This is a genomic window from Levilinea saccharolytica (assembly GCF_001306035.1).
Lineage (GTDB): Bacteria > Chloroflexota > Anaerolineae > Anaerolineales > Anaerolineaceae > Levilinea > Levilinea saccharolytica.
Genome location: NZ_LGCM01000019.1, coordinates 55683 through 111970, shown reverse-complemented (window position 1 = coordinate 111970; position 56288 = coordinate 55683). Strand labels below are relative to the sequence as shown.

Sequence of the window (56288 nt, the reverse complement as noted above, 5' to 3'; positions counted from 1 at the left end):
TCCGGCAGCAGCCCCGTCCACTGGCTCAACGACACGCGCAGCGTCCAGCCGATGAATCCGTAGACGAAAATAGCCACCGCCGCCAGGGAGGGCAGTACCAGCAAAAAGCTGTACAGGGTGTCTTTCTTAATCCGCATCACAATCCTACCATCTGCCCACGCGCCGCGGCGCAGCCTGGGCTTGGGTGGGGCCTCACGGGCACGGCCCTGATTTTTGACAGGCAGCTAACAGCGCCTGTTGAAAAACGGCCACGTCTTTGCTCTGCAAAAACAGCCCCAACGCGGTATCTATTTCCTGCTTCCACGAGTCGTTGGCCACCACACCGTGCGAAAGCGAGCCCACCACTGTGTTGGTTTGCCAGTCGTCCATCGCCGACTGCAAATATTCGTCGTACAGGCTGCGGTCCGCGTCCGAGCGGGCCGGGATGGAACCTTTCACAGGGTTGAAGGCATCCTGGCCCTCTTTGGAGCCCGCCACTTTCAGCCAGGCGACAGCAGCATCGCGGTGGGGGGCGTTGGCGGGCAGAACAAACGAATCCGAAAGGAACTGAAAAGTCCCCTGAGTTCCCGGCACAGGCTGCCAGCCGAAATCTTCGCGGGGAGTCTTGCCCAATTCCTTAAAAAAGCCTTCGGCCCAATCGCCCATCACGTTGAAGGCCGCATCCCCGTTCACCACCAGCTGGGCTGCGTCCTGCCAGGCCAGCGAGGCCGCGTCCGAATTGGTGAAGCGCATCACCGTCAGGTAATTTTCCAGCGCCCGCTGCACCTGGGGCGTATCCCAACCCACCGCGCCCGTCCAGATTCCGGCATAGTCCTGCGGCCCCAGCGAAGCCAGCAGCACGGTTTCAAACAGATGCATAGCCGTCCACTGCTCGCCCAGCGACAACGGGGCCTCCATGCCCTCGGCCTGCAGCTTTTCCATGGCCGCGATCCATTCATCAAAGGTCTGGGGCGGCGCGATCTGGTGGGCGCTGAGCACCTTGGGGTTGTACCACAGCATGTTGGCGCGGTGAATATTGACCGGCACGGAGTAAATCTGCCCGTTCTGCGAAATGAGCGGGATGAGCATCTCCGGCATCACTTCCAACCAGCCCTCCTGCTCATAGAGGAAGTTCAGCGGTTCCAACTGTTTGGCCGCCACATAGGTGCCGATCAGCTCCTGCCCGGCGTGCCCCTGCCAGGAATCGGGCGGGTCCCCTGCCTGCAGGCGGGCGGCCAGCACCGCGCGGGCGTTGGTGCCCGCTCCCCCGGCCACAGCCGCGTTGATGAATTCGATCTCAGGATGTTTCTGGTGAAAGACCTCGATCATGGCGTCCAAACCCGCCGCCTCACCGCCGCCCGTCCACCAGGAAAACACTTCCACCTGATTCTGCGGCAGCGACGATGTTGACTTTCCTGGCCGCAGATCCGCCCATGTGCAAGCGCCTAACGCCGCCAAAAACGCGGCGTACAGCCAACAGCGAGCAAAGGACCTTAGAAACATACGCATTCTCCTTGCCGAATCAGGCAAACACAACGCGGCGGGGGTGAATCGCAAAGGCGCAGGTGCGGCCTGCAAAAAATAGTATAATCACTCCACCCGCCAGCCTCAATTCATTTTCGGCCATACAACGGACATGCCTTTGACATCTTCGCCGCAGGTTGGCCGCCCGAAAGGAACAGCGCAGGAACGATGGATCGAGAAATGTTTGACGGTTTGATCAAAGATGTCATGGCGGATCTTTACGATTACGCCGCTCTCGAAACCCATCCCCTGCTCTTTTCGGTCTTCCAGCTTCCCACCGGTTACACCGGCAGCAAGGGGGAATACCTGCGCCAGGTGATTTTGGACACGCTGGAAGAGCTGCGCCCGCCCGCCAAGGGCAGCCCCGGCCTGAGCGTGGAATGGCGCCCCTACCTGATCTTGACCCAGCGCTTCGTCGAAGGCATGAGCATCACCGAGCTGGCCGCCCGCCTGTCGGTCAGCGACCGGCAGCTGCGCCGAGACCAGCACAAAGCCCTGCAGGCCCTCAGCGCGCGCCTGTGGGATAAGCTGGGCCTGCACGACGACGCCCAGGATACATCCGGCCCCGGCGGCCAGCCCGCTTACGTCCTCAACCGCGAGCGGGTGGACGTGCACAGCGTGGTGGACGGCGTGCTGCATATCCTGCACCGGCGGCTGGAAGAAGAAGGGGTGAGCGTGCAGCGCGAATGCCCGCCCGCCGCCCTCAGTGCCGTCACCGACCGCGTGATCCTGCGTCAGATCATGATCAGCATCTTCAACTATGCTTTTCATATGCGCACCGGCGGCGAGCTGTGCCTGCGCTGCCGCAGCCAGAACCAACACATTCACCTCTCCGTGGAGGCCCCGCTGGAAACCGCCCTGGCGGCAGGGGATGAGGCCGAAGGCCGCGGCCTGCTGAAGGCTGCCCTGTACTGGAGCGAGCAGATCGGCGCGCAGCTCAGCGAAGAACACGTCGCCAACCGCCTGATCCTGACCCTGAGCCTGGAAAGCGCCGCCCCCGCCACCATTTTGGTGGTGGACGACCAGGAACCGGCCATCAACATGTTCCGCCGCTACCTCAGCCGCACCGAATGGAACATCGTCGGGCTGACCCATCCCGATCAGGTGCTGGAAAAAGCCCGCCAGCTCAAGCCCGCCCTGATCACGCTGGATGTGATGATGCCGCATGTGGACGGCTGGGAGGTGCTGCAAGCCCTCAAGCTCGATCCGCAGGTGGGTTCCATTCCGGTGATCGTGTGTTCGGCCTGGGAAGAAGCCGAACTGGCCCGCTCCCTGGGGGCAGCCGCTTTTCTTAAGAAGCCGGTGACTCAGAAAGATCTTCTCGATTCTCTCCAGCACCTCCATTTTTCGATTCAATAAACTGCGGGCGCACCGCATCCAGCGCCCCATGTAACAAATGCTGTCCCTCTTCGCGCGTGAAGGGCCGCCGCAGCCACACCTCCAGACTGCCCTGACGGTGCGCGGCCAACATCTGTTCCAAATCGTTGGCCGAGATGATCAGAGTCTGCGGGCGTTTCTCTTCCGGCAGGCCCTGAATAAAATCCAGCACAGCAAAGCCGTTCATATCCGGCAAATCTAAATCCAGCAGCACTGCGTCCACCTGCCCGCCCTGCAATTGGGCCACCGCCTCGCCGCCGGTGTGGGCGGGCAAAAAGGTGAATTCGGGGGCCGAGGCCGCCGAAGCCTTCAGCGTCTGGGTCAGATAGCGCACCATCGAAGGGTCGTCGTCCACCACCAGCAGGGTGCGCAGCTCTGCCCCCAGCGCAGACACAGCCTCCCACAGGGCCGCGCGCGTCACCGGTTTCACCAGATAGCGCAGCACCCCCGCGGGCAGGTCGTGGCCCGCCAGCCCCCCGCCCATCAGCGTCACCTTAAACACGGGCAGGTCGTAGGGCAGGCTCTTGAGAGCCTGCTGCACCTCCGCGCGCATGGCCATGGCCCGATCCACCACCAGGGCGCGCGGGTACCACTGGTTCACCGCGGCCAGAAGCCCCTCAGGATCCAACAGGCTGGTGACGGCATAGCCCGAAAGCGCCTCGCGCAGGGCGCGCGCCTGGCGCTCATCCGAAGCCAGCACCAGCACCAGGCGGTCGGGGTCATCCGCGGCGCGTTGAGCGGGCGGTTCTCCCGCTGGGCTGACCGCCGCGGGCAGCGGGGCAGCTTCTTCTTCCAGTGGGGCCTGCACCGGCAGGGTGAAAAAGAACAGCGACCCCTGGCCCGGCTGGCTGGAGGCCCCAATCGTGCCGCCGTGCAGTTCAATGAAGCGCCGCGCGATGGAAAGCCCCAGGCCGGTGCCCTGCCCGCGCCGCCAGCTTTCGCTGCCCGCCTGTAAAAATTCATCAAAAACGCGCTCCAGGTCTTCTGGAGCAATGCCCGACCCGCTGTCCTCCACCTCCACGCGCACCATCTCGTCCGCCAGAGCGGCGCGAATGGTAATGCCGCCGCGCTCGGTGAAGCGCATGGCGTTGGTCACCAGGTTCAGCACCACCTGGCGAATGCGCGTGCAGTCCACATACAGATCCGGCAGGTCTGGGGCCAGCTCCAGGCGCAGAATCAGGCCCTTCGCGCGCACCGGCGCTTCTACCATCTCGCGCACCGCGTTGAGGATGTCTTCAATGCGCGCCTTTTCTTTAAACAGCACCATCTGGTGCGCATCCATCTTGCCCATGTCCAGGATGTCGTTGATCAGGCCCAAAAGGTGGGTGCTGGAACGGTAAATCTCCTGCACATCGTCATACAGCCCCGGCGGCCAGGATTCGCGCCCGGCGTAAGTCTCAGGTGAATTGACCATCAGATCGCTGAAGCCCAGGATGAAGTTGAGCGGGCTGCGCAGTTCATGGCTGACCGCCAGGGTGAAGCGGTCGCGGTCTTCGCGGGCCTCATCCGCCTTGGCGCGGGCATAGGCCAACATGCGGTTCATGCGTTCCAGCTGGTAATTGGCCTTGGTCTGTTCGCGCAGCAGCACGCTGATCTGGGCGCGGTGCTGGCGGGTCTCCTCCAGACGGCGCACCGCCTCGTTGTAATGGTAAGAAGAAGCCTCGATGGCCGAAATGAGGTTGCTCGACACCCCCCAACCCAAGAAAAACGCAGCGATCACCGCCAAAAACAGCCCCACCTGAAAACCAGCACTCAGCGGCAGAAGCAGCACGGCCCCCAACGCAGCCGCGCTGACCACCACGGCCCCGCGCACCCCCATCATCACTTGGGCCATCAGCGGCAGAGCCGCCAGGGCCAGCAGCACCTCCGGCCATAGGTACAGCTCGTAGGCCGCCAAAATGGCCGCGGCCACGCCCACAAACCAGACCCCCTGGGCAGCGGCAAAGGCGCGCGCCAACAGCCGCAAAGAACCCACCACAGTGAACAGCATCAGCCCGCTCAGCAGCCATAAGCTGGGGCTGAAAATTTCCGGCCAGGACAGGGTGGCGATGAAGTGCCAGGCCAGGTACACTCCCCCCATGGTCCAGATCACCTTACGGGAATTGGATTCAAGCAGTTCACGCGTGGTAGCGTCCTGCCGAAACAGGTGGATGAGCGGCCTCAGCAGGCGGGTAATCATGTTACAATCTTATCATAGGCAGGCATAAATCTGCGCGCCGCGGCCCCAGGCGGCAGCGCGCGAATCCCGCTCCCTGCGCTCTCTGGACTGAACTATGGACCCTCGCTGGTATCCTCTGATTTTGTTCGTGGCCCTGCTGCTGCTGTGGGGCGTGTTAAACGCGGCTTTCCGACGTCACCGCCAGGAAGACTGCCCGCGCTGTGGGGGGCCGATTGAGCGCATTCACCGGAGCAAGCTGGAAAAAGCCCTGGGGCTCTTGTTGGTATACCCCACCGGCAAATACCAGTGTGATCAGTGCGGTTGGATTGGCCTGCGGCGGCGTTCACACCGCCGGTCGACCCGCACCTGAGCCGCGCCTAGCCGTAGCGCTCCTCTTTCCACACATCCGCCTCATTGTGATACCCGGCCCGCTCCCAAAAGCCTGGGCGGTCTTCGGCGCTGAATTCCAGCCCGCGCAGCCATTTGGCCCCCTTCCACAGGTAGGGGGTTTTTAAGTCCGCGCGCCCCGGCACAGCCCCCACCACCCCGCGCAGCGGGTGTCCGTGGTCGGGGGTCAGCGGCTGCCCCTCGTAGCGGTACGCCAGCAGAAAATTGTCACTCAGCACGATCTCCAGGGGCAGGTTGGTGGTGTACCCATACTCGGCATGCTGAATCACGAATCGGGCGTTGGGCAGCGGCCGCACCAGGCCCGCCTCGATGAGGGTGCGCACGGCCAGCCCTTCCCACTGGGTATCAAATTTGCTCCAGGCGGTCACGCAGTGCAGGTCCAGGGTCATGCGCGTGCTGGGCAAGGCGCGAAACTGCTCCCAGGATAGTTCCAGGGGGCTTTCCACCGCGCCGTACACGCGGAAGGTCCAGGTGTCGGGGTTAAAATGGGGCACCGGGCCGTAATGCAGCACCGGAAATTTGTTGGTGACGGCCTGACCGGGGGGCAGGCGGCCCTCGTCGATCATACGTTTCTCGTCCTCACGGCGGCGTAAAAAGCTGTCAAACATGGGTTCATTCCTCCGATTTCACCTGTATTATACCGAAGGTACAGGGCGAAAGAAAGCGCCCGTATAAAGCCCGCCGCCTGCGGCTTTGGCCGGTGGACGCGTCCCGGCCTGTCTTGACATTCCCCGCCCCCCGGCTTATACTCGTTGTGAAATTGAATACAAATCCTTCGGGGCAGGGTGCGGGAGGCAAACTCCCAATTCCCGATCGGTGGTGATAACCCACGAACGCGCTCGCGCGTATGATCCGGTGAAATTCCGGGGTCGACGGTATAGTCCGGATAGAAGAAGGTACCCTCCGTGTGCAGTTCGCTGCGCCGGAAAAGCCGCCTGCGGTTCTGCCCCGAAAACGCGTTTTCGGGGTTTTTTATTGCCCCAATTGGAATCCGCTGCGGGCCTGTTCCGTGCGGCGGGATGGATGCCTGTACATGAAACCAGCTGCCCTTGAACCCCTCACCCTCAACGCCGTACGCCTGCTGCGCCGTCACGGCCATTGGCTGCTGCTGGTGTCGCTTTTGGCGGCGCTGGCGGCCTGGCAGATTCTGGTGACTCTGGCCAAACTACCCGCCTTCATTCTGCCCTCCCCCGTCCAGGTGGCCGCGCGTTTTTGGGCGGCGCTGACGGACGGCAGCCTGCTGCGCCACACCTTTTACACCCTCAGCGAAGTCATCGCCGGTCTGCTGGCGGGCAGCCTGTTGGCCACCCTGCTGGGCTACGGCCTGGCGCGTTCGCACACCTTGGAACGGCTGCTTTCGCCTTATCTGGTGGCCTCGCAGGCCATTCCCATCGTGGCTGTGGCCCCCCTGCTGGTCATCTGGTTTGGTCCCGGCATGTTCTCCAAAGTGCTCATCTGCGCCCTGATCGTCTTCTTCCCCGTGCTGGTGAACACCGTGGTGGGTCTGCGCGCCGTGCCGGATAACCTGCGCGATCTGATGCGCGCCATGCGCGCCACCCGCCTGCAAACCCTGCGCCATCTGGAAATCCCCGCGGCTCTGCCCGTGTTTTTGGGCGGGCTGCGCATCGGCGCCACCCTGTCGGTCATCGGCGCGGTGGTGGGCGAGTTCGTCGGCTCGGACCGCGGGCTGGGCTTTCTGATCAACGTCGCCCGCGGGCAATACGACACCGCCCTGGTGTTCGCCGCTATCTTCACCCTGATTGTGCTGGCCCTGGCGCTCTACGGCCTGGTGATCTTGTTGGAGCTGCGCCTGCTGCGCTACCAACATGCGCCCCGCCCCGAAGCACCGCGCTAGATTTTCCTGCATTTTGGAGGTTCATCGTGTCTCGTCTTGTGCGTTTTCTGCTGATTACTGCCCTCATCTTCAGCCTGGCCGCCTGCGCTGCGCCCCCCGCGCCCGCCGCCGGCCCCTTGACGGCCGTGCGTCTGCCGGTCGGCTACATCCCCAATGTGCAGTTCGCCCCCCTATATGTGGCCATAGAGAAAGGCTACTACCGCGAGGCTGGCATTGATCTGAGCCTGGATTATTCCTTTGAAACCGATGCGGTGGCCCTGACCGGCGCCAACCAGCTGCCTTTTGCCGTGGTTTCCGGCGAACAGGTGCTGCTGGCTCGCGCCCAGGGGCTGCCCCTGGTATACGTGATGAACTGGTACCAGAACTTCCCCGTGGGGGTCAGCGCCAAAGCCGACTCCGGCATCCTCCAGCCCGCCGATCTGAAAGGCAAGCGCATCGGCACCCCCGTGCTGTATGGGGCCAGCTACATCGGCCTGCGCGCCTTGTTGGAAGCGGGCGGGCTGAAAGAGAGCGACATCACCCTGGATACCATCGGCTACAACCAGGTGGAAGCCCTGAGCGTGGATCAGGAACAAGCCGTGGTGGTGTATGTGGCCAACGAGCCGGTGCAGCTGCAGGCCAAAGGGATCGTCGTGAACACCCTGCATGTCTCGGATTATCTGCCCATGGTAGGCAACGGTCTGATCACCAACGAAACCACCCTGCGCGAGAACCCCGACCTGGTGCGGCGCATGGTGGCGGCCACCCTGCGCGGCCTGGCGGATACGCGCGCCAACCCCGATGAGGCCTATCAGATCAGCATGAAGTATGTCGAAAATCTCAAGGCCGAGGATGCCGTGCAGCGCCAGGTGCTGAAAGCCTCCATTGAGCTGTGGGGGGATGAGCGCCTGGGCGATTCGGACCCGCAGGCCTGGGAGAACATGCACGACCTGCTGGTGCGCATGGGGCTGCTGCAAAAAGCGCTGGATTGGCAGGCCGCCTTCAGCAACGATTACCTGCCGGAGCCGTAAGCGTGAAAGCCGCCCTGGATTTGCCCGTCTGCTGTGACGAAGCCCCGCCCGCGGGCAGCCCGCGCGACTGCGCCGTGCTCAAGGTCAACCACCTCAGCCTGACCTTCCCCGGTGAACGCGAAGGGCTGCGCGCCGTGGAAGATTTGACCTTTGAGCTGCGCGAGCAGGAATTTGTGTGCGTGCTGGGGCCTTCGGGCAGCGGCAAATCCACCCTGGTGCGCGTCCTGGCGGGGCTGCTGCGCCCCACCAGCGGCAGCGTGCATTTTGCCCCGCTGCGCGGCGAAGGCCGCCCCCCGCGCGTGGGGGTGGTTTTTCAGCAGGCCAACCTGATGCCCTGGCGCACCGTGGTGGAAAACATCACCCTGCCGCTGGAGCTGCAAGGCGTACCCCTGGAGGCCGCCCGCCAACAGGCCGCCGAGATGGTGGAATTGATCGGCCTGCAGGGCTTTGAAGACACCTGGCCGCGCGACCTTTCGGGCGGCATGGCCCAGCGCGTGGCTCTGGCGCGCGCCCTGGTGCAGGACCCTGATCTGCTGCTGCTGGACGAGCCTTTTGGCGCGCTGGACGCGCTGACCCGCGAACGCATGGGCGGCGAGCTGCTGCGCCTGTGGCAGGCCCGCCAAAAAACGGTGCTGATGGTCACCCATTCCATCTCTGAGGCCCTACTGCTCTCCGACCGGGTGCTGGTGCTCACCGCCCGCCCGGGGCGGCTGGCCCTGGATCTGACCGTGAATTTGCCCCGTCCGCGGGATGAGGAAATGCGGTATACTGCACCCTTCGGTGAACTTGCCCGCCGCCTGCGCGCCGCCATCGTCTGACGGCCGCGCTGTGACCCTCCCCAGGAGACCGCTGTGCCTGCTCAGCCCACCCACGGACGCTCCGCATGACCGCCGCTAGCTCCTCTTCCCCCGCCGCCCGCGCGGATTTTTGGGCGGGGGTGCGCGCCGAGCTGCCCATTTTGCTGGGGGTCACGCCTTTCGGCATGATCTACGGCGTGCTGGCCGTCAAAGCCGGTCTGCCCGCGGCTGCCGCCCAGGCCATGTCGTCCATCGTCTTCGCCGGCTCCTCGCAGTTCATGGCGGTGCAACTGATCAGTACTGCCACGCCGGTCGTGGTGATCATCCTCTCCATCCTGGTCATCAACCTGCGCCACGCCCTGTATTCCGCCTCCATCGCCCCCTACCTGCACGGCCTGTCGCGCGCCTGGAAAGTCGTTTTGGCCTATCTGCTGACGGATGAGGCCTACGCGGTGGCGATTACGTTGTATCAAAAAAAGGGGGTGATCCCCGGCAGCCCGTGGTTTTTGCTGGGGGCCGGGCTGGCCCTGTGGACGGATTGGCAGCTCAGCACCGCGGTGGGCATCTTCCTGGGGGCGCAGATCCCGGCCGCCTGGTCGCTGGATTTCACCCTGGCCCTCACCTTCATCGCCCTGGTGATCCCCAACCTGCGCGACCGCCCCTCGACCCTGGCAGCCCTCAGCGCCGGGGTCACCGCTGTGCTGGCACACGGGCTTCCCTACAAGCTGGGCTTATTGCTGGCCGCCCTGGTGGGCATTCTGGTGGGGTTATGGAACGAACGGCGGTGAACGGAAATCTGTGGTGGATTCTCATTCTCGGCGGGGCGCTGACCTTTTTGATCCGCCTATCTTTCATCGCCTTGCAGGGCCGCTGGCAGCCGCCGGAACTTTTGCAGCGCGCCCTGCGCTATGTGCCCCCCGCCGTGCTCAGCGCCATCATCCTGCCCGAAATGCTCATGCCCCAGGGCAGCCTGCAAATTGGCGCCGAAAACCTGCGCCTGTGGGCCGGGCTGGCTGCCATGTGGGTGGCCTGGCGCACGCGCAATATCCTTTTGACCATCGCAGCGGGTATGGCAGTGCTGTATCTGCTGCAGTGGCTCTTCTAACCCCCTCGCCTGACGATCCTCAATCCAAGACCACTCGCGGCCAGTTCAACGCCAGGTTTTCAAACAACAGGCGCGGGTTGGCGTTGGCGTCCAGCGCGTCCTGAGCTTCTTCCAGCTCGCGCACCCGCGCCGCCACCTCGGCGGCCGGGCACTGCTGCGCCAGGCGCTCCACGGCGCCGCGATCGTCCAGATTGACCAAAGGCAGCTCCACCCCGCTTTGCAGCAGCATCACATCCCGCCAGAGCGACTGCCACACCTCCAGGCGGCGGCGCAGTTCCTCCACCATCCCAGAGCGCTGATCGGGGCGGCTGTACTCGGCGGCCTTTTTGGCATAGGTAAAACGGTCGCGGTGCGGCGCGCCCAACAGCATGCGCAGGTCATCCAGATAGGCGCGGCGTTTTTCCACCAGCTCCGGCTGGGCATGCATCTGCAAGGCCACCCCCACCCGCCCCGATGACAGGTGCGCCAGGCGGCGGGCTTCCTCGGCGGGCAGACCGCGCTGCTGGTGCAGGGCGGCCCCCAGGGCTTCTACCCCCATCGGGCGCAGGCGCAGGATCTCGCAGCGTGAGGTGATGGTGGGCAGCAGGCTTTCAGGGGATACGGCGGTCAGGATCAAAATGGCCCGTTCGGGGGCTTCTTCCAGAGTCTTGAGCAGCGCGTTTTGGGTGCTTTCGGTGGCTTCTTCAAAACGCAGCAGCAAAGCCACGCGGCACGGGGCTTGAAAAGGGGCCAGGGACAGCGAGCGCTGCAATTCGCGGATGGTATCCACCCGCAGCGACCCGCCCACCGTTTCGGCGGAGAGCAGGTGCAAATCGGGGAATTGCATGTTCAGGGTCTGCTGGCAGGCGCGGCACACGCCGCAAGGCTCCCCCGGTGCTGTGGGCTGCGGGCAGAAGAGGGCCTGGGCAAAACGCAGCGCCAGCGTGCGCCGCCCCACCCCCGGCGCGCCGCACAGCAAATAGGCGTGCCGCACCTCCCCGCGGGAAAGGTGCTGGCGCAGCAGGTTTACCGCCCAATCGTGGCCCATCACGTCCCATGCCATGCTCAAATTCTATCACAGCCCCCCATCAAAATTTGGTACAATACCCCAAACCCTGGTTTTATCTCCACAGGAAGGCCCATGAACGAATCCCTCTCCCCCAGCGCCCAAAAAGTGCAGAACAGCCTGCATGCCCAGGGCTTCGACTGCTCCGTGGTGGAGCTGCCCGCCTCCACGCGCACCGCGCAGGAAGCCGCGGATGCCTGCGGCTGCACCCTGGGGCAAATTGTCAAATCGCTCATCTTTCGCGGCAAAAGCAGCGGCCAGGCCGTTCTGGCCCTGGTCAGCGGCTCGAACCGCGTCAGCGAGGCGCGCCTGGCCCAGGTGTTGGGCGAAGCGGTGGAAAAAGCCGACGGCGATTTCGTGCGCGCGCAAACCGGTTTTGCCATCGGCGGCGTGCCGCCCCTGGGGCACATTCAGATCCTGCGCACCGTGATTGACGCCGATTTGCTGCAATACGATCATATTTGGGCCGCCGCGGGAACCCCCCACGCGGTCTTTCAGCTCTCCGCCGCCAGCCTGCAGCCCATGACCGGCGGGCAGGTGGCAGAGATTAAACAGGCAGGTTAAACAGAGGATTTTATGGCGAAGGATACCCCCCTCCATTATCGCAATTTGGTGATCTATGAAGTCTATGTGCGCAACCACGGCCCCAACGGAACCTTTGCGGATGTCGAAGCCGACCTGGAGCGCCTTCAATCTATGGGCGTGGATATCGTCTGGTTCATGCCCATCCACCCCATCGGCCAGCTGAATAAAAAAGGCCGCCTGGGCTGCCCCTATTCCATCCGCGACTACCGCGAGGTGAACCCGGAATACGGAACCAAAGCGGATTTTGCCCGCCTGATCGAAAAGGCTCACCGCTTGGGCATGCAGGTGATGATTGATGTGGTCTACAACCACACCGCTCATGATTCTGTGCTGGTGCAGGAACACCCCGAATTCTTCCATCAGGATGAGCAGGGCAAGCCGGTGACCACCGTGCCGGAATGGTCGGATGTGATTGACCTGAAGCACCCCAACCCCGAACTGACCCGCTATCTGATTGATTCTTTGAAAATGTGGGCCGAAATGGGCGTGGACGGCTTCCGCTGCGACGTGGCCTCGCTGGTGCCGGTGGATTTTTGGGTGCAGGCCCGCGCCGAAGTGGCCGCCGTCAAGCCGAATGTCATCTGGCTGGCTGAATCGGTACACGCCAGCTTTGTAGCCGGCCGCCGCCACGCCAACCTGAGCGCCTATTCCGACAGCGAAATTTACCAGGCCTTCGACCTGACCTACGATTACGACATCTGGCCGCTCTTCCAGGCGGTGGTGCACGGCAAACTGCCCGTGGGGCGCTATCTGGAAATTTTGCGCTTCCAGGATGCCATCTACCCCGAAAACTTTGTGAAAATGCGCTGTGTGGAAAATCACGACCAGGCGCGCATCATGACCCTGGCTTCGGACCGCACCCAGGCCCTGGCCTGGACGGCTTTTGAGGCCTTCAACCGCGGAGCTTTCCTCATCTACGGCGGGCAGGAATCCGAAGCCGTCCACACCCCATCCCTCTTTGAGATTGACAAAGTGGAGTGGAAGAACTACGCCCTGCAGCCCTTCCTGACCAAGCTGGCCCACCTGAAGAAAGACCCCATTCTGCAGGAAGGCAAATTCCTGCTGCTGGCCGCCGACCCGGCCATCGTGGCCTCCTGGCAAAAGGGGCGTGAGGGCGGCCTGCTGGGCATCTTCAACGTACGCGCCGCCACCGGCGCCATCGCTCTGCCCATTCCGGACGGCAGCTACACCGACCTGCTCAGCGGCCAATCGGTCAATGTGCAGTCCGGCGCGGCTCCCCTCCCCAGCCATGCCGCCATCCTGCGCTACACCGGCAAACCCGATCTGCACCCGCTGTACAGCGACCTGATGGATTTTCACTTCCCCGTCCTCTAACCCCCCTCCCCCCAACCCGCTCGCCAGGCAGAAGCCAAGCCGCTTTTGCCTGGCTTTTCTTTGCCGGTGGAGGTTCAGCCTTTAAATCCGGCGCAAAAGTCTCTATAATCAAAGAGGGGCAGGGAATCAGCCCTGGCGTTGGCCGGGGAGGTTTGGGAAAGGTTTGGGGAGGAATAAGCCATGAAACCATCCATTCGCTGCTACGCCAACGCCCTGCGCATCACCGCTGTACTGCTAGCTGCCGCGGGGATCACCGCCTGCGCCGTTGTCCCGGCCCTGGCGCAGCGCATCCGCAACCTGGTGCAGCGCCCCACCCTGGTGGAATACGACCCGCCCGCCTTGAGCGTGGACACCTCACCCCTGGAGCAGGCGGGCTGCACCCTGTCAGCGCCGTGGTGGACCTGCCCGGAGGGCGGCCCAAAAGACGAGTGGGGCTGCGAGGTGCTGCAAAGCGTCTCGCCCCTCCTGGGCGGCCTGGACCCGGCCCCGCTGGCCGCCTGCATTGTGCGCGGGCACGATGCTCTGCCGGAAGGCGAATATATCTACAACACCGGCTGCGCCTACCCCGGCTACATTCGCTATGTGGTGGCCGAAGCCGGCAGCCTGCGATTGGTGCACAATTTGGAAGAACTGCGCGCCCTGGCCGCCCCCATCGAGACCCCCGAAGAGGCTCTCAGCTACGCCCTGGCTAGCCAGGGGCTTTCGGCCCTCTACGACCTTTCCATAGATCCCAGCTTCCGCTACCAGACCCGTACGTTGGAAGAAACCCATGTGGAAATCACCAACGAGGGCTACCGCGTGCTGCTGTTCAACGACGACCTGTGCGGCTGCGGCCCGCACACCACCTTCGCCGTGCCGGTTGAGGTGAGCCGCGGCGGCGAGGTGATGCGCCTGGAACCCCAGCCCCTCTTCCAAAACCCGGAATACGACAGCCTGTGCGTGGATTGAGGCCCCTGCCGCGGCCCGCTTTAGCGCGCGCAGAATCCGCCAAACCTGGGTACAATAAGGGGCTGTGATACACTGCACAACGCTTTGGAGAGGATATTGACCCCCATGTCAGATGCGATTCTGCCCCTGGGCAAACTGCCGCCGGAACTGCTGGCCCAGTTGGTGGCCCAAATTCCCAGCAGCGACCCGCGCGTGCTGCTCGGCCCGGGCGTGGGCCTGGACTGCGCCGTGATTGACACCGGCGCGCCCCAACTGTTGGTGCTGAAAACGGAACCGATCACCTTTGTGAGCGGTGAAATCGGCTGGTACGGGGTGCAGGTGAGCGCCAATGACATCGCCACCACCGGCGCCGTGCCGCGCTGGTACATGACCGCCCTGCTGCTGCCGCAGGGCCAAACCACCCCGCGCCTGGTGGAAGAGATTTTAGACCAGATCAATGCAGCCTGCGCCCAACTGGGCGTCACCGTGGTGGGCGGGCACACCGAAATCACCCACGGGTTAGACCGGCCGCTGCTGATCGGCACGCTGATCGGCGAGGTGGCCCGCGAAGGGCTGATCACCCCGCGCGGCGCGCAGGTCGGGGACCGCATCCTCTTGACCAAGGGCGTGCCGGTGGAAGCCACCGCCATCCTCAGCCGCGAATTCCCCGAACAGCTGGCTGCGGTTTTGACCCCCGCCGAGCTGGAAGAAGCCGCGGCGTTCCTGTACACCCCCGGCATCAGCGTAGCCCGCGATGCGCAGATCGCCGTCCAGGCCGGGCGCGTCACCGCCATGCACGACCCCACCGAAGGCGGGTTGGCGTCAGCATTATGGGAGATGGCCGAGGCCAGCGGCAAATGTTTCAAGATGGATCCGGCGGCTGTGCCGGTGCCGCGGCTTTCGCGCCGGGTGTGTGAAGTCTTTGGCTTGAACCCGCTGGCGGCCATCGCCTCGGGCGCGCTGCTCTTCACCGCGCCCCCCAGCGGCGCCCCGGCCATCTGCGCTGCCCTGCAAGCCGAAGGGATCCTTTGCGCCGAGATCGGCGAGGTGAGCGAAGGGCCGTTTGCCGTCTGGCAAAGGCTGCCCGACGGCGAAGTCCCCCTGCCGCGGCCCGAACGGGATGAAATTACACGGGTATACGAATGAGCCTGCCGCCGCCCATCCCCAACGCCTATTGGGTGCTGCCCGGGCAGTTCATGGCCGGGGCCTACCCCGCCGTGCCCTATTCTGATGAGGCCACCCGCACTCTGCTCAGCCGTCTGCTGGACCGCGGGCTGCGCTGCTTTATCAACCTGGCTCAGCCCGGCGAAGCCCCCGATTACCAGCGTTTGCTGCACGAGCAGGCCAATTGGCTGGGCGTGACGGCGCATTACCATGCCTTCCCCCTCGAAACCGCCCCGGTCATTGAACCCGCCCGCATGATCGCGATCCTGGATCAAATCGACAGCGCCCTGGAAGAGGGCCAGGGTGTGTATGTGCACTGCCGTGCGGGGATCGGCCGCACCGGCGCAGTGGTGGGCTGTTTTTGGGTGCGCCGCGGCCTGAGCGGTGCGCAGGCTCTGGCGCAGATCACCGCCCTGCGCGCCGAATTGACCGCCGAGCCGCCGCATCGGGGCATGCCTTCACCCGATTCACAGCCGCTGCGCGACCTGATTTTACGTTGGGACGCGTTGGACCCGCGCCGGAAAACGCCCGCGCCGGGGGAAACCAAAGGGAAATAGAAACAGGGGGGTTATTTCAGGCTGTTCTGCGCAACCACAAAGGCCATCGCCTGGTTTTGGTCGTCGTCCATCACCACCTGCAGGGTGTGCCCAGGGGCGAAATCGCTCACGCGGATCAGGTGCAGCGTGTCGGCCAGCAGCGGATCCAGCGGGACAAAATCATCCACGTGGTTGGGCTGATGATAGAAGAATTCACGGTTAAACAGCGTGGTGGGGCTGTCTAACAGCACCGCCAGGGGGTAAATTTGAGCTTCCATCAGGTCCTGGAAGAAATGCGTGCCCAGCGAAGGCTCCGGTTCTGGTCCCACCCCCTTGCCCGAAAGCTCCACCAGCGCTTTGGCGTGGTAAATGTCCCCATAGTCAATGGGCACGCCCAAATCGGAATTGGAAGATCCCCAGCGCCCCGGCCCCACGCAGATGAATTTTTGGCCCTCCAGGGCGGCGTTCAGCGTGCCGATGGCGCGGGCCAGCTTGGCGCGGTCGTTCATGCTGGGCAGCGCGTAGTAGCCCTCCGGGCGCACAAACAGGACGTAATCCACCTGACGGATGAAGCCCTGGGGCACGACAAAACGCGTCTCAAACACCACTTTTTGCTCTGGGATATCCGCGGGAACGGGCACTTCTTCCGTCTCCACCAGGTGGCTTTGCGGGCGGCACTGCAGCAGGGTCAGGTTGAGCATGGGCCTGCCTGACTCCAGATTGGAAAGGTGCAGGGTAAATTCCAAATCCACCGGGCTGCGGTAGTTGCGCTCCAGGTTGTGGAGGATATCGCGCATTTTTTCAGCGAAGGGCGTACGGCGCAGCAGTTCGTCAAAGGTCAGTACCAGGCGGTTTGTGCCGCCCTCCAATAACGTGCTCTGCAAAGAGATAAAATAGCCGTCCTCATCCACCTGCGCCAAATAGCGCAGGGGCGGGTAGTGCGCATCCAACACCTCGCTGGCCGGCAGGGTCTTAAAGACGTTCTCCTCTAGGTCAATCAAATCCACATACTGCTGTGAATAACGCCGGATGGCGTCCGCCGAGGTAGACGGCCGCAGCAGCGGGTGACTGAGGGCTACCAGGCGGGGGTAGTCGTTGCCCACGCGGTCAACGGCGCGCGTGCCCATGCCCCACACCAGGCGCACAAAGCCGTCCTCGCGCCGGATCTGCGGGGTCCAGCGGTAGAGGTTGCGGCTGAAGGCCACCCCCGCCGCGTGGGGCATGTAATACCGCCCGAAGGCCTCGCCCTGCACCACCTGAATGAGGATGGCCATGCGCTCGTCGTAATCCTGCAAACCTCGGCTGCGGCGGTAGAGCAGCGCGTTGGGGTTCAAGGTGGAGGCGTAGATGCGCGCCACGGCGCGGGTGAGGGCCCCCAGGTTCTCTTTGATCGAGCGCTGATTGGGCAGGAAAATACTTTCGTATTTACCCGCAAAGGAGGTGCCGAAATTGTCTTCCAACAGGCTGGAAGAGCGCACGATCATGGGCTTTTGCCCCACCGTCACCAACAGCCCTTGCAGCCGCTCCACAATATCGGGCGGGAAGACCCCTTTTTCAAAGTCTTCCACAATCTGCGGAAATTCTGCCCGCATTTCCGCTTCAGATTTATATTTCTGATCGTTCCAATGCACCAGGTTGTTGATGGACATGAACGAATAGAGCACATCCGAACCGATGTAATACGACTCCGCCGAGCGAATGCAGAAATCGGGGCAGACGCTCATATCTTCCACCACGCGCAGGGCCAGCAGCATGCCGGCCGCTTTGCCGCCGATGCGCCCCCCGCCGATTTTGCGGCGGCGGATCTTGGCCAGGTCGCTGATGGTGAACCACTCTTTGGCGATGTTGATATAGCGCAGGTTGTCGCTGATCAACGAACGGATCAGCACCACCTTGGATTCGTGCAGGCGGGCTTCGTAGCGCTGACGCTCCGCCGCGGGCAGGTGTTCCATGGCCAGGGCCTGTTCAAACACCAGTTCCATGGGGGCCAGTTCGGGGTTGATGGCCGAGAGGATTTCCTGCTCGCTCAGCCCTTTTTCGCTCAGCACACTGGTGACGATCTGTTCAAAATCAGCAAAGGTCAGGCGTTGGCTGAAGATCAGGTCGGTGAGGTGCTTGCGCGTGCGGTCCAGGCGCAGATTCCACATATCCTCCGGCTCTTCTTCCACCGGATTGATCAGGCCTTCGCGCTCCTGCGAAGCGATAGCCATCTCGCGCACGCGGGCCTCAAACTCGCGCAGGCTGATCACCCCGCGGGTGAACAGCTCGCTGCGCATGCGCATGCGGATACGCGTGCTCAAAATGGGATATTGAACCAGGGTCAGGTAGATATTGAGAAACCGGTCGTTGGAGGACGGCTGGAAACTCATCCGAGGTGCATGGGCATAATCACGTGCTGGAAGTTCTGGTCGCCCACCGGCCGGATCATGGCCGGGGTGTTATTGGCGTTGGTCTCCAGCGCCACGCTGGGGCTTTTAACCACGTCCAGAACCTCGCGTAGATAGCGCACGTTGAAAGCGATCAGCAGATTGGGGCCGTCCACCGCGGCTTCCACCGAGATCTCGCTGGAGCCGGTCTCTTCGGACTGGGCCGAAATCTCAATTTTGCCGGGGGCGTCGGCGCCGGGCTGAATGTTGAGCCGGATCACGTAGTTGCCCTCGCGGGCGATGATCTCGGCCTGTTTGCAGGCCTTCAGCAGGGCCGGGGTGGAGATGACCGTGGTGGTCTTGAAGCTGCGCGGGATGATGGCGCGGTAATCGGGGAAATTGCCGTCAATGAGCTGCGAGACCAGTTCCACGTCCTTCATGTGGAAGAGCACCTGTCCGCGCCCGGGCGGCAGCACCATCACCACCGTCTGCTCGCCGTCACCCGCCACGCGCGCCAGTTCGTTCAGGGCGCGGGCCGGAATGATGGCCGCGATGGGCTGGTGAACAGCGGAGGAAAGCTGGGTTTTGCGCACCGAGATGCGGAAGCCGTCGGTGGCCGCCATTATCAATTCACTGCCGTTGACCGTCAGCGAAACACCTTGCAGCACCGGCCGGGCCTCGTCCGCTGAGGCGGCAAAGGCCACCTGCTGGATCATTTCTTTGACATCCCCCACGCCCAGCTCGATGCCCTCGCGCAGATCCGGCACGGGGATGGGCGGGTACTCGTTGGCGTCAATGCCTTTGATGTCGGTGATGGATTGGCCGCAGCGCACCGTCAGGGTTTGAGTTTTGGTATTGAGGTCCAGGTGCACCGTGTCGTTGGGCAGGGCGTTGATGAGATCTGCAAAGGTGCGCGCGGGCACGGTGACGGCCCCGTCTTCGTGAATCTGCGCGCCAATCCAGCAGGAAATACCCAATTCCAGGTTGGTGGCAGACAGACGCAGGCGTCCTTCGTCGGTGGCCACCAGCACGTTGGCCAAAACCGGCAGTGTGCTGCGCGGCGAAACGGCGCGGGAAACCATGCCCAATCCGTGTGCCAGTTGTTGTTGCGATACAGATGCTTTCATGGCGGCCCTCTCTTCGTGAAACCGGTGCGGATCAAACCGGGCGGCAGCGGCTGTAGATACGTAAAGAAACCCCGCCCAGAATGGGGGTGATGAACTGAAATCAGTATACATCAAGCGTTCAAAAAATTCCAGAAAATTACAAGTGCTTGTAGGGAGAGGACTATAATGGGATGCAGGTAATGAATTATCTGGGAAATATGACGTATGCTGTGTGCGTCTCGATGTGATCTAGGTGAACTGCCCATGAACGTCATGCCTGATTCAACCCATTCCCTCAAGAGCTTGCAGCGTCCGCTCTTTCTGTGGTCCTTCCCTTTCACCTATCTCTATTTCTCCTTGCCCATCATCAGCAAAGTCTTTGGGGCCTCCGCGGTGGAGATCGGCGGGCTTTTCACTGTGTTCACGATCACCACATTGGTCCTGCGTCCAGTGGTCGGTTGGCTGCTGGACCATTATGGACGCAAGGCATTTTTTGTACTTGCCCTGGTCATTTATGCGCTTTCGATGGGGGTTTTCGCATTTTCCGAATCGCTCAATTGGCTGTATGTGGCGCGTCTGATTCAAGGCGTGGGCTCGGCTTTTTTGTGGGCGGCGGTGAACACCATCGTCGCTGATCTGACTCAGCCCGCGGAACTAGGTCAGGCGCTTGGAAAAATCAACGAGACCACCACTCGCGGTGGTTTAATCGGAATTTTCGCCGCCAGCATACCCATGTTCGCTTTTCCGCAAGATGTCGGCTGGAAAATTACATTTATTGGCTATGCCATCCTGACGCTGGTCGGCGCGGGATTGGCCTGGAAAACCGTCCCCCACACGAAGGCAGCTTCAAGCACCAGCCAAAAGAAACCCGCCCTGTCCGGCGCTTTGCTCAAGCTGCTCTTCATGGTATTCATCACAGGCATTCCCGAGGCCATGTTAAGTCCAATTTACCTCATCTATCTGCAAGATAAATTCAGCGCGGATATGATGACCATCGCCTGGGCGTTTTTTCCGGCGGGTTTGGTGGTGGCCTTTCTCTCGGCCCGGCTGGGCGCGTTGAGCGACCGTTTTGGGCGAGCGCCCATGATGGCGGTGGGGCTGGCAGGTTCAGGGGTGATTTCTCTGCTGATGCCTACCTTGCCGTCGGTGATTTGGCTGGCAGTGCTCTACACACTGTCCGCTGTCCTGTGGGGGGTATCAGAACCCGCCGAAACCGCTCTGGTGGCGGATCTGACCGGCAAGGATCACCGGGGGGTGGGATATGGATTGTACGATTTCGTTGAAAATCTAGGATTTGCCGTCGGCCCCTTACTGGGTGGGCTATTGTATGACACCGTTGGTCGGGGCATGCCCTTTTACTTCAACGGCGTCGTTCTCATCCTGAGCGCGGGCTGGGTACTTCTGTTTCTGCGGGGCGTCGCTTCGCCCAGACCCGAAAGCTCAGCAAACGCTTGACCCCCCCGCCCCTAAACCGTCTCCAGGCGGGCCAACGAAGCCAGCAAGCGCTTAAAGCCCACGCTCTCAAAAGCCACATCCACATTTTCCTCGCCGTCCAGCACACGGCTTTCCACCACCAGGCCCTCGCCCCAAATGGGATGGCGCACGCGCATGCCCGGGCGGTACTGCTGCTGCACCACCTTGGGGGCGGGCGGCGGCGGGGGGATGATCTGCGGGCTGCGCGGGGCGGGCACGGGCGTTTCCCAGCGCGCCCAACTGGCCTGCACCTCCGAGGGGCGCGTGCTGCGCGCGCGGCGCTGGGCGCCGCGTTCTTCCAGCAAAGCTGATGGGATATCCTGCAAGAAGCGCGAAGGTTCGGAGAACTCGGTGCTGCCGTAGCTGGAACGTTGGCGCGAACGCACCAGATACAGCCGGTTGCGGGCGCGGGTCATGCCCACGTAAAACAGACGGCGTTCCTCGGCCATCTCTTCCGGGTCGTCCAGCGAACGGCTGTGCGGCAGCAGGCCTTCATCCAGCCCGATGATAAACACATTGTCAAATTCCAGCCCCTTGGCGGCGTGCAGGGTCAGCAGGGTGGGTGCGGTCACGTCCTCCGGCAAAGTATCCTGATCCGACACGAGGGCCAGGTTTTCCAAAAACGGCCCCAGGCCACGGTCTTGATATTCATAGGCCAGCTTGCGAAGTTCCTGCACGTTGTTCCAGCGGTCTTCGCCTTCTTCGGTGCCGTCGCGCAGATAGGCTTCGTAGCGCGTCTCGGTGACAATGCGGTCAAACAGGGCCGGCAGCGGTTCCTGGCGGGCCGCCTCCATCCACCCCGCCAGCAGGCGGGCAAAATCCAGCAGCATGGCTGCGCCGCGCCCGCCCAGGGCCGTGAAGGCAGCCGAGCGTTCCCCCTTGGCCGCCAGCTCCAAAAGGGCCGCGCCGGGGGTGGTCTGGGCGCGTTGGGCCGCGGCCTGCAGGCTCTGGATGGTTTTATCCCCAATGCCGCGCGGCGGCAGGTTAATCGTGCGGTTCAGGCTGACTTCGTCCGCCGGGTTGGCCACCAGGCGCAGAAAACAGATGAGGTCCTTCACCTCGCGCCGCCCGTAGAAGCGCTGCGCCCCCACCAGGCGGTAAGGCAGACCGCTGCGCAGGAAGGCCTCTTCCAGCAGACGGGATTGGGCGTTGGTGCGGTACATCACCGCGAAACGGCTGCCCGCCTTGCGGTCTCCGGCCATGTTCTGACCGATGAGGTCCACCACATAAGTGGCTTCCGAGTGGTCGTCCGCAGCCTCAAACAGCACCAGCCGCTCCCCTGACCCGCGGTCGGTAAAAAGGTGCTTGGGAGTGCGGTGGGGGTTGCGGTCAATCACCGCCCGGGCCGCGTCCAGCACGGTCTGGGTGGAGCGGTAGTTTTGTTCCAGCAAAATCTTCTTGGCTTCAGGGAAATCCTGCTCAAAGCGCAGCACGTTGCGGTAATCCGCCCCGCGCCAGCGGTAAATGGATTGGTCTTCGTCGCCGACCACAAACAGATTCTGGTGGTAAGACGACACCAGCTTCAGCAGCAGGTACTGGGCCGTGTTGGTATCCTGAAACTCATCCACCAACACATGCTCAAAGCGCCGCCCGTAGCGTTCCACCACGTCGGGGTTTTCCTGCAAAAGCCGCACCGTCCACAAAAGCAAATCGTCAAAATCCAGCGCGTTGCTTTGCAGCAGCATCTGCTGGTAACGCTCGTACACCCGCGCGATGACCTCATCGCGGTAATTGCGCCGCGGGTAATCTTTGGGCTGCATCAGGTTGTTTTTGGCGTTGGAGATGGCCGCGTGAACGCCCGAAGCGCGGTAGAGCTTGTCGTTCACATTTAATTCTTTCAAAACCCGCTTGACCAGCGTATCCTGATCGTCAGCGTCCATGATCACAAAATTGGAGTCAAAAGGCAGCACCGCCGCCTCGCGCCGCAGCATACGCGCACACACCGAGTGAAAGGTGCCCAGCCACAGGTCGCGGCAGGGGTCGCCCAGGGTCTGCTCCACGCGCGACTGCATCTCGCGCGCGGCCTTGTTGGTGAAGGTGACCGCCAAAATGTGATAGGGCCGCACCGCCAGATCGCGCACCAGATAGGCGATTCGCTCGGTCAGCACGCGCGTTTTGCCCGAGCCAGGCCCGGCCAGCACGAGTGTTTGTCCCAAACCAGCGGTGACCGCCTGGCGCTGTTGGTCGTTGAGGTGAGAGAAGGGGCTGCTTTGCATGGCCTGGATTGTACCATGAGCCGCCGTGCTTTTTGCCGGGCTTAAGTTTAAAAAAACCGCCCCAGCCCCAGCCTTACACAAAGGCTGCCAGAGGCCAGCCGAATTCTGGTATACTAAACGCACCAAAGGAGGATTGCCCATGCCCGCTCAAGAATTGGATCTGGATCCCGTTGATCTCCTCACCATTGATGCCATTGGCAAGCCGGGCCAACGGGTTTTCTACCTTCAGGCCCGCGGCGCGGAGCAGACTGTGACCTTCATTCTGGAAAAAGTGCAGGTGCAAAGCCTGGCGCTGGGGGTGGAACAGTTCCTCAATGAGCTGCACGAACGCCTACCCGAGCTTCCCTTAGAATCCGGTCAATTCAATGAAGACCAGATGCACATCCTGCCGCCGGTGGACCCCTGGTTCCGCGTCGGTGAGCTGGGTCTGGCCTACGACAGCGACCGCGACCGGGTGGGGTTGGTGCTGCGCGAAGTGATGACCGAAGAAAGCGACCCAGAGCAAAGCAATGTGGCCCGCCTGTGGTGCACGCGCGAACAGCTCCTGGCGGCCGTCCATTGGGGCCTGGAGGTCGTCAACCGCGGGCGGCCCATCTGCCCGTACTGCGGTCAGCCGATGGAGCCTGAGGGGCATTTTTGCCCCAAGCGTAATGGACACAAGCACTGAGTCTGCCCCCAGGAGGGCGTTCAGCTGGTGATGACTGTGCCGCTCACCCAAGAACCGATTTTGCTGGCCTTGCACCGGGGAGACATCTCTTTGCAAGGTCAGTTCTTAAACAGCTCCAACCGCACCTTTTTGGGCACGCTCGTTCACGAAGAGAGCAGCCTGCAGGTGGTCTACAAACCTACCCAAGGCGAAAGCCCCCTGTGGGATTTTCCGCCGCGCTCATTGGCGCGGCGCGAAGTGGCCGCCTACCGCCTCAGCCGGGCCCTGGGCTGGGATCTGATTCCCCCCACCGTTTACCGTCACAAAAACGCCCCTTTTGGCCCAGGCTCGCTGCAATTGTTTGTGGATCACGACCCCCAGGTGCATTTTTTCACCCTGACCCCCGAACAAAAACAGAGTCTGCGGCCTCTGGCAGTCTTTGACCTGTTGGCCAACAACGCCGACCGCAAAGGCGGCCATCTGCTGCTGGGGACGGATGGGCGCCTGTGGGTAATTGACCACGGGATTTGTTTTCACGTGGAAGACAAGCTCCGCACGGTCATTTGGGATTTCGCCGGGGAGCCCATCCCCGACCCGCTCCTGGCCGACGTGGCCCGCGTGATGGATGAGCTGGCGCAGGAGGGGCCGCTGTTCGCCTCGCTGCGCGCCATGCTGCTGCCCGCCGAGGTGCGCGCCCTGCTGCGCCGCGGAAAGCGGCTGCTGGCCAACCCCCGTTTTCCACAACCCGCAAGCCACCGCCGTCCTTACCCCTGGCCGCCTATCTGAGCGCGGCCCATTTTCAACTCGAAGGAGAAATGCACATGCAAACCGTTCGTCTTGCCCTGGTCGGCTTTGGAAATGTTGGGCGGGCTCTCGTCCGCCTTCTGGAACGCAAACGCGCGCTGCTGGCCAGCCAATACGGCCTGGAGTGGGTGGTGACCGGCATCGCCACCGGACGCCACGGCATGGCCGTTGATCCCCAGGGGCTGGATGTGCAGGAAGCGCTGCGCCTGGCCGAAAGCGGCCAATCCATCGACGCCCTCTGCCGCGGGCCGCGCCCGGCCTCCATGCTGGATTTCATCCGCGCCTGCCCGGCGGACGTCCTATTTGAAAATTCGCCCGTCAACCACCACACCGGCCAACCCGCCATAGACCACCTGCGCACCGCCCTGGAATGCGGCATGCACGCCGTCACCGCCAACAAAGGCCCCGTGGTTCACGGCCACGCCCTGCTCACCGAAACCGCCGCGCGCAGCGGGCGCAAGTTCATGTTTGAATCCACCGTCATGGACGGCGCGCCCATCTTTTCGCTTTTCCGCCAGCCCCTACCCGCTTCGGAACTGATGGGCTTCATGGGCATCCTCAATTCCTGCACCAATTTGATGCTGGAGATGATGGAACAGGGCCGCGAACTGGATGATGTCATCCGCTACGCCCAATCCATCGGCATCGCCGAAACCGACCCCTCCGCCGACGTGGACGGCTGGGACGCCGCCATCAAGGTGGCCGCCCTGATCACCGTGCTGATGGGCGAACCCTTCACCCCCCAGCAGGTGGTGCGGGAGGGCATCCGCGGGCTGAGCGCCGAAGACATCCGCGCCGCTCTGGATGCCGGGGAACGCTGGAAGCTGGTATGCACCGCCCGCCGCGAGAACGGGCAAATCCACGCCCAGGTGGCCCCCCAGCGCGTGCCTTCCACCTCGCCCCTCTACAGCGTGGGCGGCACCAGCTCTTTTGTGCAGTTTGAAATGGACACCCTCAGCGGCCTGGGCATTTTGGAAAGCAACCCCGGCCCCGATACCACCGCCTACGGCCTGTTGGCCGACCTGCTGAACGCCCTGGGTAAAACCAACGGCTAACGCGCGCGGAGGTGCAAGGTGAGCGAACGCGTGTATCTGGCCCTGGGCAGCAACCTGGGCGACCGCCTGGCCAATTTATCCCGCGCGCTGCAGGCCCTTTCCCCCTATGCCGCCGTGCAGCGTGTTTCGCCGGTGGTAGAGACGGATCCGTGGGGTGTGCTGGATCAGCCGGATTTTCTCAATCAGGTGGCCGAAGCCGAAACCGATCTGCCGCCCTTGGAACTGTTGGCAGGGCTGAAAGAGATTGAGCGTACCCTGGGCCGCCAGCCGGGGGTGCGCTACGGCCCGCGCCTGATTGATCTGGACATCCTGCTGTATGGGGAGCTGTGTACCGAACTGCCCGGCCTGAGCCTGCCGCACCCGCGCATGGCGGAGCGCGCCTTTGTGCTGGTTCCGCTGGCCGCGCTGGCCCCCCACGCCCTGCACCCTCCCACCGGCCGCACCATCACCGAACTGCTGCGTGCGGTGGACGCCCGCGGGGTGCGCACCTATACCCCGCCCGAAGGCGTGCGCATCCCCCCCGACCTGGCGGCGGCCCTGGCCCAAGCCCCCCGCCTCAGCGGGCATTTCAACCGCCTGCCCGCCGCGCACCAGCGCGAGATCATTGCCCAGATGGAAGCCGCCCCCATCGCCGAGCGCCTATCCGCCGTGCTGGAACGGTTGGCCGCCGAAGCCTCCGGAGGCAAGCCGGGAGTATAATCAGAGCAGGGAGGCAAATCTGCCCGCCCGCATCCCCCGCGGCCAAGAAGCAACCGTGCGCCGCCGCCGGGGTTGTCATCTACAATCCATCGCGCCGCAAGTGGAGGAAAACGCATGAGCATAGATCAACGTCTGCTGCGCGGCCCCGGGCCGCTGTTGGATTCTTCAGGTGAACTCGCCGATGTCGGTTGGGCGCGCGAGCCGCTGTTGGACTGCAACCTGGAAAACGCCGCTTTTTACGGCCTGCGCTTCTTGCAGCCGCTGCGCATCAAACGCTGGGATTACTACGGCATCACCACCCCCACCCACTTTTTCTCATTCACCGTCTCGGACGTAGGTTACCTCGGCTCCATCTTTGCCTACGCCGTCGAATTTGCCAGCGGCCGCTACCACGAAGAGACCCTCACGGTGCCCCTGGCGCGCGGGGTGCGCCTGCCGCGCGGCAGCCAGCAAGGCGAATCGGTGTACGACAACGGCCGCGTGCGCCTGCATTTCAGCGCCGCCGCCGACCACCGCCGCGTGGCTGTGCGCTGGCCGGGCTTTGGCGGCCAGGAACTCAGCGCCGAGGCCATCCTCCACCTGACCCCTGGGCACGATTCGATGGTGATCGTCATCCCCATCCCCAAGAAGCGGTTTTATTACAACCGCAAGGTCAACTGCATGCCCGCCGAAGGCAGCCTGACCTGCTTCGGCCAGAATTTCACCCTCGACCCCGCCACCTGCCTGGGCAACCTGGACTGGGGACGCGGGGTGTGGGCCTACAACTCCTTTTGGGTGTGGGCCAGCGCTTCGGGTTTCCTGCCCGACCAGCGCACCATCGGCCTGAACCTGGGCTTTGGCTTTGGCGATACCTCCGCGGCCACCGAAAACGCCTTCATCCTCAACGGCCGCCTGCACAAGCTGGGTGAGGTGAAGTTCAGCTACGATTCAAAGCATTTCACCCGCCCGTGGGGCATGCGTTCAGCCGACGGCCGGCTGGACCTGGAATTTACCCCCTTCTTTGAGCGCGTGGCCAAAACGGACGCCAAGATCTTATTGAGCGAAGTGCACCAGATGTTTGGGCGCTACAACGGCACAGCCGTCACCGATGAGGGTGAGCGCATTGAAATCCGCGACCTGATCGGTTTTGCCGAGGAGCATCACGCCCGCTGGTAGAAAAGGTAAGCGAAGAATGAGTGTTGCGAATTTTCCGCTGGTTTGGGGGCAGCGCACCTATGTGATGGGGATCATCAATGTGACCCCCGACAGCTTTTCGGGCGACGGCCTTTTGCAGCGCCAGGACCTGACCGCCGCGGCCCTGGAACAGGCGCGCGCCTTCGCCGCCGCGGGGGCCGATATCTTGGATATCGGCGGGGAAAGCACCCGTCCCGGCTCCGAGCCAGTTTCCGTGGATGAAGAAATGCGCCGTGTGATGCCGGTGATCGAAGCGCTGGTGCGGGCTGAGCTGGGGCTGATCCTTTCGGTGGACACCTACAAAGCCGCCGTGGCTGAAGCCGCCCTGCAGGCCGGGGCACATTGGATCAACGATGTGTGGGGTCTGCGCGCCGATCCTGATCTGGCTCAGGTGGCGGCCCGCCGCCAGGCGCCCGTCATTCTCATGCACAACCGCAGCAAACCTGCCAACGCCGAGCTGCAAGATCGGCTGGGCGGGCGCTATGTGGGCATGCAGTACGACGACCTGCTGGGTGACGTGTGCCGCGAACTGCTGGAAAGCGTCTCCCTGGCGCGCGCCGCCGGAATCCCCGACAGCCATATTTTGCTCGACCCCGGCATTGGCTTTGGCAAAACCGTAGCCCAAAACCTGGAACTGCTCAACCGCCTGGGTGAAATCCGCGCCCTGGGCTTTCCCGTCCTGCTGGGGCCTTCGCGCAAATCCTTCATCGGCTACACCCTGGATGTGCCCCCCGACCAGCGCGAAGAAGGCACCGCCGCGGCGGTGGCCGTGGGCATTGTGCGCGGGGCGGATATCGTCCGGGTGCACGACGTGGCCCGCATGGTGCGCGTGGTACGCATGACGGACGCCATCGTCCGCCGCGCCTGAGGAGCTGCGTATGCCAACTCAGCCGTCCCTGGTTCAATCGCGCCTCGGGGTGAGGCTGGCCCTGGGGTTGGCGCGCGCGCTGCCCCCGCGCCTGGGGGTGGGGCTGGGCGAATTTTTAGGGAGTGTTTACGGCCGCCTCACGCATCTGCCCCAGGTGCAGGCCGTGTGCGCCAACCAGTGGGTTATCTCCGGCGGTTCACTGAGCGCCGCCGATCTGCGCCGCCAGGCCCGGGCGGTGTTTCGCATGGATGGGCGCGCCCTGTACGACTTTTACCACCGCCTCAACGATCCAGCCGGTCTGCTGGCCCTGGTGGATTTTGACCCCAGTTATGAGGAGTTGATGGCGCGCTGCCGTGAGGAACGCCAGGGCATTTTGCTGCTGGGCACACACACGGCCAATTTCGACCTGGCGGGGCGCGCCACCGCCCTGCGCGGCGTGCCCTTGCTGGTCTTATCCTATCCGCAGCCGCCGGGCGGCTACCAGATGCAAAACCAGCTGCGCCAGGTGGCCCGTGCCGAGATTGAACCCATCTCCCCCAGCGCTCTGCGCCAGGCTGTGGAACGCCTGCGCAGCGGGGGGACGGTGGTCACCGGCATTGACCGTCCCATCCACGGTTCCAACTACCCGGTGCAGTTCTTTGGGCGCCCTGCCCAGCTGCCCGTGGGCCATGTGCGCCTGGCGCTGAAAACTAAGGCATGGGTCTATCTGATGGGCGCGCGCTACCAACCCACCGGGCGGCTGCGCGTGTGGGCGCTGGGGCCCATCCCCATGCGCCCTGACGAAGATTTACAGCGGGAAACCACCCGCAACGCTGAAGCCATCTTAGCCGCGGCAGAAGAGATCATCCGGCCTGCTCCCCAGCAGTGGAGCATGTTTTACCCCGTTTGGCCGGATGTGCAGCCGCCGCTTCCATAGAAAAGAACCGAGGAATCATGAGTCAGAAGAAAGTGAAAGTGCGTGCCGCAAAACATAAACGGGTGGTGGATACCCTCACCGGCCCATTCGAACGCCGGTTTTTACCCTGGATGGCCTCGCGCCTGCCCCAATGGGTGCTGCCCGACCACCTCACTGCCCTGGGCATGTTCGCGGCGGTGTTGATCGCGGTCAGCTATGCCCTGTCGAACTACCACCCGGCCTTTTTGTGGGCGGCCTTTTTCGGCTGCATTCTCAACTGGTTCGGCGACAGTCTGGACGGCAATCTGGCTCGCTTCCGGCACATCGAACGCCCGCGCTACGGCTTCTTTGTGGATCACTCCACAGATGCATTGGCCGAAACGCTGGTCTTCATCGGCATGGGCATGTCGCCGTTCATGCGCTTTGACATCGCCGCCGTGGCCCTGGCAGGGTATTTGCTGCTCTCCCTGTATGCCGCCCTGGCCACCGTCTCGATGGGCGAGTTTAAGATCTCTTATGCCTATCTAGGCCCCACCGAAATGCGCATGGTGGCCATGCTGGGCACGGCCTGGGTGTATTTCAACGGCATGCCCATCATCCAGCTGCCCTTTGTTGGGCTGACCGTGCTGGATATCATCGGCATCCTGGTGTCCCTCCTCTTCCTGGGGGCTTTCCTGATCTCCTCGGCCAAAATGGCCGGGCGGCTGGCGCATATTGACCGCACCGCCCACCACGAGCACAAGCCCCACGAATAAGAAACCTGTCTATGTTGTCTTGACCCCCACCTGCCTGTGCAGTCGGGGGTTTTTTTATGCGTGATGTCAGGATTTTTCCTTCACCAGCATGCAGGCTGTAATACTATCCGGCTCGCTCCGTATAATGATATAGAATGGCAAACCTGAACAACGCCCCCCAGTTCTCCTCGCAGAGCGAAAATCGGCCTTTCGAAGCGATTTACGAAGAATTCCTGCCCCGCATCTACAACTTCTTCCTCTACCGCTTCGGGGACACCGCCCTGGCCGAAGATTTAACCGCGGTGACCTTTGAGAAGGCCTGGAAAAAACGCGGTAAGTTCCGCCAGGAGCTGGCCAGCCTGTCCACCTGGTTGTTCACCATCGCCCGCAACACCGCCGTAGACGCGTACCGCCAGAATCACCGCGCGGCTGAAGACATCGAAAGCGCCGGCCTGACGGACCCCATAACCCCCGCGGCCGAATCGGAAAGGCAGTATGACCTGTACAGGCTGAACCAGCTTCTCTGTCGTCTGCCCGCCCGCGAGCGCGAATTGGTCGCCATGAAATACGGCGCCAACCTGACCAACCGCGCCATCGCCGGGTTGACCGGCCTGAGCGAGTCCAACGTGGGCGTCATCTTGCACCGCGTGGTTCAGGCCCTGAAAAAAGAATGGGAGGCCTAGGATGAGTGATGATCAATTTCTGTACGGTTTTCAGCAGCAGCCGAGTCCGGCTTTTTCCAAAGCTCTCCTGCACCGTCTGACGGAGCCTCAGCCCGCCCGCCCCGTTGTCTGGCGCCGCCTGGCGTGGGGATTCCTGGCAGCGGTGCTGCTCTTTTCGATTTCCCTTTTGGCTTTCCCTACCGTGCGCACCTACGCCCAGACCATCCTCTACCAAATTGGCCATCTGATCCTTTCAGATGCCCCCACCCATGCCGAGCAGTTTGAAGAATCGCTGCAAGCCGCTGCGCCCAGCCCGGCCCCTAGCCAGCAGGCCGTTGAATGGCAGGCCAACCCCCTTTTGAGCCTGGACGAAGCGCAAGCTCAGGCAGGTTTCCCTGCGGCTGAGCTGACCAACCTTCCACCAGGCCTGACTCTGATGGTGCGCCGAGTGAACCTGCCGGACGACCAGAATCCCTACACCGCGGTGATCACCGTCTATCAATCCGCGGATCAAACGCTGACCCTGCGCCAGCTCATGTATGCACCCGGGGCTGAAACGCAGACCCTTCCGGTGGGCAGCGCCCCGGTTCAGGAGGTACAGCTGCGCAGCAGTCAGGGGCTGTGGATTGAGAACCTGCGCCTATCCACTTATGTGGAACCGGACCATCAGGTTGCTTTGCAGTATGCCAACCTGCTGCGCTGGAGCGAAGGCGGCTTCGAATTTGAACTGAGCACCAACCCGGGACTGCCGCTGGAAACCATGCTGCCAATGGCCGAGGCGATTCAGCGCCCCTAAACTCTGCAGCGCTGTGATCAACAAAAGGCCGCCCGGTTTGGAACCGGACGGCCTTTGATTCACAGGGTCTGATTTTACTTAGCGGTGATGGTCACGGGCATCTTGCACAGGATAGTGCTGCCCTGCGCCAGGGCCCAGGTGGCGGTGAAGCTGCCGCTAGCGTTGGGCGCGCGCATGTCCACGATGATCTTGACCGTCTCACCGGGCTTGACCTTCTTGGGCAGATCGTACAGGTCTTCGCCGGTGTGCATCTCTTTGCCGCTCAGGTACTTGTAGTCCACGGCGGTCGTTTCCCAGGTCTTGCTGCCGGTGTTCTTCACCACCCACACCGCGTCAAAATCGGCCTTCTTGTCCAATTTGGTGCCGCTGGTGGGCTTGACCGACACAATCTCGCAGTAGTAGCCGCTGGTGTCGCTGGGGTTCACCACCACTGCGTCGGTATCCTGCACGCTGCCGGTGGTGACATTCTTGAAGGCGTTGTAGGCGTAGTAGCCCTGGTCGCTGTCAATGCGCACGCTCACCCATTCCACATCCACCGAGGTGCGCGAGATGGGGATGAGCAGATCCATCGAACCGCCTTTGCCCGAGTTGAATTGGCCGACTTCGATGCCGTTCTTGCCAAAATCGTTGAGCGGGCCCATGCGCACGCGGAAAGTCTGGTTGGCGGGCAAGCCGTTGGCGCGCGCGCTGATGGATTGGTTCTTCAGCACGGCCGTGATGGTCAGGTTGGGGCCGCCGCCAGAGACCGGCGTGCCCTGGGGGGTGGGCTGCAGGGTCGGTACCGCCGTGGGGGTGGCCTGACCAGCGGAAGTGTTGGCAAACCAGTTGGTAATCACCACGCCGTCTTTGGATTCAAAGCGCATGGCGATGCGGTCGAGACCCTTCAAAGCCGCGGGGATGCGGTAAGTCTCTTCAAAAGCGCCGCCCGCGCCGGTGTTGGTGGTGTCCACGTAAATGCCGTCCTTGGCATCCGTACCGTAAGCGCCCATGCGAATGTCCAACAGCTTGCCACCGGGGAAATTGCTGGTGCGAATGCGCACGGAATCATCCGTCTTGACCCACACAAAAAGGAACGAGGCGCTGCCGTCCGCCTGCACAGCCGAAGCCGTGGACAGAAAGCCCCCCAGCAATACGGCAGCCGCCAGAATGACACGCAGGATTTTGGATTTCATGACATTTTCCTCCAGTTCTATATACGCCGCACAGGCGTGTAGGTTGCACGCGATCTTTACAGCCTTAACGCTGCTCGCTCTCAAAAAGTTCCTGAGCGTGCAGCATTAAGAGGGGAAATGCGGGCGGTGCTAAATTGCACTTATTTGGGGGTGATGAACACGAACAGTTCATCCGGATCCGCCTGCACCTGAATACGGTTTTCCAACTGAATGCGCGTTTTATCGGGCAGCGCAAACCAGGTTTTATACGAGATAAACGCGTAGTCATAGTCCTGTGGATTTGCCAAATAGTCCGCTTCAGTTCCCATCACAAATTGGTCAGAGCGGGCGTTTTGGCTGAAATACAGGTTGAAGACCCAGGATTGTGAGAGTTCTGTACGCCCCAACATGCCGTAGGAAAAGCGTTTTGTGTCGCGCTTGTAGACATAATCCGATAAGCGATTGTCCACAAAGATTTTCATCTCAGGCGAATACTCAATTTCGGAGCGAAACACTTCATAGGGGTAGTAGCGGCTGGCCACCGGCAAATTGTATTTCTGCGTTTCCAAAATGTGCCGGTTGTACTGCACAAACGGCAGGAACATCATCAAAAAAATCACCGCCGGAACCGCGATCATGGCCCGATTCCAGGTCTTGATCAGGGCATACCCGCCTGCCAGCACACCCGTCAGCAGGGGGACGATCACCGCACCCTGGAAGGGAACCATTTCCCAATTGCCGCGGGCCACAAATGCGCGCAGGTACGGCTGCCCCAGCCCGTAGACGGCCAGCATCGCCGCCGCGCCGCCCCAGCCCAAGAGCAGGTCGCGCGGGCGGGCGGGAGCCTCGGCGCGGTACTGCGCCAGCGCCAGCACCGCCATGAGAGGAATGACGATATACAGATAACGAATTTGGGGCTGGAAGCGCGAAGCGAACAGGAACAGGATCACCGCCAGCGGCAGCATCCACAGCACCTGCTCAGCCCACGAACGCGAAGCCGGTTTGCGCAAGCCGACGAAATACAGCCCAAACATGCTAAAAGCGCTGATGTCCGCCACCAGATACCGCAGCATACGACTTTCGATAGAGCGTTCGAAATTCCAGTTTTCCCAATCCCCGTAGTTAAAATTGGCCAGCTTTTGAAAGCTGGAAGGCCGGAAGGCAAACCACGGGTCCCCAAGAAAAACGCCGTCCAGGGCGGTCATCAAGGCCGCGCCCACCAGCGCCCCGGCCGCAATCCAGGCCACGCTGCGCAGAAGGGCATGCCATTGGAATTTTTCACCCTCCAACCAGCCCAGGCCCACCACCAAAAAGGCCAGGGCCGCGCCGGTCTCTTTCATGCGGAAGGCCAGATACAAAATCAGGCCGAACAGGATCAACAGCCCCTGGCGGTGCCAGCCCTGCACGCGGAACAGCAGCAGATAGATCACCACACCGGCAGAAATCATCCACATCACGCTGAAATCAGCCAGCGGCGAGCCGTTGATTTCAAACAGCCAGAACTGGCCCAAAATCACCACCCCCGAAACCACCGCCATTAAGCGGGTGCGGCTGAGCAGCCTCACAGCCGTGTAGGTGAGGGCTACTGTCCCCACGACGATGAAAGCCCAATAGTGGCGGGCGGCGGTGAAGATATCCCCATCCAGCAGGTACAGAATCCGCAGCCAGTAAATATGGGCATAGCGGTTCAGGATGTACGACAGCGGTTCAGGATTCAGGGCGGTATGCAGATACAGTAAATCATCCCATTGATATGCCCCAGCCGCCAGCTTTGACAGCCACAGGTAAACGGGAACCAAAATGCCCACCACCAGCAGGGCCTCGAGCGCTTTGGAAAGACGTGAGTTGATCCATCTTGACAGGGTTTGCAATACACGGGACATGGATGAATCCCCTACGGGTCAGAAAAGAAGTTTCAACGAACAGGTTTCCATAACTCCAGAAACCAGCAGCCATCCTACACGCCCACACCCGGCTGCGATTCCGATTCTACCACCATCACGATGCTCAATTACCGCCGCGTCAACCGCACCAGCCCGGCCCCCAGCCACACCCCCGCCGCGTTCAGCAGCAGGTCGTTGATGTCCACCGAGCGGTAGGCGCAGCCCAGGCCCAGTGAAACAACAAGCTGCGCCCCCTCCAGCCCGATTCCCAGAGTCAAACCCGCCCAGGCGATGCCCCAGCGGTTTGACACGCTGCTGAGGCTCAGATACGCCCCGGCGGGAAGGGTCAGAAGCAGGTTGCCCAGGATATCGGCGGCCACGGCGCGCGGAATGGGCTGCTCGCCGTAGAAGAACGGACGCAGGTTCACTCGCGATAAAATCCATTCGAGATTGCTGCCGGGACTGCCGCAATCCACCGGAATAGGAAAGACCACCAGGGCCATCAGCAGCCAGCCGTAGGCGCCCCAGGCCAGAATCGAGATGCGGCGGCGCAGGCTTACCCCCCGGCGCCGCATCCAAAATTCGCCCAGCACCATTTGGGCCGCGGCCAGCAGGAAACCCTCAGGGAAAAACGGGATCATGATCCGCGGGCGCGGGTGAGTTCCGCCAGCCAGCCCGGCAAAAGGTCAAAACGCTCCAGGGTGTAATAGCCGGGGTGGCCGCTGGGGGGCGGGTCGGCCACCTCGTGCAGCCAAGTGGTGTCGTGCGGAATGTACACCGCACTGCCGCCCAGCTCCAGAATGGGGAGGATATCGGAGCGCAAAGAGTTGCCCACCATTAAAAAGCGCTGCGGGCTGAGCCCGTGGCTGCGCAGAATCTGCTCATAGGTCTCGCGGGATTTGTGGCTGACCACTTCCAGATGGCGAAAATAGGGGGCCAGCCCCGAACGGCGGAATTTGGCTTCCTGATCCAGCAGATCGCCCTTGGTGATGATCATCAACGGGCAGCGCTGCGCCAGCAGCGGCACGGCCTCGGCCACCCCCGCCAAAAGCTCCACCTCCGCCGCCAGCATACCCTTGGCCAGCTCCAGGATGACCTGGATTTCCGTGCCGCTGACGGCTCCATCCGTCAGGGCGATGGCGGTCTCGATCATCGAAAGGGTGAAGGCCTTAATCCCGTAGCCGTAATGTTCCATATTGCGCGATTCGGTTTCGAACAGGCGCGCATCCACCCATTCGGGGGAGTGGTGATCGGCAAAAAGCTGGGCAAACTGCGCCTGCACCCGGCGGTAGTTACGCTCGTTCTGCCACAAAGTATCATCTGCGTCAAAAGCAATCACATCAAACATAGACCAAGCCTCAATCGAATCTGCTGTCCGTGTTCCAGACCCGTTCAGCGCAGGGTGAATTCAAAAATGCCGCTTTGCCTAATTGTAGGGGCTTTCGCCGCGCGGAAGGGCCAATTTTGCGCCCTGTGATTTCAGCCACTGCGCCCGCTGCCGGTAATCCGGCAGGTGGGCGGCCACCCGCGCCCAAAAAGCCGGGCTGTGATTGGGGTGGCGGGTGTGAACCAGCTCGTGCACGATAACGTAATCTGCCACCTCCGGCGGGGCCATCACCAGCCGCCAGGTGAGGCTGATGGTGCCGGTGGAGCTGCACGAGCCCCAGCGCGTGCGCGCCGCGCTGATGCGAAGGCGGCGGTAGGGATAACCCAACTGCTTCGCCCGCTGCGCCAGCCGCGCCCCCAAAACGCGGGCCGCCTGGGCGCGGTACCAGCGGGTGAAAACCGCCTCGGCCTGCGGCAGCCAGTTGCGCCCCAGGTAAAACACTCCCTCGCGAAAGGTCAGCGCGGGCCGGGCCGCATCTACCAGGCGCAGCGGGCAGGCCTGACCCAGGTACCACAGGCTGTGCCCCTCGGCAAAGGTTTCGCGGGGCGGCACAGCCGCCAAACGGGCTTTCAGCCAGTCTGCTTTGGTTTCCACCCAGGTGCGGATGGCCTGGTCGCTGGCCCCCAGGGGTGCGCGCACCACCACCCGCCCATCGGGCATCACGATCAGCGCCAGGGTACGGCGTTTGCTGCGGACGATCTGGTCAATATGGATCAATAGGGATCACCTCGTTTGCTGGGATTATAACAAATCTGCGCCAGTGAATTGCCCTTTTCATCTTGACAGGAACTATACCGATCGGTATAATAGCCGTCATGGATACCCGTGTCGCCCTGCTGAGCTGCGCCCTGCAGCTGTTTGCCGCCCGCGGCTATGATGCGGTCGGCGTTCAGGAAATTGTGGACGCCGCCGGCATCACCAAGCCGACCCTCTACCACTATTTCGGCTCCAAACGCGGCCTGTTAGAGGCGGTGCTGACCCCGCCCTTCACACAGTTTAACCAGCAGGTGCAGGCGGCCGCCGTCTACTCAGGCGACCTACCGCTGACCCTCAAACGCGTGGCCGAAGCCGTGTTCACCTTTGCCCGTGAAAACCCCGGGTTCTACCGCCTGCAGTTGGCCTTGTGGTTTGCCCCGCGCGACAGCGAAGGTTTCCAGGTGGTCTCCAGCCTCAACCGTCAGGCGCACGACATCCTCGAAGCCCTCTTCGCTCAGGCAGTGCAGCAGCACGGCAATATGCGCGGCCGCCAGCGCGCCTACGCCGCCACCTTTTTGGGCATGCTCAACACCTACGCGGCGATGGCCCTCAACGGCTATACCCAGTTAGACGCCGCCCTGGTGGAACAGGCCGTGCATCAATTTCAGCACGGCATCTATTCCTAAGCCTCTTTTTTTAACTCGTTTCTATACCGATCGGTATACCATCAAGGAGAAAACCCATGCACACCTGGTCACCCGACGCCGTTTTTTACCACATTTACCCCCTGGGGCTGTGCGCCGCGCCTGCCCATAACGACTTCCAAGCCGCGCCCTGCCCCCGCCTGGAAAGCCTGCTCCCCTGGGCCGACCACATCCAAAGCCTGGGCTGCAACGCCGTGTATCTGGGTCCGCTGTTTGAATCGGGCACCCACGGCTACGACACCGCCGATTACTACAACGTGGACCGCCGCCTGGGCACACGCAGCACCCTGGCTGAGGTGGTGCGCGCCTTTCACCAGCGCGGCATCCGCGTGGTGCTGGACGGCGTCTTCAACCATGTGGGGCGCGATTTTTGGGCCTTTCGCGACTTGCTAGCCCGCGGGCCGGATTCGCCCTATGCCGGCTGGTTTTCGGGCCTGCGCTTCGGCCAACCCAATCACCGCGGCGATCCGTTCACCTACGACACCTGGGACGGCCACGACACACTGGTCAAGCTGAACCTGCACCACCCGGAGGTGCGCGATCACTTGCTGGGGGCGGTGACCCATTGGATTCAGGATTACGATATTGATGGGCTGCGTCTGGACGCCGCCGACGTGGTGGATTTGGGTTTCCTGCAGACTCTAGCCGCCCACTGCCGCCGTCTGCGCCCCGATTTTTGGCTGATGGGCGAGGTGGTGCATGGCGATTACACCCGCTGGGCCAACCCTCAAACGCTGGACGCCACCACCAATTATGAAGCCTACAAGGGGCTGTATTCCAGCCTGAACGACGCGAATTATTTCGAGATCGCCTACGCCCTCAATCGGCAGTTTGGCAGCGCAGGCCTGTACCGCGGGCTGCCCCTATATAACTTCGCCGACAATCACGACGTGGATCGGGTGGCCAGCCGCCTGCACAACCCCGCGCATGTATTCCCCCTCTACGCGCTGCTGTTCAGCATGCCCGGCGTGCCGTCCATTTACTACGGCAGCGAATTTGGCCTGGGTGGGGTCAAAGGGCAAACCGACGCCCCTCTGCGCCCGGCTCTCGATCTATCTCAACTGACTGAAACCGCCCCGCAGCCTGCGCTGCCCGCCTTTTTGCGCCAGCTCAGCGAGGTGCGCCGCCAACTGCCCGCCCTGCGCCGCGGTGGTTACCGTCCAGCGCATGTGGCCCACCAGCAGTTAGCCTTCTGGCGCGAACTGGATGGGCAGCGGGTGTTGGCGGCCTTCAACGCCGCGGAAGAAATCACCCTCACCCTGGAGCTGGACGGCTGCGCAGAAGGACTTCTGGAAGACCTTCTGCACCCCGGCGCACAGTTCGCCGTGCAGGGCGGCCGCGTGCAGCTGCCCCTACCCGCCCGCGGGGCGCGCATTTTGCTGTGGCAGCCGCGCTGAGCCGATCCTTCGGGCGATGCGCTTGACAAATCCCTTTTAGACGGCATACACTATAACCAAGGTGGCCAACCGGCTCGCTGGTTGGCAAATTTCAACCCACCCACAAAAGAGGATCCCATGAGCGAGTTTTCACGAATGCCCCGTTACGACATCCGCAATGATGGGGCTGGCCCGTACGCCATCTTCTACTGCGACATGTGCGGGCGCGAGTTCCGCAGCCAACCCAATTTTGGCGGAGCCGTGGCCCAAGACCTCGGCCGCCAGGCGGTCAGCGGCCTGCTGCGCAAAGTGCCCCTGGTGGGCAGCGTGGCGGCCAACAACCTGGTGGGCGAAGACCCCCGCTACAGCATGAAAATGGACAACAACCAGTTAAACGCCGCCTGGCAGCAGGTGCAGCAGCATTTCCGTGAATGCCCCACTTGCCAGCGGATCGTGTGCCTCTCCGATTTTGACGTGCAGTCTGGCTACTGCCAGGAAGACAGCCCGCGCACTGACGAAATTGCCGAATCACGCGGCGCCCAGGCCGGGGCGGCGATTAAAGGCCTGGCCAGCGCCTTTGGGTTAGGCGAAGCGTTTCAGGGCATGGGTGAAAACATCCGCTCGGCCGTCAACACCGCCCAAACCGCCGCCAACCAGATGGCGCGCTGCCCGCAGGACGGCACCCTGGCCAACGCCGGCACGAAATTCTGCCCCAACTGCGGCACACCGATGGTGCAGCCCACCGCCGCCATCTGCCCCGCCTGCGGAACCGAAACCAAGGGGGCCAAATTCTGCCCCAATTGCGGCGCCAAGCAGGAAGCGGCCCAACCCAGCGGCAAATGCCCCAAGTGCGGCACCGACGCCAAAGGCGCCAAATTCTGCCCGGAATGCGGCACCAAGATCGCCTGAACCCGTCTTTATGTTCTGAAACCAGGGGCGGGGAAGTTCCCCGCCCCTGAACCTTTTTCTCGCCGGGCCGCCGCGGCAAAAGTGGAGGGCGTGATCTGGCGCCGATTTGCGTTATAATCGTCTCAGGCAAGCCGTTCAACTTGCCCTTCACAGGCGCGCAGGTATGGAACCCGAAGCACAACCCGAAATTGCCCCCTCCGAAGAAACCCCCACCCCGGCCAAGTTCACCTGGACCCGCAAACGCGCCGCCCTGTTGGCGGGCGGGCTGTTGGTGATGATCCTGTTCAGCCTGGTGATGTGCCTCCTGGCTGTGCGCCTGGTGAGCGGCGCGCTGAAGAAACCCTCCGCCACGCTCACGACCACCCTGACAGAAACGGTAACCGGCGCAGTGGAAGAGACCCCCACCCCCGAAAGCACGGGTGAAGGGGCGGTATCGGAAACGCCGGGACGCTACACGCGCATGGCCATGACCCTCACCGCCGAAGCCGGCGGCGGGGAAGAAAACCCCACCATCCCCCCCGGCACGCCCCGCCCGGCGATGACCATTACCCCCGGCTCGTTGACGCCAGGAACTCCCGGCACGCCCGCGCTGATCACCCCCATGCGCAGCGCCACAGCCACCTTCTACATCCGCTACTTCCCCACCAACACACCCTTCATCTTCCGCACCTACACGCGCGTGCCCACCCGCACCATCACGCGCACGCCCACCACCACCCTCACCCGCACGGTGACGGCCACCCCCACCCAAACCGTGACCCCCACGGTCACCCACACCGGCGCGGTCAACAACGGCACGCCCACCCCCACCTCTACCGCCACCGCGACCCCCACCGTCACCTCCACGCCCACGCCCACCGTCACACGCACCCCCCTGGCTGACCGCATTGCCTTCAGCGCGGATGACAACGCCGACGGCTGGCTGGATCTTTTGATCATGCCGCCCGACGGCAGTTCCTCTTCGGTGATCGTGCGCAAAGGCAGCGATTCGCTGATGAACGACTGGTCGCCGGACGGACAGTGGCTGCTGTTTGAATCGCGGCGCGGCGACCCGCCCACCACGCAGCTTTATCTGGTGCGCAGCGACGGAACCTACGAGCGTCTGCTGGCCAACCTGCCCCCTGGCGAGAACACACAGGCGTCCTTCTCCCCTTCGGGCAATTGGATTGTCTTCCGCAATGAAAACGCCGGGCAGGCCGATCTGTACGCGGTGCGCTTTGACGGCCTGGGCAGCGCGGTGAAGCTGACGGATGACGCCGCCAATGACCGCCAGCCGGATTGGTCGCCGGACGGCAGCAAGATCGTGTTTGCGTCCAACCGCGACGGCCAGCCGGATTTGTACACCCTGGATGTGATCCCCATTCTCTCCGGCGGGGCCGTCACCCCGCCCACCCGCCTCACCAATAATCTGGTGGAAGAGACCAACCCCCATTTCTCTCCGGTGAACAGCAGTGTGCTGATCTTCGCGGGTTTCGACCCCACCGCGGCCACGCCCAACTGGGAAATTTACCTGGGGACCATTTTAGGCCCCGGCTCCGGCATCGCCGCCATGAATCTCAGCAATTCCCTGGGGGCCGATATGGAACCGGCCTGGTCGCCCAACGGCGCGCGGATTGTGTTTACCAGCAACCGCGACAGCGTGGAGATGGAGATTTTCACCATGAACGCGGACGGCAGCCTTCCGGCGGTGATCCCCAACGCCAAGACCCGCGAATTCCGCCCCAACTGGCTGTATTAGCCTACCCGGCGTGCAGACCGCGTCCATAGAAATAAATACACTTTGCGCCCTTCGCGTCTCCGCGGTTCACAGACACGTTCTTCCGCAAAGTAGCGAAGGACGCCAAGAAGGCGAATACCCCCCCACCCATCTTTGCGTCCTTGGCGCCTCCGCGGTTCGAATATTTGTTTCTTCACCGCCAAACGAAGGACGCCAAGAGGGCGGTTAAACCAACGGCCGGCCATGCGGTGCGTTCGATAAAGCAGCACCTCAGGTACGGGCACGGGCGCGCTTTGCCCGTGCCCAACGTCCTGAAAACATGCGGTGCGTTCGATAAAGCCGAACGGCACCCTACCCGGCGCGCGATAAAAAAATGCGCTCGATGAACCCGAGCGCACCTTATCCCATCGTCCTTATAAGCCAAGCGAAGCCATCTCTCCCCTACAAAATCCCCACCGCCAGATCCAACAGCGGCTGCGGAACCCAGAACTTCCCAAAACCCCACATCGAAAGCGCAATCGAAACCATCAGCACCAACACGCCAAACGCCATCAAGGCGTAATCGCGGCGGCGGTAATGCAGCTGATCCAGCCAGGTGCGCGGGCCCACCCCAAAGGCGCGCAGATCCATCGCATCAATGATATCCTCGCTGCCGATGATCGAGTGAATGGTGACCGGCACCACCAGCGGGGCCAACTTGCGAATTTGCGCCGCCAGCCCGCCGCTCAGCTTCTCCAGCTCATAGCCGCGGGCGCGCTGCGCATCCATCGTCTGCGTAAAATCACGCCCCAGGGTGGGGATGAAGCGCATGGTTAAATCCATGCCGTAGGCAATCTTATCCGGCAGCCCCAGCCCGCGGAAGGTGACGCCGTACAGGCCGGGGTTGAGCGAATACGGGATCAAAATGGTCATGCTGGCAATGCTGAACACGCGCAGCAGCATACTGATGCTGAACATCGTCCGTTCCGCGGTGATATTGAGGGTCGGCGTCCAGCCGAAAATGGCAAAGGGCGCGCGCAGCGCACGCAGCAAATGTTCGCTTTGATACAGCTCCATGCCGCCGCGTCCGGTGAGAAAGGTCAGAAAAGAGAAAAACAGAATAAATCCGCCAATGAAGATCCAGGCGCGGCTCATCTCTTTCCAGGTGATGCCCGAAGTGAACACCGTGATGAGAGCCAGGCCCAGGAAGAAAGTCAGGTAGCGCAAATCCCAAAAGAACAACGTGGACGCCAGAAAACAGGCGAAGAAAATGAGCCAGGCTCGCGGATCAAAGCTCTGGATGAGCGATTTTCGTTTTCGGTAGCGCCAGGTCACCAGCATGGTTCAGCCTTTCTTGGCGGGCACGGCTGCCAGAAAAGCAGCCGTGCCCTGGGTGTTCAATCCAATTAGCGTCCGGATTGACGCTGCACTGCCTCGTACGCCACCACCAGGATCGGAACCAGGATGGCCGCAAAGAGCATGTTAGGGCCAGCCGAGGGCAGGAATTCACCCACAATGGCCACTGCGGGTGAGAACCCGTTGATCCAGATGTCCGAAATGGCAGCAAAACCGATGCCGACAAAATTGCCCAGCATGGCCCAGGTCACCGCCGCGGCGATGTTGATGTTCTTGTTGAAGGCAAAGCGCACCACCAGCACCAGCACAAAGCCGATGACCGCCGAGAGGCCCGCAAAGAGGGAGATGGTCTGATCGCCGAAGATGTTGTTTTCGGGATCGAAGAAGGTCATGTTGGCAACCGTGGGGTTGAGGAAGTACACAATGGTGGCCAGCGCCGCCAGCACAGCCGAAACGATCAATACGGTGTTGATGCTCTTCTTCTTGTCGGAGAACAGCCACACCAAACCAGCGATCATGCCCACCAGGCCGTTACCCACCGACCACTGCGGCGACAGGCCAAAGCCGGTCAGGGCATCGCCAAACATGTTGCCCACCGCACCGGTGAACAGACCCACCACCGGGCCGAAGGCGTAGCCGAAAAACATGGGGATGGCGATCGCCGGGCGCAGCGCCACCTGGCTAACCGAAGGCACCGCAAAGACCGTTCCGTTGAACAAATAGGAGAAGATGGCATACAGCGCCGCACCGATGGCCATATAGACCACTTCGCGGGTTCCCACTTCCCACATGCGGTGTTCGCGGGTGGCATAGTACACCACAAAGGCGATCAGCAGGCCGACGGCCACAAACACGAAGCGCAGCAGGGCCGTTTCGTCCAGCTTGAGGCTCTCGTTGAACAGCGGACCGATCAGCGCCACAGCGGCGAAGAAGGCCAGCACTGCCACCAACGAAAGGACAACCGAAATCAACTTCTTATTCATGTATAACTCCTCCGGTTCGACAAAACAGATGCCCGCCAGGATGCAGCGGGTTAAACGGTGGGGCGCAGCGCGTGCGCCAATGCTTCTGCACGCAGCAGCCGTCCAGTTTGGGGGAAATGCTTGAGGTTTTCTTCCAATAATGACGTCGGCACCAGACGGTTACCGCGCAGCAGCTCCGCATCCGCCAAAACCTCCTGCGGCGGCCCATCCCGCACCACCGTGCCCTGGTTCACCAGCAGCACGCGGTTGGCGTAGATCACCGCCATGTCAATATCGTGGGTGATGAATAAAATGGCCTCAAAGCTGGGCATTTGCACAATGGCATCCATGAAGTCCATGTAATTCTTATAATCCTGCCCGGCAGTGGGTTCATCCATCACCAAAATGCGCGAACGCATGGCCAAAATGGCGGCGATGCTGACCCGTTTTTGCTGGCCAAAAGACAGCGCCAGGGGCGGGTTCTTTTCGTAGCCGGTCAGATGGACAATCTCCAGGGCCTCGCGCACCTCGGCTTCAATCTGCTCAGGGGCATGGTGCATATTGGTGGGACCAAAGGCCAGCTCATCCTGAACCGAAGGGGCAAAGAGCATGTGGCTGGGGCTTTGGAACACATACCCCAGGGTATTGGCAATCTGCGCCACGCTCAGCTCGTGGGTGTCGCGCCCGTCCACCAACACCCGCCCCACCTTGGGTTTGAGCAGGCCGATGGCGTGCTTCACCAGGGTGGTCTTGCCCGCGCCGTTGGGGCCTAGGACAGCGATGATGTCGCCGCGGCGGATATCCAGATTGATGCCCTTCAGCACGCGCACTTCGTCGTCATAGCCAAAGCCCACGTTTTCAAAGCGCACCAGCGGGGCCGAGGGCTGCTCGGCAGCCGTGCGGAAGCGTTCGGGCTGGGGCGTCACCGGCGCGGGGGGCGGGTCGGCGGCAGCGCGTTCCATCACCATCGGCGCGGGCAGCTTGATGTGATGATAGTCCACCGCCTCAGTCATGCCGCTCAGCGGGCCGAGATAACGAATTTCGCCGTCTTTCAGGAACATCACCCGGTCGGGGTGCATGTGGATCACATCTTCCACGCGGTGTTCCACCATGAGCACCGTCATGCCCTCATCCGCCAGCTGACGCACAATGGCCAGGGTTTCGCGAGCGCTGGCCGGATCCAGACTGGCCAGGGGTTCATCCAGGAGCAGAATGGAGGGCTTCATGGCCAAAACCCCCGCCAGGGCCACTTTTTGCTTTTCACCGCCGGAAAGGTAGAAGGTCTCGCGGTCGCGCAGGGCCAAAATGCCCAGCCGCTTCAGGGCGTCTTCCGCCGCGGCAACAATCTCAGGGCGAGATAGGCCCAGGTTTTCCAACCCAAAGGCCACCTCATTGAGCACACGCGTGCCCAAAATCTGGCGTTCGGGGTCCTGCAGCACGGTGCCCACCACCTGCGAAATGCGCGAAAGCGGCGCGCGGGTGTATTCCTGGCCGTGGAGCAGGATACGGCCGGAGAGTTCGCCCTTATAACTGCGCGGGATGAGACCGTTGATTGCGCGGGCCAGAGTGGTTTTTCCGCATCCGCTGCTGCCGGCAATCAGCAGCAGTTCACCCGGCTGCACCGAAAAAGACATCGAGCGAATAGCCCAGTCCTCACGGCTGCGGTAGCGAAAGGAAAGATCTTCAACGACCAGGGGGAGTTCATTGGGCATAATCGGGGTGCGTTCCTCCATTTCAAGTTAACCCGCGGTGCTGCTGCGGGTTACGATCACTTCCAAAGAGTCGCCAACCACCGCGTTTAAATACTCGGCGGCGCTGCCGTTCACCTGACACACGCTCAGATACCCGGAGCTGTCCATCAAGGCCACCAGTTCCCCGGGTTTGCCGTCGCCAAAGGCGCGCGAAAGGCGCGGGATGGTGTGGCGAGCCACGCGCACCTGCACGCTGCTCATCCCCGCCAGGTGGCGGGTGCGCAAATTGACCGCCAGGTTGCCGAAGCGGTCAATATGGATGATCTGCGCCCGCCAGCCGCCGTCAATGGGCTGGGGCAGGGGCAGTTCCAGGCGCAGAGGGTCTTGAATGGGGGTGCCCAGCTCTTCCAGCGGAACGCCGCGGGCCAAATGCGCCCCCACCGGCGCAAAGATATCGCGTCCGTGGAACACATTGCTCGGCTCTGCCAGCCAAAAGCGCGGGCGGTTGAGATGGACGATTTTCACAGGGCGTTGGCCGCGTTCTGCGGCCTGGATCAAGAGCGTGAACAGGCCGTTATCCGGCCCGACCAGGGTTTGATCCCCCAGCTGCGCGGCGATGGGACGGCGAGAGGTGCCCACGCCGGGGTCCACCACCGCCACGTGCACGCTCCCCGCGGGGAAATAGGGCACGCTGCGTTCCAGGGTCAGGGCGCCTTCCAATATCTGCTGCGGACGGACTTCGTGGGTGATATCCACCAGGGTGGTCTGCGGGGCAATCCGCAGGATGACGCCCTTCATGATGCCCACATAGCCGTCCTGCAGACCAAAGTCGGTCAGCAGGGTCAAGATGCTCATGAAACCTCAGAAGTGCTTGGAATTTACCAATATGGATCTATTATGACATGCCCAACAAAGACCGTCAAGCTTACCCCCTCTTGAAAACCATCGAAACATGTCCTTACAGGCGCTGATCGCAGATGGAGCGGTAGCCGCAGCGCGCGCAGCGGGCCGGGTCTTCGTGCGAACGCTCCGCCGCGCCGCGCCGTTCGGCCAGGCGCATCTCCGCCAGCAGATCCAGCAGGCGGGTTTCCAAATCCTCAGTGTAGGGAATGGACAGGGTGCGGTTGCGGTAGTGCAAAAACCCGTGGGCGGGCCGCACCCCGGTCTTTTTTTCCACCAGCAGGCAGTAGGCCGCCAGTTGGTAGAGGTGGCTGTCGTAGGGAACCGGCGGCGCCCAGCTGCTTTTGACCTCCACCGGCGTCAGGCGGCCGTTTTCGTCCACCACGTAATCGGGGCGGCCCGTCAGGCCCAGCAGCGAATCGAACAGGGGCTTTTCCACCTCGCGCCACAGACCCGTATCGGAATAGACCACCTTGCCCACCGGCAGACCGGTTTGGCGTTGGCGGCGGGCGGCCTGGATGAAGAACACCACGGCCGCCGCCAGCAGCGCCGCCGCCAGAACGAACACCCCAATCACGCCCGCGCTCACCGCAGCACCAGAAGCGTCAGCCCCACCGCCGCCAGCACTAGCGCCAGCAGCAAAGCCGCCCAGGCCCCCAGGCGCAGCATCTGCGCCTGTAAGACCTTGCGTCCGTGTTCATGGTGAAAAGCCGTACCGCCCTGCAGTTCGGCCTGGTTTTGCGAGCGAATGCCCTGCAGTTGGTACCACCAGGCGCGGCGGCAGTATAAAAACGAACCCAATTCCGAAGCGCGCAGCGTGCGCATTAACCCTCGCCCGACAGGCGTTCCAGCACGGCATCCAGAGAGCGCTTGAGCAAATCCTGGCGCAGGCTGACGGTCAGATCGGCGCGGGTGCGCTCCACAATGCCGCGCACCAAATCCGTCTGGCGGCGCAGCCCGTTGGTGATGGCGTCCGCGTAATCCAGCGTCACCAGCACGGTGTAGATCTCATCCATGCAGTACAGCAGCCGTTCCGCCTGTTCGGAATAGCCCTGGCGCAGAATGTCCATGCAGCGCCGGCGCAGTTCCCCCGGCACCTCGGCCAGGCCGTTGTAATAGGTGGCCACCTCCACCCCCAGCTCTTCGGGCGCGGGCAGGGCCTGTTGGCGAATGAGGGCGCAGGTGATGCTGGCCTCCACAAATTCTTTGATGGCGTCCTGGGTGTAGCCCGCGTAGTACAGGCTGGGAAAAGGCTCCAGACTGCGCTTCATGGTTTCCACCAGAGCGCGCGCCTGCGACAGCAGTTCCTCGGCCAGATCGCTCTCATCGCGGTGAATGGCGCGGATGGTGTTGGCGGCGTGGCGGGTGAGCTGGCGGGCGTTGGTCAAAGCCTCATCCCGCGCCCGGCTGCGGGCCTCAAAATCCTGGTGGGCGCGCTCGGTGATCTCACTCAAACGCTGCATTTCATCAAAACCGCTCATGGTTTGTCTCCCTCGGGGGGCTGCGGCGGGTGAATGGAGCCAAACAAATCACCCGCCAGGGATTTTTCCCCCGGCAGATGAATGGGGCCGAAAGCCGCCTCATAGCGCGCCAGATTTTCGGCCAACGCACGCAAAAAGAGCTTGGCGCCGGTGGGCGACATCAACAGACGCGCGGCCACCGGCGGCACACCGATCCCAGGCAGCATGCGCGCAAAATCCAGCACCAGTTCCGCGGGGGAATGCGTGATGCGCACCAGGTTGACATATTCAGGCTGTAAATCCGGCGACAGACGCATCATCTGCGGAGGCTCCGCCGGATCGGGGGCCGGATTAGAAGGGGATGTCATCTTCACCCACCATCATATCGCCCGCATCTTCTCCGCCGCCCGCATAGGAACCACCGCCTTCGGCGCTTTCCGTGCGCGAGGAGAGGAAGCGCACCGTTGAAGCGGTAACTTCATAAGAGGTGCCCTGGCGGCCGTCTTTGCCGGTCCAAATGCGCGGGGCGCCCGTGGCGGGGTCAGGGGTCAGGCGGCCTTCCACCAGCACCTTGCTGCCCTTGCGCAGGTAATTGTTGCACACTTCGGCCATCTTGCCCCACACCGAAATGCGGAACCAGGTGGTCTCTTTGACCTTGCCTTCTTTGCCCGTGTATTCGCGGCTGGTCGCCACAGAAAAGCTGGTCACCGGTTCGCCGCTGGGGGTATAACGCATCTCAGGGTCGCGCCCTAAATTTCCAACAAGAATAACGGTTTGAAAAGCCATGGTTTGGGTTTCCTTTCGCTGATCAAGTTAGGTTCGGATCCAATCGTCTTCTCACGGAAGGTATAGTCTTTTTTTCAACTGCCCTTTTGCTTGGGCCGCTCCGTGGGGGTAGGGGTGGGTGGGGGAAGGGTGGGCTGAACCGTCAGACTGCGCACCTCCAACTGTGTGAAATTAACCGAAACGGGCGAATCCGCCGCGGTGCGCGCGTACACGCCCAGGGTGCCGCCGCGCCAGACCGGGTCGCTGACGCTGAACTGGTACACATCGTTGGCAAACACCCGTATTTCTGTATTATAGGCCCAAATTCCCAGGCGGACACTGCCCGGGGCGCCCGGAGGCACCTGGCCGGAGGGGGTCCAATCCTGCAAAGGCACGGCCTGACCGTTGCGGATGCGCTCCATGCGCAGCTGCCCGTCGCACGAGGCCAGCAGGCGGTAGCCGTTGAACGGCCCCGAAGCCCGCACCAGCAGCCCGTAGGCGTCGGCCCCGCGGCACAAATTGGCGCTGGCGGTCAGCTCCAGATAAAAATTCTCGTAGCTCAAATCCTCGCGCATGCTGATCAGGCTGGTTTTGGGACCAGGGATGGCTAGGGTCAGCTCTTCTTTGCCGTAGGCGATGCTGCCCAGGGTGGTGGCGCGGGTTTGCCAGCCGCTGGGCGCGGTGAAGGTGTCGGTCGCCAGCACCTCTCCCAGCCCGGGGCGTTGATCGGGGGTGGGCATCACCTCCTGCGTGGGGATGGGCGTGGGCGTATCCGTGGGCGGGAACCACACCACCGTGGGAGAGGCCGTCAGACTGGGCTGCGGGGTCAGGGTGGGCAGCGGCTCGGGCGGCTGCGGCGTCAAACTGCAGGCCGCCAACAGCCCCAGGCCCATCACCACCACCCCGCGGAACCACAAACGCGTTTTCACTGGGATAAATCCACGACCTGATCGCGCTCTGGCCCCACCGAAACCTGACGCACCATCACGCCGGAAATTTCCTCTATACGGCGGATATACAGCTTGGCCGCCGGGGGCAGATCCGACCAGGTGCGGGCCGCGGTGAGGTCTTCCTTCCAGCCCGGCAGGGTCTCGTACACGGGTTCAAAGGCCTCCAGATCCGCCAGCCCCATGGGCAGGTTTTCGTAGGTTTGGCCGTGGGCGCGGTAACCCACGCACAGTTTCAGTTCAGGCAGGCCGGAGAGCACATCCAGCTTGGTGAGCACCAATTCGGTGGCGCCGTTAATGCGCACCGTGTAGCGCAGCAGCACCCCATCCAGCCAGCCCACGCGGCGCGGGCGGCCCGTGGTGGTGCCAAATTCGTCCCAGGGTTGGGCGCCGGTGCCGCGCAGGGCCTCGGCGGTAGCATCCGTCAGCTCGGTGGGGAAAGGCCCCGACCCCACACGGGTCTGGAAAGCCTTGGTCACGCCGATGACGCGCTCCACGGGGGTGATGCCGATGCCCAGTCCGGGCATGGCCGCCAGCGCGGTGGTGGTGGAGCTGGTGACGAAGGGGTAGGTGCCCCAGTCCAGGTCGAGCAGCGACCCCTGGGCGCCTTCGGCCAGCACCCGCAGCCCGTCGTGCAGGGCGCTTTCCACCACAGCGCCCACATCGCAGATATGGTCGCGCAGCTGGTCGGCATAGCCCAGATATTCGGCAGCCACGGCCTGCGCGTCCAGCGGCTGGGCGTGGTAAAGCTGGGTCAGGCGGGCGTTGACCTCTTCCACATGCTGGATCAGTTTTTGTCGGAAGGTTTCGGGGGTGAGCATGTCTTGCATGCGCAGCCCGCGGCGGGCGGCGCGCTCGGTGTAGGCCGGGCCAATGCCGCGGCCGGTAGTGCCAATTTTGCCAGCGCCCAAAGCGGCTTCCTGGGCGGCATCCAGCGCACGGTGGGCGGGGGTGATGATGTGGGCCGCATGAGAAATGCGCAGGCGCTGCGCATCCACACGCAGGCCGCTCGCGTACAGCGAGGCCATCTCCTGCAGCAGCGTGGCGGGGTTAATCACCATGCCGCCGCCCATCACGCCCATCGTGTGGGGGTGAATCATACCGGAGGGAATCAGATGCAGCTTAAAGGTCTGCGCGCCGACCGTCACCGTATGGCCAGCGTTATCCCCGCCGTTAAAGCGGGCAGCGATATCCGATTCGGCAGCCAGCAAGTCTACGATACGGCCCTTGCCCTCATCTCCCCACTGCATGCCAATCACAATATGAAGCGGCATCTTTCCTCCTTTAGTTCCCGGATCTGCGGTTCGGTCAGCCGGTTCCAGCCCGGCCAGATCAGTTTAATTATAACGCTTTGGGGACAGAGTGCGTTTCTTGCAGGAAAATCATACCCAAAGCGGCGGTCAGACCGGCGAGGTGCGAAAAGTGCCGCACTGCGAGGACCGTCGTTAATAGATTAGCAAATCTGTTCTAAACTGTCAAGGGGGAATTTTCGCAAAAACTTGGTGAGTTTCGCCGCTTCAATCTTCTTTCATGTGGGCCACGGTCACACCGTCGCCGCCTTCGCTCTCCTGGCCGGTTTCAAAGCGGGCCACATAGCTGGAGGCCTGCAAGGCCTCGCGCACCACCTGGCGCAGCCGCCCTGTGCCTTTGCCGTGGATGATGCGCACGAAGGGCATGCCGGTCATATAGGCATTGTCAATATAGGTTTGCAGCATCTCCAAGGCGTCCTCAGCGCGCTGCCCACGCAGGTCCAACTCCATGCCCGGGGAAGGCAAGGGTGGGGTGGGCACACGGCCGCTGCTGGGGGCCGCCGGGGGCCGCGGCGCGCCGCGGCCGGCCGTGGGGCTGGGGGGCGCCGGGGGGGTATCGCCGCTGCGCTGGATGTCGCTCAGGCGCGTGCGCAACCGCAGCGCGCCCAACTGCACCTCCACATCCGACTCGCTGACCGCCGTGACCACCCCGTCCATTTGCAGGGCGCGCAGGCGCACCTTTTCGCCAATGCGCAGCGGCTGGCGCGAACTGACGGTTTCTGTCACCACGGTCTGGCGTTCCACCGGCTTCTGCACGCTGTCTTCCAGGTCGGTCAGTTTGCGCTGAAGGGGTTTCAGGGCTTCGAGAGGTTGGCGCGCGCGGTTCAGTTGGCGGCGCAAATCGTCCATCTCGCGGCGCAGAGCTTCCACTTCTTTTTCGGCCTCGCGCCGGGTTTTTTCCAGAATTTTCAGGCGTTCATCTTCAATCTGCTCGCGCTGCTGCTGCAGTTCCGAGCGCAGCCGCTCTGCGTCGCCGCGCGATTTTTCCGCGGCCGTGCGCGCCTGGCGGGCCAGATCGCGCTGCTGGTGGATTTCGTCCAGCAAATCCTCGGTGCGCAAATCCTCCGGGTTCAGCTGACCGCGGGCCTCCAGCAGCACACGCTCCGGCAGCCCCAGCCGCTCGGCGATCAACAGGGCGTTGGAACGCCCCGGCAGCCCCAGGGTGAGGTGATAGGTGGGGCGCAGGGTCTGAAGGTCAAATTCCATGCTGGCGTTCACCACCCCCGGTGTGCTGTGGGCGAAGGATTTCAGTTCCGGGTAGTGGGTGGCCACCAGGCAGGGCACGCGCTTCTGCACCAGATCCGACAGCAGCGCCCGCGCCAGGGCCGCGCCTTCCTGCGGGTCGGTGCCCGCGCCCAGTTCGTCCAGCAGCACCAGCGTGCCCGGGCCGGCCAGCCCTAAAATGCGCACAATGTTGGTGATGTGGCCGGAAAAGGTGGAAAGCGACTGCTCAATGGACTGTTCATCGCCGATGTCGGCGAAAATATCTGCAAAGATCGAGAGGGCCGACCCGGATTGGGCGGGGATATGCAGGCCGGATTGGGCCATGAGGGCCAGCAGCCCCACGGTTTTTAGCGTGACGGTTTTGCCGCCGGTGTTGGGGCCGGTGATGACCACGGCGAAGGTCTGCTCGTTGAGGTCCACATCAATGGAGACCACTTTTTTGGCGTCCAGCAGGGGGTGGCGCGCCTGAAAGAGGCGCAGCGTGGTGCCGGGGTGGTCGCGGCGCGGTTTGGATGCGTTCAGCACCGGTTCCGAGGCGCGCAGGTCGTCGGCATATTTGGCGCACATCAGCGCCAAATCCATCTCGGCCAGCGCGCCCAGCACGATCTCAATCTCCCGCGCCTGACGACCGATCTGCGCGGAGATATCCGCCAAAATACGGCGCACCTCGTCGCGCTCGGCCAGCTGCATCTCGTGCAGTTTGTTGTTCAGCTCCACCGTGACCAGCGGCTCCACAAACAGGGTCGCGCCCGAAGCGGACTGATCGTGGATGATGGAGCGCACCCGTCCCTTAAATTCCGCCCGCAAAGGCAGCACATAGCGGCCGTTGCGCTGGGTGATGATGCCTTCCTGCAGCATGGGGGAGACGTTGGGGTCGTTGAGCATGCGCTCCAGGCGGCTCATCAGGCGTTCGTAAGAAATTTTCAGTTCGCGCCGGATAGTGGACAGCCGGTCGGAGGCCGAATCTAAAACATCTCCGCGGTCGGAGATGGATTGGGTAATGATGTCAATAATTCCGCTGGGGGGCGGTAGGCCCAGGGCCACCTCGGCCAGATGTGGGCATTCGGCGGCATGGCGCTCAAAGGTGCGGGCCATGTTGCGGGCGGCCGTCAGGGTGTTTTTTACATCCAGCAGGTCGCTGCCTTCCAAAACACCGGCGCGGCGGGCCAGATCTACCAAGGCGCGAATATCACGCGCCCCGCCCACGCTGAAATCCACGTTGATGCTCAACAGGCGGCGGGCCTCGCTGGTGCGGGCCTGGCGTTTCAGAGCTTCTTCCAGATCGCTCGTCGGGCGTAAGGCGCGTGCCATCTCTGCGGAAATGCTGAATGCAGCGTAAGCAGCCAGCCGTTCCAGCACCTTTGGAAATTCCAGAGTGACCAGCGTCTTCTCGTCCATTACGAAGTCAGTTTACCACAGGTTGATTTAAGGGCATAGCAAAGGCAAGTGGGATGTCAGAGGTTTGTAAGCCTTCTTGTGAAAAACTACCCAAATGGCCAGGTTTTTCCTGGCCACGTGGGGGAAGGAATTGAAACCCACCCGGCGGGCGACAGCCGCGGGGCGGCATGGTATACTTTTGCCTGCAAGATCACCTGGAGAATCGCAGCGCGTATGCCCGTTCTTTCTGCCCACGGCCTGGCCAAATCCTTCGGAGCCGAAGATATTTTCAGCGACGTGTCTTTCACCGTCCCCCACCGCGCCCGCATCGGCCTGGTGGGGCCAAACGGAGTCGGAAAGACCACCCTGCTGCGCATTTTGATCGGCGAAGATGAAGCCTCGGCGGGCGGCGTGCATTTCGCCCGCGGGCTGCGCTTCGGCTACCTGCCCCAAGAAGCCCGCCTGGACTCGGATTTGAGCCTGTGGGACGAATGCCTGAGCGCGTTTGCCCCCCTGCTGGAGATGCAGGCTGAACTCACCCGCCTGGAAGCCCAAATGAGCGATGAGCGCCGCGCCGAGGCCGCCTTAGAAACCTACGGCAAGCTGCAGGCCGTCTTCGATCAGCAGGGCGGCTACACCTACGAAACCCGCATCCGCCAGACCCTCACCGGCCTGGGCTTCAGCGAAAATGACTACCGCCGCCCGCTCACCCAGCTTTCCGGCGGCCAGCGCACGCGGGCATTCCTGGCGCGGCTGCTGCTGGACGGCCCCGATCTGCTCCTGCTGGACGAACCCACCAATCACCTGGATATCAGCGCCATCGAATGGCTGGAAAGTTTCTTTAAAGACTGGGACGGGGCCGTGGTGATCGTGTCGCACGACCGTTACTTCCTCGATCAGGTCGCCAGCACCATCTGGGAAATGACCCCCTCTCTGGAAGTCTTCCGCGGCAATTACAGCGCCTACCTGCTCCAGCGCGAAGAGCGCTACCAGCACCGCCTGGATGAATATGAGTCGCAGCAGGCGTTCATTGAAAAAGAGGAAGACTACATCCGCCGCAACATCGCCGGGCAGAACACGCGTCAGGCCCAGGGCCGCCGCAAACGGCTGGAGCGCATGTTAAAAGAAGTCAAATCCATGCCGCGCTACCAGACCCGCAGCATGCACCTGCGCCTGTCCCCCGCCGGGCGTTCCGGTGATCTGGTGCTGCGCACCTACGCGCTCAGCGTGGGCTACGCCGACGAAGGCAAACCCCTCTTCCAGGTCCCCGACCTGATTTTGCAGCGGGGCGAATGCGCCGCCATCATCGGCCCCAACGGCGCGGGCAAGACCACCTTCCTCAAGACCGTGCTGGGGCAGATCCCGCCCCTGGGGGGCGAGGCGGTGCTGGGCTCCAGCCTGAAGATCGGCTATTTTGCCCAGGCGCACGAAGGTCTGCACCCAGACTGGACTCTCATGCAGGAAATTGAGCTGGCCTCCCCCGGCATGCTGCCCGCGGAAATCCGCGACTATCTGGCCAAGTTCCTGTTCACCGGCGACGACGTTTTCAAAACTATTGACACCCTCTCCGGCGGCGAACGCGGGCGGTTGGCGCTGGCTATTCTGTCCCTGAGCGGTTCCAATTTACTGCTGCTGGATGAGCCTACCAACCACCTCGATCTGGCCACCCAGGAAGTGCTGCAATCCATCCTCTCCAGTTTCCCAGGGACCATCCTGCTGGTGTCGCACGACCGTTATTTGATTGACGGCCTGGCCACGCAGATCTGGGAGGTGCTGCCCGAAGAAAGCAGTCTGCGCGTCTTCCCCGGCAGCTACAGCGAATACCGCGCCGCGCGCCAATCCGAAAGCGCCGCCGCGGCCGCGCCGGTGGCCCCTCAGGCCGTCAGCGCCCCGCGCCCCGCGGAAAGCGGGCTGAGCAAAATGGAGCTGAAACGCCGCCAGCAGCGGCTGGAACGCCTGGAAGGGGAAATTGCCGCCCTGGAAAAGCGCCTGACCGAAGTTGCCCGCCAGTTGGAAATTCCCAGCGGCGACGCGGGCCGCATTCATGAGCTGTCGCGGGAATACGCCCAGATTCAGCACCATCTGGAAAAGCACATGGAAGAATGGTCGCGGCTGAGCGAAGAAGTGCAGACCGCCTGACCCCCGCTGCCCCTACCCGTTTTCAATGGAGGTAAAGATGAAACCCTGCACAAACCGCTTCCTCTTGGGTTTGGGGTTGGCCCTCTGTCTGTTGGCCAGCGGCTGCGCCGCGCCCGCGCCAACCCCCACGGCTGTCGTCCCCACCGCCGCTGCCCCGTCTGCCCCCACCAACCAACCCAACCCAACCATTATGCCCACCATCCCGCCCACCAGCGCCCCCACCGTTCCCGCCCCCGCGGCGGCCGAGTGGCTGCTCACCAGCCCGGCCTTTGCGCCCGAAGGCGCCATCCCCAAAGATTACAGCTGCCTGGGCGCAGACCGCTCCCCCGCCTTAGCCTGGGGCGCGCCGCCCGCCGGAACGCTCAGTCTGGCCCTGGTGATGGACGATCCCGACGCGGTGCCTGTGGCGGGGTATGTGTGGGACCATTGGGTGATCTTTAACCTGCCGCCTGAGGCGCAGGGCCTGCCCGAAGGCCTGGGCCGCGGCGCGCAGCTGCCGGACGGCAGCCAGCAAGGCCTGAACAGCTTTCGTCAATTGGGCTACGACGGCCCTTGCCCGCCCGCGGGCCAATCGCACCGCTACGTGTTCCGCCTGTACGCGCTGGACACCCGTTTGACCCTAGGCGACAAAACCAGCAAAGCCGACCTGCTGCAGGCCGCGGAAGGTCACATCCTGGCACAGACTGAACTGGCGGGGGTCTTCCCCGCCCCATAAACCTCCCCCACCCCTACACCTGGGGGATGATCTGGTAATACACCGAGCCTGGCAGCGAACGCCCGGTCATGAAGCGCATGGCGAAGGATTGGGCGTAGCGCTCGGCCTGCTCCACACTCTCCCATTCGTAATAACCCGAAAAGTCGCCGGTCAGCGGGTTCACCAGCCACAGCTTGGAACGAAAACCCGGCAGGCCGAGGATGAAGAGCATCGGCAGCCAGGAAAACAACTGGTTGGCCTGCACCGACATGTTGGCGATGTGAAAGCGCGGGCGAAAGACCGCCCCCGGCGCGCGCGCCGCCCCCGCCGGCGGGTCCACAATCACCTGGCGAAAGATCACCC

The 56288-nt window shown here is 62.7% G+C and carries 55 protein-coding genes and 1 riboswitch (2 of these 56 cut by a window edge); of the genes, 29 read left to right on the top strand and 26 right to left on the bottom strand.

What is annotated here, in order from left to right:
- On the bottom strand, positions 1-137 hold the beginning of the coding sequence (locus tag ADN01_RS04805; protein WP_062419944.1) for a carbohydrate ABC transporter permease. 751 nt of this gene lie to the left of the window's left edge; the window shows 137 of its 888 coding nt (coding positions 1-137); the start codon lies at positions 135-137; its stop codon lies off the left edge, out of view.
- Positions 138-192: 55 nt separating this feature from the next.
- Positions 193-1482: an ABC transporter substrate-binding protein gene (locus ADN01_RS04800; protein WP_236690968.1), complete on the bottom strand. Its 1290-nt coding sequence runs from the start codon at positions 1480-1482 to the stop codon at positions 193-195.
- Between the two features lie 189 nt (positions 1483-1671).
- On the opposite strand from ADN01_RS04800, the gene ADN01_RS04795 reads away from it, so the two are divergent.
- On the top strand, positions 1672-2862 hold the full coding sequence (locus ADN01_RS04795) for an ATP-binding response regulator (protein WP_147238941.1): 1191 nt from the start codon (positions 1672-1674) through the stop codon (positions 2860-2862).
- Here the strand turns inward: ADN01_RS04795 and ADN01_RS04790 are convergent.
- Positions 2795-5059 (bottom strand): hybrid sensor histidine kinase/response regulator, encoded by a 2265-nt coding sequence (locus ADN01_RS04790; protein ID WP_062419946.1) that lies wholly within the window; start codon positions 5057-5059, stop codon positions 2795-2797. The two genes, ADN01_RS04795 and ADN01_RS04790, sit on opposite strands and share 68 nt — an antisense overlap.
- A 94-nt stretch (positions 5060-5153) precedes the next feature.
- On the opposite strand from ADN01_RS04790, the gene ADN01_RS04785 reads away from it, so the two are divergent.
- Positions 5154-5408 (top strand): hypothetical protein, encoded by a 255-nt coding sequence (locus tag ADN01_RS04785; protein WP_062419947.1) that lies wholly within the window; start codon positions 5154-5156, stop codon positions 5406-5408.
- A 7-nt stretch (positions 5409-5415) separates the two neighbouring features.
- Here the strand turns inward: ADN01_RS04785 and ADN01_RS04780 are convergent, their stop codons facing one another.
- Entirely contained in the window at positions 5416-6054 is a 639-nt protein-coding gene (locus tag ADN01_RS04780; RefSeq protein ID WP_062419948.1) for a sulfite oxidase-like oxidoreductase, read from the bottom strand.
- Positions 6055-6213: 159 nt separating this feature from the next.
- A riboswitch (FMN riboswitch) is annotated at positions 6214-6348 on the top strand.
- Positions 6349-6479: 131 nt separating this feature from the next.
- On the opposite strand from ADN01_RS04780, the gene ADN01_RS04775 reads away from it, so the two are divergent.
- The 5 genes from ADN01_RS04775 to ADN01_RS04755 all read left to right on the top strand — a co-directional run bounded on the left by ADN01_RS04775 (position 6480) and on the right by ADN01_RS04755 (position 10213).
- On the top strand, positions 6480-7301 hold the full coding sequence (locus tag ADN01_RS04775; RefSeq protein WP_062419949.1) for an ABC transporter permease: 822 nt from the start codon (positions 6480-6482) through the stop codon (positions 7299-7301).
- Positions 7302-7327: 26 nt separating this feature from the next.
- Complete coding sequence (locus ADN01_RS04770) at positions 7328-8311, top strand: ABC transporter substrate-binding protein (protein WP_075070966.1); 984 nt, start codon at positions 7328-7330, stop codon at positions 8309-8311.
- Positions 8312-8313: 2 nt separating this feature from the next.
- Positions 8314-9129, top strand: coding sequence for an ABC transporter ATP-binding protein (locus ADN01_RS04765; RefSeq protein WP_236690967.1), 816 nt, complete (start codon positions 8314-8316; stop codon positions 9127-9129).
- A gap of 65 nt (positions 9130-9194) precedes the next feature.
- Entirely contained in the window at positions 9195-9896 is a 702-nt protein-coding gene (locus ADN01_RS04760) for an AzlC family ABC transporter permease (protein ID WP_062419951.1), read from the top strand.
- Positions 9878-10213 carry an AzlD domain-containing protein gene (locus tag ADN01_RS04755; protein WP_062419952.1) on the top strand — a complete coding sequence of 112 codons (336 nt, stop codon included), beginning with the start codon at positions 9878-9880 and terminating at the stop codon, positions 10211-10213. Before ADN01_RS04760 ends, ADN01_RS04755 begins: the two co-directional genes overlap by 19 nt.
- 19 nt (positions 10214-10232) lie before the next feature.
- On the opposite strand, the gene ADN01_RS04750 is transcribed toward ADN01_RS04755, so the two are convergent.
- Positions 10233-11255 carry a DNA polymerase III subunit gene (locus tag ADN01_RS04750; protein ID WP_082142995.1) on the bottom strand — a complete coding sequence of 341 codons (1023 nt, stop codon included), beginning with the start codon at positions 11253-11255 and terminating at the stop codon, positions 10233-10235.
- 78 nt (positions 11256-11333) lie between these two features.
- Between ADN01_RS04750 and ADN01_RS04745 the strand changes: the two genes are divergently transcribed.
- The 5 genes from ADN01_RS04745 to ADN01_RS04725 all read left to right on the top strand — a co-directional run bounded on the left by ADN01_RS04745 (position 11334) and on the right by ADN01_RS04725 (position 15826).
- On the top strand, positions 11334-11822 hold the full coding sequence (locus ADN01_RS04745) for a YbaK/EbsC family protein (RefSeq protein WP_062419954.1): 489 nt from the start codon (positions 11334-11336) through the stop codon (positions 11820-11822).
- A gap of 12 nt (positions 11823-11834) precedes the next feature.
- Positions 11835-13178 (top strand): alpha-amylase family glycosyl hydrolase, encoded by a 1344-nt coding sequence (locus ADN01_RS04740; RefSeq protein WP_075070965.1) that lies wholly within the window; start codon positions 11835-11837, stop codon positions 13176-13178.
- 180 nt (positions 13179-13358) lie between these two features.
- Positions 13359-14126, top strand: a complete 768-nt coding sequence (locus ADN01_RS04735) for a hypothetical protein (protein WP_062419955.1) — start codon at positions 13359-13361, stop codon at positions 14124-14126.
- Positions 14127-14231: 105 nt separating this feature from the next.
- Positions 14232-15251 (top strand): AIR synthase family protein, encoded by a 1020-nt coding sequence (locus ADN01_RS04730; RefSeq protein ID WP_062419956.1) that lies wholly within the window; start codon positions 14232-14234, stop codon positions 15249-15251.
- Positions 15248-15826 (top strand): protein-tyrosine phosphatase family protein, encoded by a 579-nt coding sequence (locus tag ADN01_RS04725; RefSeq protein WP_062419957.1) that lies wholly within the window; start codon positions 15248-15250, stop codon positions 15824-15826. The genes ADN01_RS04730 and ADN01_RS04725 overlap by 4 nt, the downstream gene beginning before the upstream one ends.
- 11 nt (positions 15827-15837) lie before the next feature.
- On the opposite strand, the gene ADN01_RS04720 is transcribed toward ADN01_RS04725, so the two are convergent.
- A complete protein-coding gene (locus ADN01_RS04720) occupies positions 15838-18174 on the bottom strand; it encodes a PEP/pyruvate-binding domain-containing protein (protein WP_062419958.1) in 2337 nt (778 codons plus the stop codon).
- The gene (gene dnaN / locus ADN01_RS04715; protein ID WP_062419959.1) at positions 18171-19298 is read right to left on the bottom strand and encodes a DNA polymerase III subunit beta; all 1128 of its coding nucleotides are present in this window, start codon (positions 19296-19298) and stop codon (positions 18171-18173) included. The genes ADN01_RS04720 and dnaN overlap by 4 nt, the downstream gene beginning before the upstream one ends.
- A 243-nt stretch (positions 19299-19541) precedes the next feature.
- Here dnaN and ADN01_RS04710 point away from each other — a divergent pair, with 243 nt between their 5' ends.
- On the top strand, positions 19542-20732 hold the full coding sequence (locus ADN01_RS04710; RefSeq protein ID WP_062419960.1) for an MFS transporter: 1191 nt from the start codon (positions 19542-19544) through the stop codon (positions 20730-20732).
- 11 nt (positions 20733-20743) lie between these two features.
- On the opposite strand, the gene ADN01_RS04705 is transcribed toward ADN01_RS04710, so the two are convergent.
- Positions 20744-22966, bottom strand: coding sequence for an ATP-dependent helicase (locus ADN01_RS04705; protein WP_062419984.1), 2223 nt, complete (start codon positions 22964-22966; stop codon positions 20744-20746).
- 139 nt (positions 22967-23105) lie between these two features.
- Here ADN01_RS04705 and ADN01_RS04700 point away from each other — a divergent pair, with 139 nt between their 5' ends.
- The 10 genes from ADN01_RS04700 (at position 23106) to ADN01_RS04655 (ending at position 31298) form a co-directional block, all read left to right on the top strand.
- Entirely contained in the window at positions 23106-23633 is a 528-nt protein-coding gene (locus ADN01_RS04700; RefSeq protein ID WP_062419961.1) for a DUF3090 domain-containing protein, read from the top strand.
- A gap of 30 nt (positions 23634-23663) precedes the next feature.
- A complete protein-coding gene (locus tag ADN01_RS04695; protein WP_062419962.1) occupies positions 23664-24398 on the top strand; it encodes an SCO1664 family protein in 735 nt (244 codons plus the stop codon).
- Positions 24399-24433: 35 nt separating this feature from the next.
- Positions 24434-25471 (top strand): homoserine dehydrogenase, encoded by a 1038-nt coding sequence (locus ADN01_RS04690; protein WP_236690966.1) that lies wholly within the window; start codon positions 24434-24436, stop codon positions 25469-25471.
- A gap of 18 nt (positions 25472-25489) precedes the next feature.
- A complete protein-coding gene (gene folK / locus ADN01_RS04685) occupies positions 25490-26170 on the top strand; it encodes a 2-amino-4-hydroxy-6-hydroxymethyldihydropteridine diphosphokinase (RefSeq protein WP_075070964.1) in 681 nt (226 codons plus the stop codon).
- A 114-nt stretch (positions 26171-26284) separates the two neighbouring features.
- A complete protein-coding gene (locus ADN01_RS04680; protein ID WP_062419964.1) occupies positions 26285-27325 on the top strand; it encodes a DUF2804 domain-containing protein in 1041 nt (346 codons plus the stop codon).
- Positions 27326-27341: 16 nt separating this feature from the next.
- Entirely contained in the window at positions 27342-28211 is an 870-nt protein-coding gene (gene folP / locus ADN01_RS04675; RefSeq protein ID WP_062419965.1) for a dihydropteroate synthase, read from the top strand.
- 10 nt (positions 28212-28221) lie between these two features.
- A complete protein-coding gene (locus tag ADN01_RS04670) occupies positions 28222-29127 on the top strand; it encodes a lysophospholipid acyltransferase family protein (protein ID WP_062419966.1) in 906 nt (301 codons plus the stop codon).
- Between the two features lie 17 nt (positions 29128-29144).
- Complete coding sequence (locus ADN01_RS04665) at positions 29145-29861, top strand: CDP-alcohol phosphatidyltransferase family protein (protein WP_062419967.1); 717 nt, start codon at positions 29145-29147, stop codon at positions 29859-29861.
- A 134-nt stretch (positions 29862-29995) separates the two neighbouring features.
- Positions 29996-30523, top strand: coding sequence for an RNA polymerase sigma factor (locus ADN01_RS04660; RefSeq protein ID WP_062419968.1), 528 nt, complete (start codon positions 29996-29998; stop codon positions 30521-30523).
- 1 nt (position 30524) lies between these two features.
- Positions 30525-31298: a hypothetical protein gene (locus tag ADN01_RS04655; protein WP_062419969.1), complete on the top strand. Its 774-nt coding sequence runs from the start codon at positions 30525-30527 to the stop codon at positions 31296-31298.
- Between the two features lie 74 nt (positions 31299-31372).
- Here the strand turns inward: ADN01_RS04655 and ADN01_RS04650 are convergent, their stop codons facing one another.
- The 5 genes from ADN01_RS04650 to ADN01_RS04630 form a co-directional block, all read right to left on the bottom strand.
- On the bottom strand, positions 31373-32470 hold the full coding sequence (locus ADN01_RS04650; protein WP_062419970.1) for an NBR1-Ig-like domain-containing protein: 1098 nt from the start codon (positions 32468-32470) through the stop codon (positions 31373-31375).
- A gap of 140 nt (positions 32471-32610) precedes the next feature.
- A complete protein-coding gene (locus tag ADN01_RS04645; RefSeq protein WP_062419971.1) occupies positions 32611-34332 on the bottom strand; it encodes a hypothetical protein in 1722 nt (573 codons plus the stop codon).
- A gap of 128 nt (positions 34333-34460) precedes the next feature.
- Positions 34461-34973 carry a VanZ family protein gene (locus ADN01_RS04640; protein WP_062419972.1) on the bottom strand — a complete coding sequence of 171 codons (513 nt, stop codon included), beginning with the start codon at positions 34971-34973 and terminating at the stop codon, positions 34461-34463.
- On the bottom strand, positions 34970-35680 hold the full coding sequence (locus ADN01_RS04635) for an HAD family hydrolase (protein ID WP_062419973.1): 711 nt from the start codon (positions 35678-35680) through the stop codon (positions 34970-34972). Before ADN01_RS04635 ends, ADN01_RS04640 begins: the two co-directional genes overlap by 4 nt.
- A 78-nt stretch (positions 35681-35758) precedes the next feature.
- Entirely contained in the window at positions 35759-36436 is a 678-nt protein-coding gene (locus ADN01_RS04630) for a M48 family metallopeptidase (protein WP_062419974.1), read from the bottom strand.
- 98 nt (positions 36437-36534) lie between these two features.
- Here ADN01_RS04630 and ADN01_RS04625 point away from each other — a divergent pair, with 98 nt between their 5' ends.
- The 4 genes from ADN01_RS04625 (at position 36535) to ADN01_RS19600 (ending at position 41142) form a co-directional block, all read left to right on the top strand.
- A complete protein-coding gene (locus ADN01_RS04625) occupies positions 36535-37101 on the top strand; it encodes a TetR/AcrR family transcriptional regulator (protein WP_062419975.1) in 567 nt (188 codons plus the stop codon).
- Positions 37102-37157: 56 nt separating this feature from the next.
- Entirely contained in the window at positions 37158-38516 is a 1359-nt protein-coding gene (locus tag ADN01_RS04620) for an alpha-amylase family glycosyl hydrolase (RefSeq protein ID WP_062419976.1), read from the top strand.
- 117 nt (positions 38517-38633) lie between these two features.
- Entirely contained in the window at positions 38634-39404 is a 771-nt protein-coding gene (locus tag ADN01_RS04615) for a double zinc ribbon domain-containing protein (RefSeq protein WP_062419977.1), read from the top strand.
- Between the two features lie 163 nt (positions 39405-39567).
- Complete coding sequence (locus ADN01_RS19600; RefSeq protein WP_075070962.1) at positions 39568-41142, top strand: TolB family protein; 1575 nt, start codon at positions 39568-39570, stop codon at positions 41140-41142.
- 420 nt (positions 41143-41562) lie between these two features.
- Here ADN01_RS19600 and ADN01_RS04605 read toward each other — a convergent pair whose 3' ends face one another.
- From ADN01_RS04605 to ADN01_RS04550, 12 genes are all read right to left on the bottom strand, one after another.
- On the bottom strand, positions 41563-42441 hold the full coding sequence (locus ADN01_RS04605; protein WP_062419986.1) for an energy-coupling factor transporter transmembrane component T family protein: 879 nt from the start codon (positions 42439-42441) through the stop codon (positions 41563-41565).
- 65 nt (positions 42442-42506) lie between these two features.
- Positions 42507-43439, bottom strand: a complete 933-nt coding sequence (locus tag ADN01_RS04600) for an ECF transporter S component (RefSeq protein WP_062419987.1) — start codon at positions 43437-43439, stop codon at positions 42507-42509.
- Between the two features lie 50 nt (positions 43440-43489).
- A complete protein-coding gene (locus ADN01_RS04595; RefSeq protein ID WP_062419988.1) occupies positions 43490-45130 on the bottom strand; it encodes an ABC transporter ATP-binding protein in 1641 nt (546 codons plus the stop codon).
- A gap of 27 nt (positions 45131-45157) precedes the next feature.
- Positions 45158-45964: an SAM hydrolase/SAM-dependent halogenase family protein gene (locus ADN01_RS04590; protein ID WP_062419989.1), complete on the bottom strand. Its 807-nt coding sequence runs from the start codon at positions 45962-45964 to the stop codon at positions 45158-45160.
- A gap of 103 nt (positions 45965-46067) precedes the next feature.
- Positions 46068-46598 carry a CRISPR-associated protein Cas4 gene (cas4, locus tag ADN01_RS04585; protein ID WP_113918809.1) on the bottom strand — a complete coding sequence of 177 codons (531 nt, stop codon included), beginning with the start codon at positions 46596-46598 and terminating at the stop codon, positions 46068-46070.
- Positions 46595-46834: a hypothetical protein gene (locus ADN01_RS04580; RefSeq protein ID WP_062419990.1), complete on the bottom strand. Its 240-nt coding sequence runs from the start codon at positions 46832-46834 to the stop codon at positions 46595-46597. The genes cas4 and ADN01_RS04580 overlap by 4 nt, the downstream gene beginning before the upstream one ends.
- Entirely contained in the window at positions 46834-47490 is a 657-nt protein-coding gene (locus ADN01_RS04575) for a translin family protein (RefSeq protein WP_236690965.1), read from the bottom strand. The genes ADN01_RS04580 and ADN01_RS04575 overlap by 1 nt, the downstream gene beginning before the upstream one ends.
- Positions 47487-47837, bottom strand: a complete 351-nt coding sequence (locus tag ADN01_RS04570; protein WP_201778633.1) for a DUF3467 domain-containing protein — start codon at positions 47835-47837, stop codon at positions 47487-47489. Before ADN01_RS04570 ends, ADN01_RS04575 begins: the two co-directional genes overlap by 4 nt.
- The gene (locus tag ADN01_RS04565; protein WP_062419992.1) at positions 47821-48255 is read right to left on the bottom strand and encodes a single-stranded DNA-binding protein; all 435 of its coding nucleotides are present in this window, start codon (positions 48253-48255) and stop codon (positions 47821-47823) included. The genes ADN01_RS04570 and ADN01_RS04565 overlap by 17 nt, the downstream gene beginning before the upstream one ends.
- Before the next feature lie 74 nt (positions 48256-48329).
- Positions 48330-49163, bottom strand: coding sequence for a hypothetical protein (locus ADN01_RS04560; RefSeq protein ID WP_075070961.1), 834 nt, complete (start codon positions 49161-49163; stop codon positions 48330-48332).
- Positions 49160-50455, bottom strand: a complete 1296-nt coding sequence (locus tag ADN01_RS04555) for an adenylosuccinate synthase (protein ID WP_062419995.1) — start codon at positions 50453-50455, stop codon at positions 49160-49162. The genes ADN01_RS04560 and ADN01_RS04555 overlap by 4 nt, the downstream gene beginning before the upstream one ends.
- A 243-nt stretch (positions 50456-50698) precedes the next feature.
- Positions 50699-53113, bottom strand: a complete 2415-nt coding sequence (locus ADN01_RS04550; protein ID WP_075070960.1) for an endonuclease MutS2 — start codon at positions 53111-53113, stop codon at positions 50699-50701.
- Positions 53114-53326: 213 nt separating this feature from the next.
- On the opposite strand from ADN01_RS04550, the gene ADN01_RS04545 reads away from it, so the two are divergent.
- On the top strand, positions 53327-55231 hold the full coding sequence (locus tag ADN01_RS04545) for an ABC-F family ATP-binding cassette domain-containing protein (protein ID WP_062420043.1): 1905 nt from the start codon (positions 53327-53329) through the stop codon (positions 55229-55231).
- Between the two features lie 37 nt (positions 55232-55268).
- Complete coding sequence (locus ADN01_RS04540; protein ID WP_201778632.1) at positions 55269-55946, top strand: YbhB/YbcL family Raf kinase inhibitor-like protein; 678 nt, start codon at positions 55269-55271, stop codon at positions 55944-55946.
- Positions 55947-55959: 13 nt separating this feature from the next.
- On the opposite strand, the gene ADN01_RS04535 is transcribed toward ADN01_RS04540, so the two are convergent.
- Positions 55960-56288 carry the 3' portion of a hypothetical protein gene (locus tag ADN01_RS04535; RefSeq protein WP_062419996.1) on the bottom strand. The gene runs 124 nt beyond the window's last position, so only the last 329 of its 453 coding nucleotides appear in the window; its start codon lies beyond the right edge, outside the window — the gene reads right to left on this strand; it ends in the stop codon at positions 55960-55962.

Coding starts and splice junctions, on each gene's coding strand:
- ADN01_RS04620 (WP_062419976.1), top strand. CDS start 37,158: ATGCACACCTGGTCACCCGACGCCGTTTTTTACCACATTTACCCCCTG.
- ADN01_RS04750 (WP_082142995.1), bottom strand. CDS start 11,255: ATGGCATGGGACGTGATGGGCCACGATTGGGCGGTAAACCTGCTGCGC.
- ADN01_RS04615 (WP_062419977.1), top strand. CDS start 38,634: ATGAGCGAGTTTTCACGAATGCCCCGTTACGACATCCGCAATGATGGG.
- ADN01_RS04555 (WP_062419995.1), bottom strand. CDS start 50,455: ATGCCGCTTCATATTGTGATTGGCATGCAGTGGGGAGATGAGGGCAAG.
- ADN01_RS04655 (WP_062419969.1), top strand. CDS start 30,525: ATGAGTGATGATCAATTTCTGTACGGTTTTCAGCAGCAGCCGAGTCCG.
- ADN01_RS04550 (WP_075070960.1), bottom strand. CDS start 53,113: ATGGACGAGAAGACGCTGGTCACTCTGGAATTTCCAAAGGTGCTGGAA.
- ADN01_RS04745 (WP_062419954.1), top strand. CDS start 11,334: ATGAACGAATCCCTCTCCCCCAGCGCCCAAAAAGTGCAGAACAGCCTG.
- ADN01_RS19600 (WP_075070962.1), top strand. CDS start 39,568: ATGGAACCCGAAGCACAACCCGAAATTGCCCCCTCCGAAGAAACCCCC.
- ADN01_RS04700 (WP_062419961.1), top strand. CDS start 23,106: ATGCCCGCTCAAGAATTGGATCTGGATCCCGTTGATCTCCTCACCATT.
- ADN01_RS04795 (WP_147238941.1), top strand. CDS start 1,672: ATGGATCGAGAAATGTTTGACGGTTTGATCAAAGATGTCATGGCGGAT.
- ADN01_RS04690 (WP_236690966.1), top strand. CDS start 24,434: ATGCAAACCGTTCGTCTTGCCCTGGTCGGCTTTGGAAATGTTGGGCGG.
- ADN01_RS04565 (WP_062419992.1), bottom strand. CDS start 48,255: ATGGCTTTTCAAACCGTTATTCTTGTTGGAAATTTAGGGCGCGACCCT.
- ADN01_RS04705 (WP_062419984.1), bottom strand. CDS start 22,966: ATGCAAAGCAGCCCCTTCTCTCACCTCAACGACCAACAGCGCCAGGCG.
- ADN01_RS04670 (WP_062419966.1), top strand. CDS start 28,222: ATGCCAACTCAGCCGTCCCTGGTTCAATCGCGCCTCGGGGTGAGGCTG.
- ADN01_RS04600 (WP_062419987.1), bottom strand. CDS start 43,439: ATGAATAAGAAGTTGATTTCGGTTGTCCTTTCGTTGGTGGCAGTGCTG.
- ADN01_RS04695 (WP_062419962.1), top strand. CDS start 23,664: ATGACTGTGCCGCTCACCCAAGAACCGATTTTGCTGGCCTTGCACCGG.
- ADN01_RS04790 (WP_062419946.1), bottom strand. CDS start 5,059: ATGATTACCCGCCTGCTGAGGCCGCTCATCCACCTGTTTCGGCAGGAC.
- ADN01_RS04660 (WP_062419968.1), top strand. CDS start 29,996: ATGGCAAACCTGAACAACGCCCCCCAGTTCTCCTCGCAGAGCGAAAAT.
- ADN01_RS04640 (WP_062419972.1), bottom strand. CDS start 34,973: ATGATCCCGTTTTTCCCTGAGGGTTTCCTGCTGGCCGCGGCCCAAATG.
- ADN01_RS04590 (WP_062419989.1), bottom strand. CDS start 45,964: ATGAGCATCTTGACCCTGCTGACCGACTTTGGTCTGCAGGACGGCTAT.
- dnaN (WP_062419959.1), bottom strand. CDS start 19,298: ATGAAAGCATCTGTATCGCAACAACAACTGGCACACGGATTGGGCATG.
- ADN01_RS04725 (WP_062419957.1), top strand. CDS start 15,248: ATGAGCCTGCCGCCGCCCATCCCCAACGCCTATTGGGTGCTGCCCGGG.
- ADN01_RS04680 (WP_062419964.1), top strand. CDS start 26,285: ATGAGCATAGATCAACGTCTGCTGCGCGGCCCCGGGCCGCTGTTGGAT.
- ADN01_RS04625 (WP_062419975.1), top strand. CDS start 36,535: ATGGATACCCGTGTCGCCCTGCTGAGCTGCGCCCTGCAGCTGTTTGCC.
- ADN01_RS04760 (WP_062419951.1), top strand. CDS start 9,195: ATGACCGCCGCTAGCTCCTCTTCCCCCGCCGCCCGCGCGGATTTTTGG.
- ADN01_RS04570 (WP_201778633.1), bottom strand. CDS start 47,837: ATGACATCCCCTTCTAATCCGGCCCCCGATCCGGCGGAGCCTCCGCAG.
- ADN01_RS04580 (WP_062419990.1), bottom strand. CDS start 46,834: ATGCGCACGCTGCGCGCTTCGGAATTGGGTTCGTTTTTATACTGCCGC.
- ADN01_RS04785 (WP_062419947.1), top strand. CDS start 5,154: ATGGACCCTCGCTGGTATCCTCTGATTTTGTTCGTGGCCCTGCTGCTG.
- ADN01_RS04595 (WP_062419988.1), bottom strand. CDS start 45,130: ATGCCCAATGAACTCCCCCTGGTCGTTGAAGATCTTTCCTTTCGCTAC.
- ADN01_RS04780 (WP_062419948.1), bottom strand. CDS start 6,054: ATGTTTGACAGCTTTTTACGCCGCCGTGAGGACGAGAAACGTATGATC.
- ADN01_RS04635 (WP_062419973.1), bottom strand. CDS start 35,680: ATGTTTGATGTGATTGCTTTTGACGCAGATGATACTTTGTGGCAGAAC.
- ADN01_RS04740 (WP_075070965.1), top strand. CDS start 11,835: ATGGCGAAGGATACCCCCCTCCATTATCGCAATTTGGTGATCTATGAA.
- ADN01_RS04800 (WP_236690968.1), bottom strand. CDS start 1,482: ATGTTTCTAAGGTCCTTTGCTCGCTGTTGGCTGTACGCCGCGTTTTTG.
- ADN01_RS04605 (WP_062419986.1), bottom strand. CDS start 42,441: ATGCTGGTGACCTGGCGCTACCGAAAACGAAAATCGCTCATCCAGAGC.
- ADN01_RS04720 (WP_062419958.1), bottom strand. CDS start 18,174: ATGAGTTTCCAGCCGTCCTCCAACGACCGGTTTCTCAATATCTACCTG.
- ADN01_RS04665 (WP_062419967.1), top strand. CDS start 29,145: ATGAGTCAGAAGAAAGTGAAAGTGCGTGCCGCAAAACATAAACGGGTG.
- ADN01_RS04710 (WP_062419960.1), top strand. CDS start 19,542: ATGAACGTCATGCCTGATTCAACCCATTCCCTCAAGAGCTTGCAGCGT.
- ADN01_RS04575 (WP_236690965.1), bottom strand. CDS start 47,490: ATGAGCGGTTTTGATGAAATGCAGCGTTTGAGTGAGATCACCGAGCGC.
- ADN01_RS04645 (WP_062419971.1), bottom strand. CDS start 34,332: ATGTCCCGTGTATTGCAAACCCTGTCAAGATGGATCAACTCACGTCTT.
- ADN01_RS04755 (WP_062419952.1), top strand. CDS start 9,878: ATGGAACGAACGGCGGTGAACGGAAATCTGTGGTGGATTCTCATTCTC.
- folP (WP_062419965.1), top strand. CDS start 27,342: ATGAGTGTTGCGAATTTTCCGCTGGTTTGGGGGCAGCGCACCTATGTG.
- ADN01_RS04730 (WP_062419956.1), top strand. CDS start 14,232: ATGTCAGATGCGATTCTGCCCCTGGGCAAACTGCCGCCGGAACTGCTG.
- ADN01_RS04540 (WP_201778632.1), top strand. CDS start 55,269: ATGAAACCCTGCACAAACCGCTTCCTCTTGGGTTTGGGGTTGGCCCTC.
- ADN01_RS04735 (WP_062419955.1), top strand. CDS start 13,359: ATGAAACCATCCATTCGCTGCTACGCCAACGCCCTGCGCATCACCGCT.
- ADN01_RS04775 (WP_062419949.1), top strand. CDS start 6,480: ATGAAACCAGCTGCCCTTGAACCCCTCACCCTCAACGCCGTACGCCTG.
- ADN01_RS04545 (WP_062420043.1), top strand. CDS start 53,327: ATGCCCGTTCTTTCTGCCCACGGCCTGGCCAAATCCTTCGGAGCCGAA.
- ADN01_RS04650 (WP_062419970.1), bottom strand. CDS start 32,470: ATGAAATCCAAAATCCTGCGTGTCATTCTGGCGGCTGCCGTATTGCTG.